Origin of the sequence: Lawsonibacter sp. LCP25S3_E2 (assembly GCF_052117285.1) — a bacterium.
In the GTDB taxonomy this organism is placed as follows: domain Bacteria; phylum Bacillota; class Clostridia; order Oscillospirales; family Oscillospiraceae; genus Lawsonibacter.
Genome location: NZ_JBQKJL010000017.1, coordinates 1 through 57,258, shown reverse-complemented (window position 1 = coordinate 57,258; position 57,258 = coordinate 1). Strand labels below are relative to the sequence as shown.

52 protein-coding genes and 1 pseudogene (1 of these 53 only partly in view) are annotated in these 57,258 nt (G+C 55.3%); 35 read left to right on the top strand and 18 right to left on the bottom strand.

Annotation, left to right across the window (positions count from 1 at the left end; genetic code table 11):
* From mgtE to ACTQ3R_RS13155, 6 genes are all read left to right on the top strand, one after another.
* Positions 1 to 905 carry the 3' portion of a magnesium transporter gene (mgtE, locus tag ACTQ3R_RS13180; protein WP_441779671.1) on the top strand. 466 nt of this gene lie to the left of the window's left edge, so the window shows 905 of its 1,371 coding nt (coding positions 467–1,371); the start codon falls outside the window, past its left edge; its stop codon occupies positions 903 to 905.
* 233 nt (positions 906 to 1,138) lie between these two features.
* On the top strand, positions 1,139 to 1,852 hold the full coding sequence (locus ACTQ3R_RS13175; protein WP_441779670.1) for a LytR/AlgR family response regulator transcription factor: 714 nt from the start codon (positions 1,139 to 1,141) through the stop codon (positions 1,850 to 1,852).
* Entirely contained in the window at positions 1,849 to 3,165 is a 1,317-nt protein-coding gene (locus ACTQ3R_RS13170) for an ATP-binding protein (protein ID WP_441779669.1), read from the top strand. Before ACTQ3R_RS13175 ends, ACTQ3R_RS13170 begins: the two co-directional genes overlap by 4 nt.
* A 236-nt stretch (positions 3,166 to 3,401) precedes the next feature.
* Positions 3,402 to 6,311 (top strand): glycoside hydrolase family 3 N-terminal domain-containing protein, encoded by a 2,910-nt coding sequence (locus ACTQ3R_RS13165; RefSeq protein ID WP_441779668.1) that lies wholly within the window; start codon positions 3,402 to 3,404, stop codon positions 6,309 to 6,311.
* An 82-nt stretch (positions 6,312 to 6,393) separates the two neighbouring features.
* Positions 6,394 to 8,814, top strand: a complete 2,421-nt coding sequence (locus ACTQ3R_RS13160) for a glycoside hydrolase family 3 C-terminal domain-containing protein (protein WP_441779667.1) — start codon at positions 6,394 to 6,396, stop codon at positions 8,812 to 8,814.
* Positions 8,811 to 9,365, top strand: coding sequence for a hypothetical protein (locus ACTQ3R_RS13155; protein ID WP_441779666.1), 555 nt, complete (start codon positions 8,811 to 8,813; stop codon positions 9,363 to 9,365). The genes ACTQ3R_RS13160 and ACTQ3R_RS13155 overlap by 4 nt, the downstream gene beginning before the upstream one ends.
* Positions 9,366 to 9,406: 41 nt before the next feature.
* Here ACTQ3R_RS13155 and ACTQ3R_RS13150 read toward each other — a convergent pair whose 3' ends face one another.
* From ACTQ3R_RS13150 to ACTQ3R_RS13135, 4 genes are all read right to left on the bottom strand, one after another.
* On the bottom strand, positions 9,407 to 10,102 hold the full coding sequence (locus ACTQ3R_RS13150; RefSeq protein WP_441779665.1) for a TlpA family protein disulfide reductase: 696 nt from the start codon (positions 10,100 to 10,102) through the stop codon (positions 9,407 to 9,409).
* A 9-nt stretch (positions 10,103 to 10,111) separates the two neighbouring features.
* A complete protein-coding gene (locus tag ACTQ3R_RS13145; protein WP_441779664.1) occupies positions 10,112 to 10,774 on the bottom strand; it encodes a cytochrome c biogenesis CcdA family protein in 663 nt (220 codons plus the stop codon).
* A 207-nt stretch (positions 10,775 to 10,981) separates the two neighbouring features.
* Positions 10,982 to 12,424 (bottom strand): DUF4340 domain-containing protein, encoded by a 1,443-nt coding sequence (locus ACTQ3R_RS13140; protein ID WP_441779663.1) that lies wholly within the window; start codon positions 12,422 to 12,424, stop codon positions 10,982 to 10,984.
* The gene (locus ACTQ3R_RS13135; protein ID WP_441779662.1) at positions 12,411 to 12,860 is read right to left on the bottom strand and encodes a hypothetical protein; all 450 of its coding nucleotides are present in this window, start codon (positions 12,858 to 12,860) and stop codon (positions 12,411 to 12,413) included. Before ACTQ3R_RS13135 ends, ACTQ3R_RS13140 begins: the two co-directional genes overlap by 14 nt.
* Positions 12,861 to 12,911: 51 nt before the next feature.
* Between ACTQ3R_RS13135 and ACTQ3R_RS13130 the strand changes: the two genes are divergently transcribed.
* Positions 12,912 to 13,616: an SDR family oxidoreductase gene (locus ACTQ3R_RS13130; RefSeq protein WP_441779661.1), complete on the top strand. Its 705-nt coding sequence runs from the start codon at positions 12,912 to 12,914 to the stop codon at positions 13,614 to 13,616.
* Positions 13,610 to 14,509 carry a dihydrodipicolinate synthase family protein gene (locus ACTQ3R_RS13125; RefSeq protein WP_441779660.1) on the top strand — a complete coding sequence of 300 codons (900 nt, stop codon included), beginning with the start codon at positions 13,610 to 13,612 and terminating at the stop codon, positions 14,507 to 14,509. The genes ACTQ3R_RS13130 and ACTQ3R_RS13125 overlap by 7 nt, the downstream gene beginning before the upstream one ends.
* 150 nt (positions 14,510 to 14,659) lie before the next feature.
* Here the strand turns inward: ACTQ3R_RS13125 and citG are convergent, their stop codons facing one another.
* From citG to citD, 5 genes are read right to left on the bottom strand one after another with little or no spacing between them, the layout of a single operon-like run.
* Positions 14,660 to 16,057: a triphosphoribosyl-dephospho-CoA synthase CitG gene (gene citG, locus ACTQ3R_RS13120; RefSeq protein WP_441779659.1), complete on the bottom strand. Its 1,398-nt coding sequence runs from the start codon at positions 16,055 to 16,057 to the stop codon at positions 14,660 to 14,662.
* A gap of 12 nt (positions 16,058 to 16,069) precedes the next feature.
* The gene (citC, locus tag ACTQ3R_RS13115) at positions 16,070 to 17,110 is read right to left on the bottom strand and encodes a [citrate (pro-3S)-lyase] ligase (RefSeq protein ID WP_441779658.1); all 1,041 of its coding nucleotides are present in this window, start codon (positions 17,108 to 17,110) and stop codon (positions 16,070 to 16,072) included.
* Between the two features lie 56 nt (positions 17,111 to 17,166).
* Positions 17,167 to 18,744, bottom strand: coding sequence for a citrate lyase subunit alpha (gene citF, locus ACTQ3R_RS13110; RefSeq protein WP_441779657.1), 1,578 nt, complete (start codon positions 18,742 to 18,744; stop codon positions 17,167 to 17,169).
* Positions 18,741 to 19,655, bottom strand: coding sequence for an aldolase/citrate lyase family protein (locus ACTQ3R_RS13105; protein WP_441779656.1), 915 nt, complete (start codon positions 19,653 to 19,655; stop codon positions 18,741 to 18,743). The genes citF and ACTQ3R_RS13105 overlap by 4 nt, the downstream gene beginning before the upstream one ends.
* Entirely contained in the window at positions 19,652 to 19,954 is a 303-nt protein-coding gene (gene citD, locus ACTQ3R_RS13100; protein WP_441779655.1) for a citrate lyase acyl carrier protein, read from the bottom strand. Before citD ends, ACTQ3R_RS13105 begins: the two co-directional genes overlap by 4 nt.
* Positions 19,955 to 20,138: 184 nt before the next feature.
* Between citD and ACTQ3R_RS13095 the strand changes: the two genes are divergently transcribed.
* The 3 genes from ACTQ3R_RS13095 to ACTQ3R_RS13085 all read left to right on the top strand — a co-directional run bounded on the left by ACTQ3R_RS13095 (position 20,139) and on the right by ACTQ3R_RS13085 (position 23,145).
* Positions 20,139 to 21,029 carry a LysR family transcriptional regulator gene (locus ACTQ3R_RS13095; protein ID WP_441779654.1) on the top strand — a complete coding sequence of 297 codons (891 nt, stop codon included), beginning with the start codon at positions 20,139 to 20,141 and terminating at the stop codon, positions 21,027 to 21,029.
* A gap of 131 nt (positions 21,030 to 21,160) precedes the next feature.
* A complete protein-coding gene (locus tag ACTQ3R_RS13090) occupies positions 21,161 to 22,477 on the top strand; it encodes a hypothetical protein (protein ID WP_441779653.1) in 1,317 nt (438 codons plus the stop codon).
* On the top strand, positions 22,450 to 23,145 hold the full coding sequence (locus ACTQ3R_RS13085; RefSeq protein WP_441779652.1) for a DUF6320 domain-containing protein: 696 nt from the start codon (positions 22,450 to 22,452) through the stop codon (positions 23,143 to 23,145). Before ACTQ3R_RS13090 ends, ACTQ3R_RS13085 begins: the two co-directional genes overlap by 28 nt.
* A gap of 47 nt (positions 23,146 to 23,192) precedes the next feature.
* On the opposite strand, the gene ACTQ3R_RS13080 is transcribed toward ACTQ3R_RS13085, so the two are convergent.
* From ACTQ3R_RS13080 to ACTQ3R_RS13065, 4 genes are all read right to left on the bottom strand, one after another.
* A complete protein-coding gene (locus ACTQ3R_RS13080) occupies positions 23,193 to 24,146 on the bottom strand; it encodes an alpha/beta hydrolase (RefSeq protein WP_441779651.1) in 954 nt (317 codons plus the stop codon).
* A gap of 207 nt (positions 24,147 to 24,353) precedes the next feature.
* A complete protein-coding gene (locus tag ACTQ3R_RS13075; protein ID WP_441779650.1) occupies positions 24,354 to 24,818 on the bottom strand; it encodes a TspO/MBR family protein in 465 nt (154 codons plus the stop codon).
* A gap of 10 nt (positions 24,819 to 24,828) precedes the next feature.
* A complete protein-coding gene (locus tag ACTQ3R_RS13070) occupies positions 24,829 to 25,461 on the bottom strand; it encodes an HdeD family acid-resistance protein (RefSeq protein ID WP_441779649.1) in 633 nt (210 codons plus the stop codon).
* A gap of 219 nt (positions 25,462 to 25,680) precedes the next feature.
* A complete protein-coding gene (locus ACTQ3R_RS13065; RefSeq protein ID WP_441792700.1) occupies positions 25,681 to 26,358 on the bottom strand; it encodes a Crp/Fnr family transcriptional regulator in 678 nt (225 codons plus the stop codon).
* 234 nt (positions 26,359 to 26,592) lie between these two features.
* On the opposite strand from ACTQ3R_RS13065, the gene ACTQ3R_RS13060 reads away from it, so the two are divergent.
* The 8 genes from ACTQ3R_RS13060 to bioA all read left to right on the top strand — a co-directional run bounded on the left by ACTQ3R_RS13060 (position 26,593) and on the right by bioA (position 36,557).
* On the top strand, positions 26,593 to 29,223 hold the full coding sequence (locus ACTQ3R_RS13060) for an S-layer homology domain-containing protein (protein ID WP_441779647.1): 2,631 nt from the start codon (positions 26,593 to 26,595) through the stop codon (positions 29,221 to 29,223).
* A gap of 113 nt (positions 29,224 to 29,336) precedes the next feature.
* A complete protein-coding gene (locus ACTQ3R_RS13055) occupies positions 29,337 to 31,112 on the top strand; it encodes an oleate hydratase (protein ID WP_441779646.1) in 1,776 nt (591 codons plus the stop codon).
* Between the two features lie 74 nt (positions 31,113 to 31,186).
* Positions 31,187 to 31,741 carry a DUF308 domain-containing protein gene (locus ACTQ3R_RS13050; protein ID WP_441779645.1) on the top strand — a complete coding sequence of 185 codons (555 nt, stop codon included), beginning with the start codon at positions 31,187 to 31,189 and terminating at the stop codon, positions 31,739 to 31,741.
* Between the two features lie 179 nt (positions 31,742 to 31,920).
* The gene (locus ACTQ3R_RS13045; RefSeq protein WP_441779644.1) at positions 31,921 to 32,658 is read left to right on the top strand and encodes a putative ABC transporter permease; all 738 of its coding nucleotides are present in this window, start codon (positions 31,921 to 31,923) and stop codon (positions 32,656 to 32,658) included.
* A gap of 463 nt (positions 32,659 to 33,121) precedes the next feature.
* On the top strand, positions 33,122 to 33,667 hold the full coding sequence (locus tag ACTQ3R_RS13040) for a biotin transporter BioY (RefSeq protein ID WP_441779643.1): 546 nt from the start codon (positions 33,122 to 33,124) through the stop codon (positions 33,665 to 33,667).
* 22 nt (positions 33,668 to 33,689) lie between these two features.
* A complete protein-coding gene (bioB, locus tag ACTQ3R_RS13035; protein WP_441779642.1) occupies positions 33,690 to 34,658 on the top strand; it encodes a biotin synthase BioB in 969 nt (322 codons plus the stop codon).
* Complete coding sequence (gene bioD, locus ACTQ3R_RS13030) at positions 34,651 to 35,355, top strand: dethiobiotin synthase (protein ID WP_441779676.1); 705 nt, start codon at positions 34,651 to 34,653, stop codon at positions 35,353 to 35,355. Before bioB ends, bioD begins: the two co-directional genes overlap by 8 nt.
* Entirely contained in the window at positions 35,352 to 36,557 is a 1,206-nt protein-coding gene (gene bioA, locus ACTQ3R_RS13025) for an adenosylmethionine--8-amino-7-oxononanoate transaminase (RefSeq protein WP_441779641.1), read from the top strand. Before bioD ends, bioA begins: the two co-directional genes overlap by 4 nt.
* A gap of 644 nt (positions 36,558 to 37,201) precedes the next feature.
* Here bioA and ACTQ3R_RS13020 read toward each other — a convergent pair.
* Complete coding sequence (locus ACTQ3R_RS13020; protein WP_441779640.1) at positions 37,202 to 38,158, bottom strand: carbohydrate kinase family protein; 957 nt, start codon at positions 38,156 to 38,158, stop codon at positions 37,202 to 37,204.
* Positions 38,159 to 38,169: 11 nt separating this feature from the next.
* Complete coding sequence (locus tag ACTQ3R_RS13015) at positions 38,170 to 38,859, bottom strand: D-lyxose/D-mannose family sugar isomerase (protein WP_441779639.1); 690 nt, start codon at positions 38,857 to 38,859, stop codon at positions 38,170 to 38,172.
* Between the two features lie 325 nt (positions 38,860 to 39,184).
* Between ACTQ3R_RS13015 and ACTQ3R_RS13010 the strand changes: the two genes are divergently transcribed.
* The 9 genes from ACTQ3R_RS13010 (at position 39,185) to ACTQ3R_RS12970 (ending at position 49,088) form a co-directional block, all read left to right on the top strand.
* Complete coding sequence (locus ACTQ3R_RS13010) at positions 39,185 to 40,258, top strand: GntR family transcriptional regulator (RefSeq protein ID WP_441779638.1); 1,074 nt, start codon at positions 39,185 to 39,187, stop codon at positions 40,256 to 40,258.
* 31 nt (positions 40,259 to 40,289) lie between these two features.
* The gene (locus tag ACTQ3R_RS13005) at positions 40,290 to 41,177 is read left to right on the top strand and encodes an N-acetylneuraminate lyase (protein WP_441779637.1); all 888 of its coding nucleotides are present in this window, start codon (positions 40,290 to 40,292) and stop codon (positions 41,175 to 41,177) included.
* A 77-nt stretch (positions 41,178 to 41,254) separates the two neighbouring features.
* A complete protein-coding gene (locus tag ACTQ3R_RS13000; protein WP_441779636.1) occupies positions 41,255 to 42,847 on the top strand; it encodes an ABC transporter substrate-binding protein in 1,593 nt (530 codons plus the stop codon).
* A 218-nt stretch (positions 42,848 to 43,065) separates the two neighbouring features.
* Complete coding sequence (locus ACTQ3R_RS12995; RefSeq protein WP_441779635.1) at positions 43,066 to 44,025, top strand: ABC transporter permease; 960 nt, start codon at positions 43,066 to 43,068, stop codon at positions 44,023 to 44,025.
* Positions 44,026 to 44,045: 20 nt separating this feature from the next.
* A complete protein-coding gene (locus tag ACTQ3R_RS12990) occupies positions 44,046 to 44,939 on the top strand; it encodes an ABC transporter permease (protein ID WP_441779634.1) in 894 nt (297 codons plus the stop codon).
* Positions 44,940 to 44,951: 12 nt separating this feature from the next.
* The gene (locus ACTQ3R_RS12985) at positions 44,952 to 45,980 is read left to right on the top strand and encodes an ABC transporter ATP-binding protein (RefSeq protein ID WP_441779633.1); all 1,029 of its coding nucleotides are present in this window, start codon (positions 44,952 to 44,954) and stop codon (positions 45,978 to 45,980) included.
* A 1-nt stretch (position 45,981) separates the two neighbouring features.
* Positions 45,982 to 46,998 (top strand): ABC transporter ATP-binding protein, encoded by a 1,017-nt coding sequence (locus ACTQ3R_RS12980; protein WP_441779632.1) that lies wholly within the window; start codon positions 45,982 to 45,984, stop codon positions 46,996 to 46,998.
* Positions 46,999 to 47,022: 24 nt separating this feature from the next.
* Positions 47,023 to 48,642: an FAD-dependent oxidoreductase gene (locus ACTQ3R_RS12975; protein WP_441779631.1), complete on the top strand. Its 1,620-nt coding sequence runs from the start codon at positions 47,023 to 47,025 to the stop codon at positions 48,640 to 48,642.
* Complete coding sequence (locus tag ACTQ3R_RS12970; RefSeq protein WP_441779630.1) at positions 48,639 to 49,088, top strand: YhcH/YjgK/YiaL family protein; 450 nt, start codon at positions 48,639 to 48,641, stop codon at positions 49,086 to 49,088. Before ACTQ3R_RS12975 ends, ACTQ3R_RS12970 begins: the two co-directional genes overlap by 4 nt.
* A gap of 559 nt (positions 49,089 to 49,647) precedes the next feature.
* Here the strand turns inward: ACTQ3R_RS12970 and ACTQ3R_RS12965 are convergent.
* The gene (locus ACTQ3R_RS12965) at positions 49,648 to 50,721 is read right to left on the bottom strand and encodes a DUF6076 domain-containing protein (RefSeq protein ID WP_441779629.1); all 1,074 of its coding nucleotides are present in this window, start codon (positions 50,719 to 50,721) and stop codon (positions 49,648 to 49,650) included.
* Positions 50,722 to 50,852: 131 nt separating this feature from the next.
* Between ACTQ3R_RS12965 and ACTQ3R_RS12960 the strand changes: the two genes are divergently transcribed.
* From ACTQ3R_RS12960 to mobP3, 4 genes are all read left to right on the top strand, one after another.
* A complete protein-coding gene (locus tag ACTQ3R_RS12960; RefSeq protein ID WP_118643585.1) occupies positions 50,853 to 51,068 on the top strand; it encodes a helix-turn-helix transcriptional regulator in 216 nt (71 codons plus the stop codon).
* Entirely contained in the window at positions 51,065 to 51,670 is a 606-nt protein-coding gene (locus ACTQ3R_RS12955) for a helix-turn-helix domain-containing protein (RefSeq protein WP_441779628.1), read from the top strand. The genes ACTQ3R_RS12960 and ACTQ3R_RS12955 overlap by 4 nt, the downstream gene beginning before the upstream one ends.
* Positions 51,671 to 51,996: 326 nt before the next feature.
* A complete protein-coding gene (locus ACTQ3R_RS12950; RefSeq protein WP_441779627.1) occupies positions 51,997 to 52,407 on the top strand; it encodes a hypothetical protein in 411 nt (136 codons plus the stop codon).
* The gene (mobP3, locus tag ACTQ3R_RS12945) at positions 52,404 to 54,185 is read left to right on the top strand and encodes a MobP3 family relaxase (protein ID WP_441779626.1); all 1,782 of its coding nucleotides are present in this window, start codon (positions 52,404 to 52,406) and stop codon (positions 54,183 to 54,185) included. Before ACTQ3R_RS12950 ends, mobP3 begins: the two co-directional genes overlap by 4 nt.
* A gap of 40 nt (positions 54,186 to 54,225) precedes the next feature.
* On the opposite strand, the gene ACTQ3R_RS12940 is transcribed toward mobP3, so the two are convergent.
* A complete protein-coding gene (locus tag ACTQ3R_RS12940; protein ID WP_428227296.1) occupies positions 54,226 to 54,843 on the bottom strand; it encodes a Fic/DOC family protein in 618 nt (205 codons plus the stop codon).
* A 1-nt stretch (position 54,844) separates the two neighbouring features.
* Complete coding sequence (locus ACTQ3R_RS12935) at positions 54,845 to 55,012, bottom strand: hypothetical protein (RefSeq protein WP_191400164.1); 168 nt, start codon at positions 55,010 to 55,012, stop codon at positions 54,845 to 54,847.
* 143 nt (positions 55,013 to 55,155) lie between these two features.
* Here ACTQ3R_RS12935 and ACTQ3R_RS12930 point away from each other — a divergent pair, with 143 nt between their 5' ends.
* The 3 genes and pseudogenes from ACTQ3R_RS12930 to ACTQ3R_RS12920 form a co-directional block, all read left to right on the top strand.
* Positions 55,156 to 55,530 carry a hypothetical protein gene (locus tag ACTQ3R_RS12930; RefSeq protein ID WP_441779625.1) on the top strand — a complete coding sequence of 125 codons (375 nt, stop codon included), beginning with the start codon at positions 55,156 to 55,158 and terminating at the stop codon, positions 55,528 to 55,530.
* A 4-nt stretch (positions 55,531 to 55,534) separates the two neighbouring features.
* Positions 55,535 to 56,740, top strand: a complete 1,206-nt coding sequence (locus ACTQ3R_RS12925) for a tyrosine-type recombinase/integrase (RefSeq protein WP_441792699.1) — start codon at positions 55,535 to 55,537, stop codon at positions 56,738 to 56,740.
* Positions 56,698 to 57,258: pseudogene (locus ACTQ3R_RS12920) on the top strand (tyrosine-type recombinase/integrase); the annotation flags it as partial. The gene ACTQ3R_RS12925 and the pseudogene ACTQ3R_RS12920, both read left to right, overlap by 43 nt.

Here is a 57,258-nt window from a genome sequence, read left to right as displayed (position 1 = left end):
GGATTCGAAAGGTAGGCTTGGACAAAGAGACGGTATATACCTGTTACGTCACCAAAAACAGGATCCTGCTGGGCGTGGTGACGGTGAAGCGGATGCTTCTTTCCGCCTATGAGACCCGGATCGGCGACATTATGGAGACCAACGTCCTGTCTGTGAACACCCACGAGGACAAGGAGGACGTGGCTCAGATGTTCTCCCGGTACGACCTGTCCGCGCTGCCTGTGGTGGATGGGGAAAACCGCCTGGTGGGTATCATTACCTTCGACGACGCCATGGACGTTATCGAGGAGGAGACCACCGAGGACTTCGAAAAGATGGCCGCTATTCTCCCCTCGGACAAGCCCTATCTGAAAACCGGGGTGTTTGAGACCTGGCGTTCCCGTATCCCCTGGCTGATGATGCTCATGCTTTCGGCTACCTTTACAGGGATCATCATCACAAGCTTTGAGTCGGCCCTGGCCGCATGCGTAGTGCTTACATCCTTCATTCCCATGCTCTCTGGTACCGGCGGAAATTCCGGTTCCCAGTCCTCGGTGGCGGTGATCCGCGCCCTGTCTCTGGACGAGGTGGAGTTTTCCGACGTGATGTCCGTGGTGTGGAAGGAAGTTCGTGTGGCCATTTTGTGCGGCGTGTGCCTGGGTGCGGCCAATTTTGTGAAGATGATGGTGGTGGACTGGTGGCTGATGAATAACCCCGAGGTGACTGTGCCGGTGGCTTTGGTGGTGTGCCTGACCCTGATGCTGACGGTCATCTGCGCCAAGGTAGTAGGCTGTACGCTGCCCATGGCCGCGGAAAAAATCGGCATTGACCCCGCTGTAATGGCCGCTCCCTTTATTACCACGGTGGTGGACGCCCTGTCGCTGCTGATTTATTTCAGCATTGCTACCTGTGTGCTGGGCATTTGACCCAGTCTGGAACGGCGGAAGGAGAAAGAATCTATGACCGCACCATTGCCCATCTGGCGCGGGGCCATGGACTGACCCGCCATGAATCAGAGAAAATTGTCCCGGCAGAGCTATGCTCTGCCGGGACTTTTTTATGGAAAAAGTAGGAGAAATGCCCTTTGTGTGTCTTGCAATCCCACATTTCCTCCGGTATACTGGTTATACTGTTATTCAAACGGGAGGGGGCAAAACACATGATCCGGATCGCGGTGGCTGACGATGACAGAGACTGTACCAGGCAGCTTTGCCAATATATTGATGATTTTGCCCGAGAGAACGGCCAGAACTGTGATGTGACGGTCTATCACGATGGGGACGAGCTGGTGGAGCGCTACAAGGCCCAGTTTGATATTATCCTGCTGGACGTGGAGATGCCCTTCCTGAACGGAATGACTGCGGCAGAGATGATCCGCCGGCAGGACCCAGAGGTCATCATTATTTTTATCACCAATATGGCCCAGTATGCCATCCGGGGCTATGCGGTGGATGCCCTGGACTATGTATTAAAGCCGGTGAATTATTTCGCCTTTTCTCAGCGGCTGAGCCGGGCCGTTCAGCGGATTAACCGCCGGGAGGCCGCCTACCTGACCATCCCCGTAAAGGGCGGGGCCATGAAACTGGCCGTGCGGGACATTTATTATGTGGAGAGCCGGGGCCATCAGCTTATCTACCATACCCGGACGGGGGATCACGCCGCGGCGGGAGGTACCATCCAGCAAGCGGAAGAGGATCTGAAAAACCACGGATTTTTCCGCAGCAATAAGGGTTATCTGGTGAACCTGGAGCATGTGGACGGCGTGCGGGACGGGTGTGTGCTGATCCATGGGGAGCAGCTTATCATCAGCCGCACCCGGAAAAGTGCCTTTTTAGAGGCTTTGACCAATTATGTCAGCGGGGTGGGACGATGAACGTGGTGCCCAGCATCCCACGGGTGCTCACCGCACTGGCAGAGTGGGGAGCGTGTCTGGTCTATATCCTAAAATATGAAAAGCGCCTGAAGGGCTGGAGGCTGTGGAGTGTTCTGGGGCTGTTTCTGGTGATACAGAGTCTCTTCCTCTATGTGACCGGTTCCTGGCCGGTGGCCCTGTGGATTCCCTGCATGGCGGTGGCAGTGGGGATGATGTTTGGCTGCATTGCCCTGTGCTGTAACCTGTCCCTGGCAAGCGTGGGCTACTGCACGGTGCGGGCCTTCCTTCTGGCGGAGTTTGCCGCCTCTCTGGAGTGGCAGCTCTATGCCTACGGAGCGCTGCGGCTGGGAAAGGATAGCTTGGTTTACTCGGCGGTTTTTGCCATCGCAGTCTATGGAGCGGTATTTTTCCTGATGTACCGCCTGGAGAGCCGTGGGTCTATGCAGTACCCCACCCTGGCGGTAAGGCCCCAGGAGCTCTGGCCCGCCCTGGTCATGGGGATCACCTGCTTTGCCATGAGCAATCTGAGCTTTGTCTATGCCAATACCCCGTTCAGCGGCAGCTACATCAGCGATGTTTACAACATCCGCACCCTAGTGGATTTGTCCGGCGTGGTGATGCTCTATGCCTATCACATCCAGCGCGGTGAGCTGCGGGTCCAGCATGAGCTGGATGCGGTGAAGAATATCCTGCAAAATCAATATGTTCAGTACCGGCAGAGCCGGGAGAGCATTGATCTCATCAACCGGAAATATCACGATTTGAAGCACCAGATCGCCGTGCTTCGGGCTGAGCCCGACGCCCAGAAACGCTCCGATTTTCTGGATGGAATGGAACAGGAGATCCGCAACTATGAGGCCCAGAACAAAACGGGCAATTCCGTGCTGGACACGGTGCTTACCGGCAAGAGCCTCTACTGTGCCAAGCACAAAATTGAGCTGACCTGTGTGGCGGACGGGGCGCAGCTGGGTTTTATGGATGTCATGGACATCTGCACCGTGTTCGGCAATATGCTGGACAATGCCATTGAGTGTGAGCTGCGGATCCAAGAGAAGGAGAAGCGGCTGATCCATGTAGCGGTATATTCCCACAAGGATTTTCTCATCATCCGCTGTGAAAATTACTGTCCCGAGGAGGTGTCCTTCCGGGATGGCCTGCCCGTGACCACCAAACAGGATGCCGATTACCACGGCTATGGGGTGAAGAGCATCCGCTACACCGCCCAGAAATACGGCGGATCGGTGACCATGGAGGTCCGGGACAAATGGTTTGTGATGAATATTCTGATCCCCATTCCCAAAAACGAAACCTAACAATGTGCCGGAGCCCCGGAAGGGGACTCCGGCACATTTTTTTGGGCTGTTAGCTAAATGGACAAATATTATTCATATTTTTTGTGAGATGAGCACAACGAGAAAAACCGTTTGCGCCAAAAAACAGTCAATTTGTGCGCCTTATGAAAAAAGAGGGTAAATTTCTGTTATGATCGTTCCATCAAGAGACGCGACGTGTGAACTCTGCGCTCAAAATGGATTAGGAGGAAGATGAAATGTTAAGTATCAACATGGACGACGTCATCAAGGTACTGGACTCGGTCAAGTATCACTTGATCGCCTTGGCCGTCGTGCTCGTGCTGGGCATTGCGATCATGGTCGCCGTGCGCAAGCTGCCCCGGAGCAAGAAGTTCCTGGCACGGGGTGAGACCGCCATGGCCATGATCCTGGCTGTGGCCGTCATCGTCAATCTCATTTGCACGGGACCGATGTTCACCATGATCTCCCTGGCTACCGGCGGCGGTACCATCAGTGAGGAGACCTCTGCCGAGGCTTCCGCTCTGGTGGAGGACATCGCCGAGGAGGGTATCGTGCTGCTGGAGAACGACAACAGCGCCCTGCCCCTCCAGGCCAATACCAACCTGAACGTCTTCGGCTGGGCCTCCACCAACCCCGTGTACGGCGGTACCGGTTCCGGCTCCCTGAACGACGCCTACCACACCACCACCCTGCTGGAGGGCCTGGCCAACGCTGGCTTTACCACCAATGAAGAACTGAGCCAGTTCTACATCGACTACAAGGCTGACCGCCCCTCTGTGGGCATGAAAGCCCAGGATTGGACCCTGCCTGAGCCCAATGTGAACCTCTACACCGATGAGATGATCCAGAACGCCAAGGACTTTTCCGACACCGCTATGGTGGTCATCGGCCGTGTAGGCGGCGAGGGCGCCGACCTGCCCACTGATATGGCTTCTGTGGTGAACGGCACCTGGAACAGCGAGCAGTCCGTGGGCGGCGACTCCGCTTACTTCAACGGCACCTATGACGACAGCCTCAACGAGGGCAACGACTGGGACGAGGGCGACCACTTCCTGGAGCTCAGCAACCGTGAGGAGGAGCTGCTGGACCTGGTGTGCTCCAACTTTGACAAGGTGATCGTGCTCTACAACGGCGCCAACCCCTTTGAGCTGGGCTTTGTGGAGGACTATGAGCAGATCCAGTCTGTGATCTGGTGCGCCGGTACCGGCCAGGGCGGCTTCAACGGCCTGGGCAACATCCTCAACGGCACTGTCAGCCCCTCCGGCAAGCTCATCGACACCTTTGTTTACGACCTGACCCAGACTCCCACCTGGAACAACTTCGGCGCCTTCTACTATGACAACATGGACGAGTACCTGGCTGGCGGCAGCTTCAATGAGAACGCCACTCCCGCCTTCGTCAACTATGTGGAGGGCATCTATGTGGGCTACAAGTTCTATGAGACCGCCGCTGTGGAGGGCCTCATCGACTATGACGCCACCGTGCAGTACCCCTTTGGCTACGGCCTGAGCTACACCTCCTTCACCCAGGAGATGAGCATGCTCACCGAGGACCTGGAAAACGGTACCCTCTCCTTTGACGTGACCGTCACCAATACCGGCTCTGTGGCCGGCAAGGATGTGGTGGAGGTCTACTACAATCCTCCCTACACCAATGGCGGCATTGAGAAGGCCAGCGCCAACCTGGTTGCCTTCGACAAGACCGGGACCCTGGAGCCCGGTGCCTCCGAGACTCTGAGCTTTACCATCAAGCTGGAGGACATGGCCTCCTACGACACCTACGGCGAGGGCGCCTATGTGCTGGAGGGCGGTGTGTACACCATCTCCATCAACTCTGATTCCCACACCGTTCTGGACTCCGAGCAGTACATCGTGCCTGAGACTATCTCCTACAAGGACGGCCGCAGCAGCGACAAGACCCCTGCCACCAACCAGTTCGGCTTTGCCGAGGGCAACGCCACCTACCTCAGCCGGGCCAATGGCTTTGCCAACTACGCCGAGGCTACTGCCGCTCCCACCAACCTGTCTCTGGACGAGGAGAGCAAGGCTGCCTTTATCAACAACAACAACTACGACCCCACCCAGTACAATAACCCCGACGACGTGATGCCCACCACCGGCGCCAAGAACGGCCTGAAGCTGGTGGACCTGCGGGGTGTGGCCTATGACGATCCCAAGTGGGATGAGCTGCTGGATCAGCTGACCATCTCCGAGATGGATTCCCTCATCGCCTACGGCGGCTATCAGACTGCCCCCATCGCCAGCATTGACAAGGTTCAGACCTACGACTGCGACGGTCCTGCCTCCATCAACAACAACTTCACCGGCCAGGGCTCTGTGGGCTTCCCCGCCGGCGTGATGATCGCCGCCACCTGGAGCCCCGATCTGGCCAAAGAGTTCGGCCGCAGCATCGGTAAGATGGCCGACGAGATGGATACCTCCGGCTGGTACGCTCCCGCTATGAACATCCACCGCTCCGCTTTTGCAGGACGTAACTTCGAGTACTACTCCGAGGACAGCCTCCTGTCCGGCAAGATCGCCGCCCAGGCCATCCAGGGCGCGGAGGAGTTCGGCGTGTACGCCTACATCAAGCACTACGCCCTCAACGACCAGGAGGGCAACCGCAACAGCATGCTGTGCACCTGGTCCAACGAGCAGGCCATCCGCGAGGTCTACCTCAAGCCCTTTGAGATCTCCGTCAAGGAGGGCGGTGCCGACGCCGTCATGTCCTCCTTTAACTACATCGGTACCCAGTGGACCGGCGCCAACAACGAGCTGTGCAACGTGGTCCTCCGGGACGAGTGGGGCTTTGTGGGTATGGTGCTCACCGACTACTTCGGCGTGTACGGCTACATGGATGCCGACCAGGCCATCCGGGGCGGCACCGACTTCTGTCTGGTGAACTATGATACCGAGACCAACCACGTCACCGACACCGAGAGCGCTACCTCTGTGCTGGCCATGCGCCAGGCTTCCAAGAACATCCTGTACACCGTGGTCAACTCCCGCGCCTACACCGAGGAGAACCTGAACCCCGGTATGCAGACCTGGCAGAAGATGCTCATCGGCGCTGATGTGGTCATCGGCCTGGCCGTTGTGGCCGGCGCCGTGGCCATTGTGAAAAAGGCAAAGAAGATCGAGGACTAAGCGGTCCTCAAGCCGGAATTAAACCGCGGGCGGGCCATTCCTATGGAGTGGCCCGCCCCTGACCAAACGAGGAGCTGGACCTATGAAGCACGAAGACATCTTAAACAAGCTGACCCTGAAGCAGAAGGTCGCTCTTCTGTCCGGCCGGGACATTTGGAGCACCTATGAATTTTCACAGGCGGGCGTGCCCTCCATGGTGCTCTCCGATGGCCCCCACGGGGTGCGCCGTCAAGCAGGCGCGGGGGACCACCTGGGACTGAACCCCAGCCTGCCCGCCACCTGTTTTCCCACCGCCGCGGGCCTTGCCAACAGTTGGGACCCCGATTTGGCCCAGGAGATGGGGGCAGCCATCGGGGAAGAGGCTGCTTGCCAGGGGGTTGGTACCCTTCTGGGACCTGGACTCAATATCAAGCGCAGCCCTCTGGGGGGCCGGAACTTTGAGTATTTTTCCGAGGACCCCTACCTGGCGGGAAAAATGGCCGCGGGCCTCATCCGTGGCATCCAGCAAAACGGTATCTCCGCCTGCCCCAAGCACTTTGCCGCCAACTCCCAGGAGCTGCTGCGCATGTCCAGCGACAGTGTGGTGGATGAGCGGACCCTGCGGGAAATCTACCTCACCGGCTTTGAGATCGCCGTGAAGGAGGGCCATCCCCGGTCCATCATGTCCTCCTATAACCGCCTGAACGGTACCTATGCCAATGACAGCCACTGGCTGCTCACCCAGGTTTTGCGGGAGGAGTGGGGCTTTGATGGCTTTGTGGTCACCGACTGGGGCGGCTCCAACGACCATGTGGAGGGCGTGAAGGCGGGCAGCAACCTGGAGATGCCCGGCACCATCGGCGACAGCGACAAGGAGATTTTTGCCGCCCTGAAGGATGGGCGCATCACCGAGGAAATCATTGATCAGCGGGTGGATGAGCTGCTGGATGTGGTCCTGTGGACCCACCCCGCCACCTCCAAAGAGAACGCCTCCTTTGACCAGCAGGCCCACCACGACCTGGCACGGTCTGTGGCGGCCCAGACGGCGGTGCTGCTGAAAAATGAGGACAACATTCTCCCGCTGGCCCAGGGAACCCATGTGGCCGTCATCGGTGATATGGCCCTGGAGCCCCGGTACCAGGGGGCTGGCTCCTCCATGGTCAACTGCACAAGACTGGATAAGCCCGTGGACGCGCTGCGGGAGAGCGGTCTGGAGCTCATGGGACAGGTCCAGGGCTACCGCCGGGACGGGAAGAGAGACCCGGAGCTGCTGAACGCCGCTGTGGGGCTGGCGCAGAATGCCCAGGTGGTGCTGTTCTATATGGGTCTGCCTGAAATTTCCGAGAGCGAAGGCATGGACCGGGAGCATATGCGCCTGCCGGCAAACCAGGAGGAGGTTCTCACCGCTGTGGCCTCCGTCAACCCCAATGTGGTGGTAGTGTTGGCGGGAGGAAGCCCGGTGGAGATCCCCTGGCTGGAGAAGTGCAAGGCGCTGCTCCACGGTTATCTGCCCGGACAGGCGGGGGCGGGGGCCATGGCCGATGTGCTCACCGGCAAGGTCAATCCCTCCGGCCATCTGGCAGAGAGCTATCCCATGGTCTATACCGATACCCCCAACCACAACTATTTCCCCGGCCGTCAGCGCACAGCGGAGTACCGGGAGGGCCCCTTTGTGGGCTACCGCTACTATCAGACGGTGGGCAAAAAGGTGCGTTTCCCCTTCGGCTTTGGCCTAAGCTACACCACCTTTGCCTATTCCGATTTGAAGGTGGGGGAAAAGGAGGTCTCCTTTACCCTGACCAACACCGGTGACCGGGCCGGCGCTGAAGTGGCCCAGGTCTATGTGACCATGAAGGACAGCGCCCTGTTCCGCCCGGCTCTGGAGCTGAAGGGCTTTGCCAAGGTCAAGCTGAACCCCGGAGAGATCAAGACCGTGACCATTCCCCTGGATGACAAGGCCTTCCGCTATTTCAATGTAAAGACCCAGCGCTGGGAGGTGGAGGGCGGCACTTACACCATTTCCGTAGGCCCCAACGCCGAAAAGCTGTCCCTGAAGGCGCAGCTGGAGGTGGCGGGCACCGGAGCAGAGATCCCCTATCAGAAGGAGAAACTGGCCAGCTACTATATGGGCCAGGTGGAGAATGTCCCCGATAGCCAGTTCCAGACCCTTTTGGGCCGTCCCATTCCCCGCCGTGATTGGGATACCAAGGCGGCACTGACTATGAACGATTCCCTGTCTCAGCTCTTCTATGCCAAAAACCCTGTGGCCCGCACCGCCGGGAAGATTTTGGCCCGGAAGAAGCAGAAAAGTGAGGAGAAGGGGAGCCCCGACCTGAATATCCTGTTTATTCAAAATATGCCCTTCCGGGCGTTGGCCAAGATGACCGGCGGAATGGTGACCATGGAAATGGCTGCATCCATCCTGGACATCTGCAACGGCCATTTCTTCCGGGGCGCGGGCAAGACCATCGGCGGTTTCTTTGCCAACCGGAAGGCCGTCAAGGAGAGGAGCAAGCAGCTGTGAATTTTTGGAATCGTTTTGCGGCCGACCACCCCGCCGCGGCCAAGTGGATCCGGGAGGGCGGATTGTTTGTCATTGTCAGCAACGTGATCACCGTCTTTAAGTACATTCTGCTGACCTTCCTGCCTGCCGCTTTTGCGGGGCTTCCTATGGTGGATTTCGGCTGGCCCGGTATTCCCGTGACCTTGTTCGGCGAGACCTTCCAGTGGAACATCCTGGGCTATGATGTGGACCACGGGGGCCTGCCCTACTTCTGCGCCTACATGGTGGCTATGGTAGTGGGCGAGTGCATTAACTTCCCCCTCCAGCGCAACCTGGTCTTCCGCAGCAAAGGAAACCTGGCCTATCAGATCATGTGGTATGTGATCGCCTTCTGCATCATCACCTGCATCGTCAATTCCATCAACTGCATCTGGATGGCGGTGGCCGGGCTGTTTGTCCCCGCCTTCATCTACAACATCGGTACCGTCGTCCTCAACGGAGGCATCTCCATGGTGATCTTCTTCTTTGTGAACAAGGTCATCTTCCCCGAGGGCGAGGCCAACAAACCGTAAAAGAAAAAGTCCGGAATCCACAGGATTCCGGACTTTTTTGCTTATTGGGGGAGAATCATGTCAAGACCCTTCTGGAGGTTTTCCGCGCTGAGGGCACTTTGGGCCCAGGCCACGCCGTAGCCCTCCGCGTCGATGAAATAGGTGGTGGGCAGGGCATAGGCTCCGTAGGTGAGGGCGGCGTCATAGTCCGTGTCGTAGAAAACCGGGAACTCATATCCCTGCTCCTCGATAAAGGCGGAGGCCGACTCCACGGTCTCACGGCTTCCATCGGTCATGTTGACCATGAGGAAGTTGACCTCTTCTCCGTAATCCAGATAAGCCTGGTTGAAGTCGGGCATCTCACTTTTGCAGGGAGAGCACCAGCTGGCCCAGAAGTTGAGGACGATGGGCTTGCCCACAAAGTCGGAGAGGTGGACCTCGTTGCCCTCCTTGTCATAAACCGTAAAGTCTGGAGCAAGGGTCAACTCCGGTTCTCCCTCCTCCTGGCTGCTCTGGGTGCCGGCGCTGGAGGATTCGCTTTGCGAACCCGTGCTGCCGGATGGGCTTTGGGAGCGGTCGGCATCGCTTTGACTGGTGGAGCTGGAGGAAGTGTCTGTGCCGCTCTGAGCAGAAGAACCGGCAATGGCCAGGTTGTCTCCGGCCTGGCCGGGGGACAGGCGCTGGTAGAGCGCATAGGCCCCGCCCAACAGCAGGACGAATACCAGGGCCAGAACAAAAAAGGTTTTATTTCCTTTCATAGTGCCTCCTTAACTGAGCAGGGCGATGAGCCGCCCCAGCGTTCCGGTAGCCATGAGGATGCCCACCAGGACCAGGGCGCCGCCGCTGATGCGGTTGATGATTTGGTAGTGGGACTTGATCCAGTTGAACGTGGATTTCAATTTGTCAATGAGTACTGCGCTAAGCAGGAAGGGGATCCCAAGCCCCAGCGAATAGCACAGCAGCATGAGCACGCCGCTGAGTACATGGCCCTGCTGGGAAGCCAGGGCCAGGGCGGAACCCAAAAAGGCGCCCACACAGGGCGTCCAGCCCAGAGAAAAGATGACCCCAAAGGTCATGGCGGAGAAAAAGCCCAGGCTGCGGGTGTTCATGGCCCGGCTGCTGCCATGGAAGAGGTTGAGCTTGATAAGCCCCAAAAAGTTCAGCCCGAAGAAGATGACCACAAGACCGGAAATCAGGTTGACGGCGGTCTGGTGGGCTTTTAGGAAGTGCCCTACCGTCCCGGCCAGGGCCCCCATGGCTACAAAGACCAGAGTGAAGCCCAGCACGAAGCCCAGGGCCGTCTTTAGCGTCTTGCTGGTGGAGCGCTCTCCGCCTCCGGCAAAGTAGGAGACGTAGATGGGCAGCATGGGCAACAGACAGGGGGAGATGAAGGTGATGATCCCCTCCAGAAATACAATGAGATATTGCATAGATTAGCCCCTCCTTCTCAAGCGGGAGAATTTGGACGGCGGTGAATGTTTGACAAAAAGGTTCATAGTCGCTTCCTTTCCTGGAACAGATATGGCTGTGATTGTTTTTAGTATACCCGAGCTGTCAAGCCCTTTCTGTGATGACATCACCTTCAGAAAAAAGATCCGGGCCCCTGAAGTACAGGGGACCCGGATCTTTGGAAAGGGTTAGTTCAATACAATGGCACGGATGGCTTCGATGAGATCCACCACGTCGCTGCGGGGGACCAGGGACACGCTCTGCCCATCTACCTGGGCCAGACAGAAGCTTCCGTCGTAGCGGTAGAGAGCCACTTCCATAGAGGGAAGCTCCTCCCGGTCCAGATAGACCGTGAAGCGGATCTCTTCCTGGCCGGTGGGCTGTTCCTGGGTAAAGGAGTCGGCGCTGAGGGCCTCCATGGCGGAGAGCACATCGTCAAACTCCACTTCCTCTTCGCCCAGCAGATAGGTGGCATCGTCCCCATCCCCCTGGACGGTAATGGTATAATCGGCTCCGTCCAGAGAGATGTCCAGGCTGGTCATTTTCTCAAGATCGACGGGGAGAACCTCCAGATGGCGCAGGTCGTCATAGGAGGCGGCCATGAGAGAGGTATATTCGTCCCCGGTGATCTGATAGAGAATCTTGGAGTCGCCCACCCGAACGTAGGCGGTAATTTCCTCTTCTTCGCTGTCCTCGTCGGTCTGGGCGTCATCGCTCTGGTCGGCCTCGGCTTTGGCCGCTTCCGCGGCCTGGCGCTCCTCGGGGTCCCGGCTGACGCTGAGCTGGAAGGTGGAGGCGGTTTCGTTGCCGTCCTCGTCCTCTTCCGTATAGTCCACCGAAATGACCAGCTCAGGATCATCCAGTCCCAGCTGGGCAAGCATCTCATCCTCTGCGGTGTAGGTCACATAGTTGGTGAGATCCAGATAGCGGATGAGATTGAGATAGTCCTCTACCCGGCTGGTATCCAGGGGGAGAACCTCCCCATCCTGCTGGGTGTAATAGCGGTCCTCCTCGCAGTAGGCGTTGGGACTGTCCTCCTCATAGGTGACGGTGTAGGTTTCGGTACCGGAGAAGCGGATCTCCTGTACATCGGTCAGGGAGGGCACGTCATCCTGGTCGATGAGGTCCCGCAGCTCCAGATCAAAATAATCCAGGGGGTCTGTCTGGACCAGATAGACGTTCCCATCTCCAATAGAGATATACCGCTGGGAATCCATAGTGCTGAAATCACCCAGAGTAATGGCGTAGGTCTGTTCATCGGACAAGGTCAGGTTGATGGTGCACACGGGGTCATCCAGGCCATACATGCCCAGGTCCTCCGCGTTCTCGATAATAAAGGAGACACCGAATTGTTCAAAGAGGGACAGAAGACTGCCGATTTTCTCCTGGTCCACGGGGAAGGCTGCGTCCTCGTCATAGGTCCAGGTCTCCTCCTCCCGGTGGAAAGCCAGCGTCTGGCCATCGTATTCCCAGGAGAGCGTCTGCACACTGTCCGGAGACAGTTCCAAAATGATCTCATCGCTGTTGCGGATATCTTCCTTATAGGTTTCATACTGGCTCACAGCAAAAGTAATGACGCAGGCCACTGCTAAAATTCCCATGAGCACATAGAGACGCTTAAACCGTTTCATGCTGCATCCTCCTTCTCCTCAGCACCACATAGATGCCGATCCCCAGGTACAACAAGGGGAATACGCCGATCATGGTCACCTTCAAAAGGGAGGAGGTGGACTCACTGATGGTGAGGTAATTGTAGTTCAGGGATTTGCTTCGAATGGCCATAGCCTCGCTCTCTCCCACCAGGGAGGACAGGGCGTTGGTGGTCAGATTCACATTGGCGCCGGAGGAGTAGGCGTTGTACATATCATCCAGGAAGGCCGAGGAGGAGAACCAGATGATCTCCCCGCCGCTGGTGCACTCCACAGATACACCCACGGCAAAGGGACCGTCAATATCGCCGTCCTCTTTCTCATAGGTGGACATATCATAGCCGGAGAGCTTGCTGAAGGAGCTTTCCGAAGTGGTGAGCAGCTCGGTCACCGTGGCGCCGGAGGCGGTGCCATCCACAGTCATACCCTGAGCCAGGGGGAGGATGGGGTAGCGGTCTGGGGCCGCACCATGAATGACGAGCGTATTGCCAAGACGCTGGGGGAGGAGGCCCTCCATGATCCCAAGCTGAGATTTTACTCTGTGGATATCAACCAGAAGGCTACGTTGGAGGCTGCTCTGGATGATATGGAGGCGGCCTGGAATGACGCCCCCGACGTACTGGTGAACAATGCCGGTATTGACACCCAGCCCTCTGCGCCTCCCGAGGTGTCCGGCCCCTTTGAGACCTTCCCCGAGGAAGTGTTCCGCGAGGTGGTGGACGTAAACCTGGTTGGCACCTTCCTGGCTTGCCAGGCGGTTGGCGCCCGGATGGTCAAGGCCGGCAAGGGCGGCTCCATCATCAATGTGGGTTCCATCTACGGTATGCTCTCCCCCATTCAGGACATCTACGCCTACAAGAAGGAATTGACCGGCGTGCCCTTTATCAAGCCCGTGGCCTATTCCGCCGCAAAGTCCGGCGTTTATAACCTGACCCGTTACCTGGCTACCTATTGGGGCAAGTCCGGCATCCGGGTAAACACCCTGACCCCCGCCGGTGTGCGGCGGGATACCCAGGACGCCACCTTCCAGGCCAACTTCTGTGCCAGAATGCCCATGGGCAGAATGTCTCAGGAGAATGAGTACAACGGTGCTCTGATTTTCCTGGCCTCCCAGGCTTCTTCCTTTATGACCGGTTCGAATCTGGTGATTGATGGGGGCTGGACCGCATGGTAAATGTAAAACCGGAGCAGTTCCGGCGCATTTGGTCGGCACTCATTACTCCTACGCGGGAGGACGAGAGTGTCAACTATGAGGCGCTGGAGGAGATCGTAGAGCGCCAGATCCAAGACGGCGCTGAGGGATTTTATTGCTGCGGTTCCTCCGGTGAAGGACTGCTGCTCACCCTGGAGGAGCGGAAAAAGGTGCTGGAGCACACCCTGAAGGCGGCCGATGGCCGTGTTCCGGTAATCTCCCATGTGGGTACCATCCGTACTGCCGATGTGATTGACTTGGCCCAGCACGCGATGTCCGCCGGGGCCCTGGCCGTGTCCATGATCCCGCCTTATTACTATAAGTTTTCCATGGATGAGATCATGGGCTACTATGAGGATGTCATCCGGGCGATCCCCAATGTGCCTGCCATTGTATACAACATCCCCCAGTTTACCGGGGTAGAGTTCTCCAAGGACAATGCCGGGCGGCTGCTGGCAAACGAGAACATTGTGGGCATTAAGCACACCTCTACCAACCTGTACAGCCTGGAGCGGATGGGCCAGGCCTTCCCAGGCAAGGCTCTGATCAATGGCTTTGATGAGCAGCTGCTGGGAGCCCTGTCCATGGGGTCCTGTGCCACCATCGGCACCACGGTCAACCTGTTTGCCCCCTTGTTCCACAAGGTGCGTGAGGCTTTTGACCAGGGGGATATGGCCCTTGCCTATCGGTGGCAGCACGCCATCAACCTGCGGGTAGAGGCCACGGTAAAGGTTGGAATCTTCAATGCCATGAAGTACGGCTGGACCGTGCGGGGCGTGGACTGTGGATTCTGCCGCGCTCCCTTCCGTCCCCTGGATGAAACGGCGAAAAAGGCTGTGGAAGAGCTGCTGAAAATGCCGCTGGAGGCAGTTTAACACCTTGTGCACCAAATCCCATGGAATGGGATAAAAGACCCTAAAAAGCAATTTGCACCCCACGGATTCGTTTGTATTGATACAGACAAATCCGTGGGGTGCTTCATTATACCAATGGAGACACGAAAGGGATATCCATATTTTAAATGGTTATAAATGATCCAAAGCGGCACCCGGCCCAAAAGGCGGGGGGCTGCATTTGCCCATAAAATGCAAAAAATAGGTGATGGCCAACAGGTCAGCGCAGCCGCCGGGGGAGAGATTGCGTTTGATCAGTGCCTGGTCCAAGTCTTCCGCCTCCCAGCGGGATACGGTTCTGCCCTGTGTCAAAGCTTTGGCCTTCTCCATCGCCCATTGCTGGCCCTCCCGACCGCCGCGGGCAATCAAATTGGTGTCCACTACCTGGGCCATGAGGGCCAGCAATACCTGTACCCCCGCCTGTTCCAAAGAGGCGCCCTGTGCGAGGTGTGCCCGGAGAATGGGCAGGCCGATCTGGGCTACGGCGGGCAGGCCGCGGGCCAGTTCCCCCCGAATGCCTTCCAGACCCTGCTCCAAATAGAGACGCTGGCCGGCTGTGAGAGGTTTACCGGAGTGGATGGCGGTAAAATCGGCCGCTACCGCCTGGGTGCTCATCGCTCCGCACACAGCCAGGATAGTCTCCGGGTTCTGAGAGAAGCCCTCTGCCGTCCACAGCCGTCCGGCGGCGGCACACACGGTTCCAAGGGTGAACACCGCCCCCTTGTGAGTATTGACTCCATGGGTGGCCCGAAACATGGCGCGTTCTCCGGCCACGCCGGCCTGCCGCAGACGGCGAAAGGTCTCCTGCGGCGGAAGCGATCTCGTCTCCTGACCCAGCCGCACTGCCTCTTCAAAGTAGGGCAGCAGGGCGGCAGTGCTGTCCAAAAAGGTAAACATGTCCATATCCCGGTGGCTGCCGTTGTTGGCGCGGTCCACCAGGCCGGGCTTTGGAGTGGTGCACACCTCATAAAGCAGTGCTTTGGCCGCCAGGCTGCCCAGAGCCATCTGGTCTTTTTTTGAAAAATATTCCTCTATAATGGCCTGGGTGGCTGACTGGAGCTCTTTTACCGTGTGGAGGCGGCGGGAAGCGCACCCCTTGCCCGCCTTGCCGCACACCAGACACTTCCGGGGCGGCTGCCCCAACTGGGTACGGTCCCACTTGCCGTTCACCGGGTCCAGGACATCCAGATCAAGAAGTCGGCCCAGAGCGTCCCGGTCCTCCAGCTCCACACACAGTTCCTTCACGGTCCGCCCGTCTCCCTGTACGACCCACAGCGCCTCGCAGCCGGTGGGCTCGTCCACTTCTTCACGATGCATGATGTCAAGCCGACCGGCCAGCAAAGCACACGCCAGCCGCTCCAGCCCCTCCCGGAAGGTCCGGCGGAGGACGGGGGAATTTTTCACCGGTCCGGCGATGTTCAGGCAAAAGGAGATAACGGGAAGCTGATATTCCTCCAACAGCTGCTGCTGGCGCATGGCACGGGCCTCCCGTGCGCGGAGCATCTCCATGAGGGATATGGCGTGATCCATAGGGACCCTCCTTTAGTAGTGGATGACCTCCGCACTGCTGCGGATGGCATCAATGACGGGCTGGGCTTGAGAGGAGTGAAAAAAGTCCCAGGTAGTCTGAGGCAGCTGGTCCCGCAGGGTCTCCAGGCGTCCATCGTGGATGGCTTGACGGACTGCGCTGGAACTGATGGGCTGCCCGCCTGCCTGGAGGCGGGGGAGCTCCACATACTGTATCCCAGCTTTGGGAAGTTCCTGGGCCATGATTTGGTTATAAAGTCCGGTGACCAGGCTTCGGGGTTCCTCCCCCACATAACGGACTTGGATCCCCAGAGCCTGGGCTATGGGACCAAAGAGGGCCAGGTCCAGCTTGGCATGGCCGGTAATGACTGCCTGTTCATCCTTTAAAAAGTAGCTGGGGAAGGTAGCGGAGCTGATCATGTAGGGCCCGCTGGGATGGCAGATCACGTTGGACAGGTGGGCCACCCCCTCCTGGACCAGCTTCCAGCGTACTGGAAAGGGCACCAGGCTTTGCTCTTCACTGAGAACAAAAAGGTGTACCGTGTCGCATTCATCCGCTGCCCGCTCCACAAGACTCAAATGGCCCAGAGTGAAGGGGTTGGCATTCATAACGATGGCCCCCGACTTACCGGGGCGGCGGTCCCGTTCCAGCTTTTGGCAGAAGGAGGAGAAACCGCCCCGGCGGTTTTCCAGAAAGGAGAGGGTATCCTCCACCCGCGCGATCTCATAAAAGCCCAGGTCCTGAAAGAATTTGGCGCTGCGGCACTTGGTATAGACAAATTGGTGGAAGATGCCCCGCTCCGTCTGCCGCTCCATCAGGTGGGAGACCACCTGGTTCAAAAGACCCTCTCCCCGGTGGCGGTGGTCCACCGCAAAACAGCGCAGGGTGCACCCAAAGGTGCTCCCGGTGGCCACCAGCTGGTAGTCCTCGTCAAACAGGCCGCAGGTGTAGTCCAGATTGCCGTCCAGGGTGATCCCTTCCCCCTCCAGCAGGGCGCGGAGTTTTGTGTGGCCGCGCTTGTCGTCAGGGCGGATCTCACTGAGGGTATAGGCCATGAGGACTCCTCCTTTTTAAAAATACGGGGACGGAACACAGCCCCTGTGTGGGTCATTTATTTGGTTTCTTCCGCTTTGTTGGGGTCATAGGGCTTAATTTTGCGTACCACATCCAGAATGGTGCCATCCCGTGCCTCCAGCACAGCCACTACCTGGTCCTCCCATTCCAGATCGTCGGGGCGGCCCACCAGAGAGTAGGCCTTGTCCTTCAGTTCTTCGATCGTCACGTGGGGGATGCCCGCCCGGTCCAGACACTGGATGAGGTCGGGACGCAGGGGGTTGACGGCGATGCCGTAATCGGTGACCAGCACGTCCACACAGTCGCCTGGTGTGGTGACGGTGACCACGTGCTCACAGACGGTAGCCATACGGCCCCGGACCAGGGGGGTGACGATGATGCAGCACTTACTGCCCGCGGCGGTGTCGGGATGTCCGCCGGGCGCTCCCCGGAGTACACCGTCCGAGCCGGTAAGTACGTTGACGTTAAAGCCGGTGTCGATCTCCAGCGCGGCCAGCACCACAAAGTCCAGACTGTTGACAAAGGCGCCCTTGTTGGCGGGATTGGCGTACTGGGAGGCGCTCATTTCAAAGTGGTTGGGGGTCTGATTGATGGAGTTCACCGCGTCCAGGTCGAAATCCTGTACGTCAATGACCTTTCCCACCTTGCCCTTTTTCAGCAGCTCCACCATGGGACCGCAGATGCCGCCGATGGCCCAGCCCATCTTGATGTTTTGCTCATCCATGTACTGTTCCAGGAACAGGTTGGCCGCCAGAGAGGGACCGCCTACCCCGGTCTGGAAGGAGAAACCTTCCTTAAAATAGGGGGTGGAGGCAATGACCTTAGCCACATTTTCCGCCATCATGAGATCACGGGGGTTCTGGGAGATGCGGGCGGCGGCAGAGGCGATCTTCTTGGGATTTCCGATGGAGTCCACCACCACTACAGCATCCACATCAATGGCTTCCACGCTGGCAGGCATGTTGGGGAAGGGCACCAGACAGTCGGTGACCACTACCACGTGGTCGGCATATTTGGCATCGGACATGGCGTAGCCCATGGAACCGCAGTTGCTCTTGCCGCCGATGCCCCGGCAGTTGCCCATGGGGTCGCTGGTGGGGGCGGCGATGAAAGCAATGTCGATGTGAACATCCCCGGCCTCAATGGCACGGGGACGGCCGCCGTGGCTGCGGATGATGGCGGGGGTTTTCAGCTTACCGGCGGAGACTACCTCGCCCATGCGGCCACGGATACCGGAGGTCTGGATGCCGATGACCTTGCCCTGTTCGATGTAATCGGCAATGGGGTCGTGGGCGGAGCCCAGGCTGGTGGCGGCGATGGTCAGGTCCTTAAGACCCAGTTCCTCGATGGCGGCGGCCATCACCTGGTTGACCACATAGTCGCCGTCCCGCAGGTGGTGATGGAAAGAGAAGGTCATGCCGTCCTTGGCACCGCACTGCTTGAGGGCCTGCACCAGGGAGCCTACCACCTTGGTGTCTACCGGCTTCTCCCAGCGGCGGGTGCGGGGTGAGGCCTTCTGGATATACTTGCCGTCCATATAGTTCTTGCCCTGATACACCTCACGTCCATGGGTGAGCAGAGCGTCGGGAATATCCCGTCCTACTTTGTTAATCATACTAGATCCCCCTCATACCGTCCACAGGCCCGTGCCAGGCGCAGGGTGCGCTCGGCGCCGGGGATAAAGGCGATGTCGATCATCTTGCCATCCACGGTAAATACGCCCACACCGGCAGCGGACTGCTCCCGATAGGCCCGGAGGATCTTCTCGGCCTGGATGATCTCCTTCTCGGTGGGGGCAAAGACCTGGTGGACAAAGCGGATCTGCTTGGGATTGATGAGGCTTTTGCCGTCAAAGCCCATGGCCTTGTTCTGCAGGACTTCGGCCTCAAAGCCCGCCTGGTCGTCCAGGTTGGTAAACACGGTGTCAAAGCACTGGATTCCCGCTGCACGGGCGGCCAGCAGCATCTGTCCCCGTGCGAAGAGCATATCCACGCCGTCGGGCTGAGGGGTGGTCTGCATGCACTTTCGAAAGTCGCCCCCGGAAATGGCCACGCCGAACATGCGCTCGGACGCAGAGCAGATCTCATAGGCGCTGAGGATGCCCTTGGGGCTCTCCAGGGCGGCCATGAGCAGGGTGCGCCCCTTCTCCACGCCAAACTCCTCCTCGGCGGCTTCTACTGCGGCTTCCACCGTCTTTACGTCCTGGGCGCTTTCGCACTTGGCAATGCGGATGCCGTCGGCTCCGCCGGCTACGCACACCCGGATGTCCTCCTGCCAGTGGGGCGTGTCCAATCCGTTGATGCGCACGATGACCTCTGTGTCCCCATAGTCAATGGTTTTCAGGGCGTGGTACAGGGAGAAGCGGGCGGCATCCTTCTGGTTCTCTGCCACCGCGTCCTCCAGATCCAGCATAATGGAGTCGCAGCCGTAAATATAGGCATCCTTAATGAGCCCCGGCTTCTGGGCGTTCATAAACATCATAGTTCGGCGCAGGCGGAAGCGCTCCGGTCTGGGACGAGGGATCATCGCACTGCACCTCCCCAGGGAATGTTGGCCTGAGATTGGCCGCAGCTGCGGAACACCGCGCACTCCACCCGCGCTTTCAGCGTGCAGTCCAGAGCACCTTTGTCCACCACGGTGACCTGGGCATTCGTTACTTCCAGGCGCTTTAATGTCTCCAGTACAGTGGCCTTGATCTGACGGCCGTACTGGTTCATCACGCTGCTGGAGAGGGTCAGCTGTATGCCGTCACTTCCGGGCTCCACGGTGACCTGCGCATCGCTGGATTCCAGAGTGCCAGCCATGGCCGGTTTCAAAATTTCCACATCCGTTCCTCCTTTTGTGGTCCGGTCAACCGGTTTGTTGATGGGGATTACGTTATTTATAACGTAACATGCCTAACATCATAATTCAAATACAATTATTTCTATATAAATTATAATGTAAATACTATGTTTAAATTGATTCCGGTTTCGGTATGTGTTAAAGTAAAGCAAAGGAGGCGATGGAATGAACCTCAAACAGGCTTTGTACATCAAGACCATTGCAGAGGAGGGGGGGATCACCGCCGCGGCAAAGAGATTGTATATCAGCCAGCCCTCGCTCAGTCAGATGCTGCATCAGATCGAAGAGGAAATTGGGCTGCCTCTGTTTGACAGAAGCACCTTTCCCGTACGCCCCACCTATGCGGGGGAGTGCTTTTTAAAGGCTGCCTGCCACATGCTGAGCATACAAGATCACTTGGAACAGGAGCTTCAGGAGATACGGCAGGAGGACCGGGGCAGAATTCGACTGGGCATTAGCATTCAGCGGTCGGTGCATCTTTTGCCCAAAATATTGCCGCAGTTTATCCAGCGCTATCCCCATGTGTCTTTGCTGCTGCAGGAGGCGGGCAGTGCGGATTTGGAGCAGCGGGTGTTAGAGGGGCAGGTGGACCTGGCACTTGCTTCCACAGAAGCGACATGCCCTGGATTGCATTACCGTCTGCTCCAACAGGAAACGGTAGGGATCTTAGCGGGCGCAGACAGTCCGCTGGCTATGTCTTTGGCTGCGGGCACCCCTATTTCGCTGGAAGAGGCACTGAGTACTCCGTTTGTATCGCTGAAACAGGGGCACAATGTGCGAGTGATTCAGGAAAAGCTGTTTCAGGCCCTGGGGCAGAAGCCGCAAATTTTGCTGGAAACAGACAGCCTGGAGGCGGCCCGGCAGCTTACGCTAAGCTGTGGATGCTGCATGCTCTGCACAAACAGCTATGTGGACCGGGGAGAACTGTTTTATCCGCTGAAGCATTATAAAAATGGCAGACATTTTTACGCCTGCTATGGGAAAGCGCGCGTGCTTCCGGGCTACATGGAATTCTTTTTGGAGCTGATTGAGCAGAAGCTGAATGCCGGGGAGTGACTGGCTGGATGACGCATGGAGCGAATGTTAAGAAATTCGTTCCTTTTGAACGTGAGCATGAGTTGAAAAAGAACGGTCCTGTGCTATAATAGCATTAAATTTTAGAATTTTATGGGCAGGAGGGGAACGGTGTGGAACCCTGTGCTTCTCAGCCATCCTGGTACCATCTGGACAATGCGGCGATGATGTATTCCGCCATCCAGCGGGGGAATTATTCCGCGCTCTATCGGTTTTCCGCCGTAATGACGGACCCTGTGGACCCACAATGTCTGCAGCGGGCCATAGATAAAACGTTGCCGCGCTTTCCGGGATTCCAGGTCAAAATACGCCGTGGATTTTTCTGGTATTACTTTGAACGGGATGACGGGCCAGGTCCTGTTTTGCAGCGGGATATCCGTAACCCATGCCAACCGGTGCGCTTCCAGAATCACGACAAGCTGATCCGCTTTTTCTACTACGAAAAACGGATCTCCATGGAGGTGTTTCATGCGCTGGCAGACGGCGGCGGGGCGCTGGTCCTGTTCAAAACGCTGCTGGCGGTGTATCTGCGGGAAATGGGCCACGCGGTTCCCAACACCCATGGGATCCTGGATGTCACACAGCCGCCCCAGCCGGAAGAGTGGGAGGACGCCTATGCCCGCTACGCGCACTCCCGCGTCCACCTGAGTATGAGCGAGCCAAAAGCCTATGCCTGTACCGGAACGCCGGAGCCCTTCTACACATTGAATGTGACCATGGGCTTTGTCTCTGTGAGGGAACTGCATGCTGCGGCGAAAGGACACGGGGCCTCGATTACGGAGTATTTAGCGGCTATCTTGCTCCAATCCATTCTGATCAGGCAGCGGCGGGAGGGACACAGGCGGGAACTGCCGGTTTCTTTGGCGGTCCCCATCAATCTTAGGCCCTATTTCCCCTCCACGACCCTTCGGAATTTTATTTTGACCGTCCGTCCCAGCATCAATCCAGAGCTGGGAGATTATACACTGGATGAGATCATTGCCCAGGTTCACCACCACATGCGCCTGCACATCACCCGGCAAGAGATGCAGGCGGTCATTACCAAAAACGTCTCCCTTCAGCACATCCTGCCTCTCCAGCTGGTGCCTTCACCGGTGAAGAATTTTGCCATGGATCTGGGCTACCGCATTGCTGGAAGCCGCCCCTATTCCACCACCTTTACCAATCCGGGCATTTTTCAGGTGCCGGAGGAAATGGAGCCCTTGATTCACCATATGGAGGTGGTGTTGGGACAGTCTTATACCCCGCGGGTCAACTGTGCCGCCATCAGCTTTGGTGACATTATGGAGATCACATTTGCGGGGACGGTCCGGGAAAGCGACGTGGAACGGGAATTTTTCCGGACACTGGTTCGGGAAGGACTGCATGTGAAAGTTACCTCCAACCGAAAGGAGTGTGTGCTGTGTCATACTGCGTCAACTGTGGAGTAGAGCTGGACCAGGACGCCGCTGCGTGTCCCCTGTGCCAGACCCCTGTCATCAACCCCGTCTGTCCGCCTGACCCTCAGGCGATCCCCAACTTTCCCCTGGAGCGCCAGGAGGTAGAACCGGTGGATCACCGGGAATTGGCGATCCTGCTCAGTGCTATGACAGTATGTACTGGGGTTTGCTGTGGACTGCTGAATTTCGTTTTGTGGCGGGGGGCGCCCTGGTCGCTGTTTGTGGTGGGAGCCTGCGCTGTGCTGTGGGTATGGCTGGTTCCGCCTCTTCTGCTGCGGCGTGCCCCCTCGGCAGTTCTGCTGCTGCTGGATTTGCTGGCTGTGGGCGGTCTGCTGGTGCTGATCGGGACGGTTTTACAGGGAAGTGTTTGGCTTTCTGGGATCGCCCTGCCGGTCTGGGCCGGGTTTTCCCTGATTTTGCTGACCATCTGGATGGCTGCCAAAAACCGTTCATTTCTCAGCCGGGCTATGCTGATTTTGGGCGGTCTTGCGCTCTTTCTGATCTGGCTGGAATTTATCATCGACCGTTTCCTGGGGACGTACCGCCCTATGTGGTCTCTGATTGCCGCAGCAGTGGCCGTCACCCTTATGCTGCCGCTGGCAGTGGTTCGTACCCGCCCCAATCTTCGCCGTCAAGTGCGCCGCCGGTTCCATTTCTGAACATAACAAAACGCAGGGCCTGTCTTCTGGCAGACCCTGCATTTTCTTTATTCCAACCGTCTTAAAAAATCCGCCATGGTGGTCATGGCCTCTCCCGCGCTTTTCAAGGGGAACATCTGGAATACATGCCACATGTCCGGCCAGCTTTGGAGCACACAGGGGACTCCTGCGGCGATCAGCGCATGTAGGAGCTGCTCGGAGTCAGAATAAAGGATCTCACGCTCACCTACCTGGATCAGGGTAGGGGGCAGGCCGGACAGGTCGGCAAACAGGGGAGACAGCTTGGGGTGGGTGTAGTCTGCATGCGGGGCGTATGCGCTGCGTACCGATTGAATGTAGCGGTTTGTCAGCATAGGGTCCAGTTCTTCCCGCTGGGTGTAGGAATCTCCACTGGCCGACATATCCGTCCAGGGAGAAAAGAGGACCAGCCGTCCGGGTTGGAACCGCCCCTGCTCTTTCAAAGCGAGCGTCAGCTCCAGCGCCAGGTTTCCTCCTGCGGAGTCCCCCGCCAAGATCACATCTTTTGCCCCCCAGCCCTGGTGCATGAGATATTCCCAGGCATCCAGAGCGTCTTCCAGGGCAGCGGGATAGGGAAATTCAGGGGCCAACCGGTATTGAAAGGCCAAAACCTCGCAGCCGGTCGCACTGGCCATCTTTGCGGCCAGAACCCTGGCGTAGCCCAGGTTTCCGCTGGTATATCCACCGCCGTGGCAGTAGAGGATGACCTTGCTCCGGTCATGGCCCCGCTCCGGGCGGACCCAGGCCATGGGCATATCGCCCAGGGAGAAGGGCTCCCAGCTAAAACCGATGGGAGGAGACATCAGGCGGCCCAGGACCTCCTGGCCCTTGCGCTGGCGGGCCAGGTCTTCTGTGTCCATGGAATCCGGGGAGGCTGCGCTGTGGATTGCCTTGAGGGCAGTCATCATGGCTTCGGTGAGCTTTTGGTTGAGGCGGTCGGCTTTTTCCTGCCGTTGGTTGGAAGTATTTGTGTTAAGGTTCATAAAAAAACCTGCCTTTCTTGTGCTGTGGTATGAATTTATTTTACCATGCCCAGGAGAAACATGCAGTTGTTTTCACAACGTGAGCTGTGGGTTGTCCGGATTTTGCAGAAGGAAAGGGCCGCCCTGTGAGCAAAGCCCAGAGCGGCCCCGGCGGTCATGTCCTGCATGGAACAGGGCCCTGGCATTTTGCGTTGGGAATTATTTGCCTCACGGGTTGAGCTGCCAAACCACCAGGTTCAGATAACCCGCAAAGCTGACCCAAAGAAAATAGGGAAGCTGCATCCACGCGGCCAGAGGGCGGACGGCGTGAAAAGACAGGATCATCAGCAGAAGGACCAGCCACAAAAGACTTAGACAGACCAGCGCCTCAAAATACGCGCCGGAAGTGAAAAACAGCAGACTCCAGGAAAAATTCAGCGCCAACTGTACTATCCAAAAGAATACGGACGTACCGACGCCCTTTCCCCCTCGCTTTACCACAAGGGCGATACCAAGCCCCATCAAGACATACAGAACGGTCCAAACCACGGGGAAGACATACCCAGGCGGGGTCAGCGACGATTTTTCCAAAAACGGGTATACCGACGTAAGGCCGGGCTCTGCAAGATAGCCGGAAAGCGCACCTACGCCCAGAGCCAGCAGGGGAAACAAGATAAATCCAAGCTTTTTCATAAAAAACCTCCTACACAGAAGAAGACGTATGGGGACTGCGCCGCATTGACCAGAGCGTACAGAATAAGGCGATTGCGGCCGCCAGCAGATAGATCCCCCATACGGTGGCCAGGGCAAACCAGCTGAGGATCGGGTTCACAAACAGGAGCAGACTTAAAAGAACGTTCAGAACGCCGCTTAACAGTGCCCAGCCGCGCCCCGGCGTCTTGCCTTTTTCGGACAAAAAGCCGGTGATCTGGTTTAATCCAACGGACATGGTCAGAATGCCCAGCAAGAAGGAGACGGTGGTGATCATTTGAGGAATCCCGATCGGGCTGATCAATGCCCCTGCCAGGTTGAGACCGGACACAAGGACCAGAAGGACCCCGTTTGCCAACATCCAGCCGTTGCGCTGTTCTTTGGCTGTGCGGAAAAAGATCATGATCTGAGAGATTCCGGAAAGAAATATGCCTGCGGTAATGAAAAATGCAAACCCGATCCCCGCTGCCACGGGGAAGAACAACGCCGCCAATCCCAAGGCTGTCAATCCCGAGGCGGTTATAATCACCCCCTTTTGTATGCCTCTGCCGGTGGTTTCCGGCTCATCTATGACCTGATATTCCGCATCCAATATGGTATAGGACTGGTTATGCTCCTGTTTCATGTTATGTTTCTCCCTATCGTATCAATGTGTAGTCCCTCCCGCACGGTGAAAGCGCGGCGACGATTCCATGCAGTGAAATCTCTCTTTCCCTGAGGGCTGTTGTCAGCATAACAAAAAAAGGCCGCTTTGGCGGTTGTCCAACCAACGAAAAAGAAACATGTGCTCCGAAGGCGGTTCAATTGCCTTCGGAGCACATGTTTTTTGTGAGGACAGATGAACTTATCGGTTGGGATCCGGTTCCTCCTCGGTAATGGGCATCTCAATCAGAAGTTCAAATTTGCTCTTATCAAATTTTAAGAGACCCTCGTCCCGCATTTTGCACAGCTCATTGGACATGGCGCTGCGGTCCACAAACAGAAAATCCGCCAGATCCTGCCGGTTTAAAGGAATGGAGAAGGTGCGGCTGCCCGCTTTATGAAATTGATCGGACAGGTAGTCCTGCAGGCGCTCCCGTGTGGAGCGGCGGATGCTGTCCTCCAGCTTCCGGGTCAGGCGGTGAGCCTGCTGGGTGACCCCAAGGGTCAGGTTTTGTAAAAAACGGATCTGGACCGGGGCCGTCAGGACATTCTTTCCCAGCAGCTGGCTGACATTTAAAAATAAGATTTCGGTTTCTGCCGTGGTTTCGGCCGAAATATGCAGACGGTATCCTCCGATGGCATTGAGAAGGCCGATTGATTCCCCTGCGCCCAACTCCTCCATGAGATTGCTGTTTCCGTTTGCGTCGATGTGAAATAGATGAAGGTTTCCGGACAGGATCACGCCCACCTGGGACATCAAGTCCCCGTCCTGCATCACCAAGGTGCGCTTGGGGTAGGTCCTGCGGTGGGAGGTTATGGTTTCCAGCGCTTCTAAGATTTCGCCGTCTTCCATATTGCGAAAGAGTAATCCGCGCTTCAAAACAGAAAGCATGTTCTCCTGGTCCATCATGTCTGGTCCGCCCCTTTCCCAAGGTTGTTTCCATGGGATAACCATAGCGAAAATTACCGGATTTGTCAATTGCGCTTGCCGGACGGTGTGCCGGTATGCACCTGTGTTGGATGGACAACCGCTTTTTGCCCGGCTATACAGCATACTGATATCAGCCAATAAAAATGGCTTGGATGATCTGTTTATCCAAAGGAGGAAATGATTATGAATTTATGGAAAAAAGGACTTGCGCTGGGTCTGATCCTTTGTATCACAGCGGGAATGACCATGACCAGCGGAGCAGAATCCGCCAGTATCCCCATTGACAGCAGCACATTCCCCGATCCGGCGTTTTTACTTTGGGTCCAGCAGAGCGACACAGACGCAGATGGGTTCTTATCCCAGGCTGAGCGGGATGCGGTCACGAAAATGGACCTTCGGAAGATGGGAATCCGGGACTTGAGCGGGCTGGAATGGTTTCGTGGGTTGGAAAAATTAAATTGCAGCGAAAATGACCTGGTCTCCTTAGAGCTGCGCGATTTTCCGGCGTTGACATCGTTGACCTGCAATGAAAATCCCAGGCTGTCCAATTTAGTGCTGGATGGTGTGCCGGCGCTGGAACATCTCTACTGCTTTCAATCCAATCTCTCCCAGCTGGATCTGCATGGCGTTCCCAACCTGGCTTACCTTGCCTGGGGTGCAAGCCCCTTGGAAGAACTGGATCTGAGCGGCAACCCCAATTTGAACACACTTCATGTCCTGGGTGGAAATCTGACCCGTGCGGATCTGTCGCACAATGAAAAGCTGGATACGGTATTGTGGAATCACACCTGGATTGAAACGCTGGACCTGTCCTATCATCCCAATCTGACCTACCTAAACTGTACAGACAATCAGCTTACCTCTCTGGATCTCAGCGGCAATGAAAAATTGGAAGCTGTGTATGCTGGAAACAACCAGCTGCTGGCCGTCCGGATGCCTGAGGGCAGCGCACCCTTTTGTGATTTGACCGGGCAGCGCTCTGCAGCGTTTCAGCTGTCTGAGGGGGAAAATGGCTTCTGGCTCAGCGATCTTGTCCCCTGGATGAACGCCGAAAACGTCCAGATAATAAGCGGCGGGACCTTGGATGGAACCCGTGTCCAGTTGGATTCCCCCAATCAAACGCTCACATACCGCTATACCGATGAAAGCGCCGTGCTGGAAGCCTCCCTATCCGTTACGGGAAAAAATGGCTGGCAGATTCCATTGCGTATAGACAATTGGACCTATGGAGAGCCCGCTGCCAGCCCGCAGGCACAGGCGGCGTTTGGGACTGTGGAATTTTTCTATGGACCTTCCCCACAGGGACCATTTCAAAAGGAACCTCCCACCGTCGCGGGCACATGGTATGTCCAGGCTAAGGTAGAGGGAACACCCCAGTATTCGGGACTGGAACAGGTGGTTTCCTTTCAGATCGATCCGGCCGTCCCGGAATATCCCGTTCCAGAGCATAAGTGGGCGACCTATGGGGATTATCTGGCCAGCGTATCCTTAGAGCCGCGGTTTTTCTGGGAAAACGAAAGCCTTCGGGTGGGAAATGCTGGGGAGCAAATGCACCTTGTATGCTATGTGCCGGAAGATGTGACGGATTATCAGGTGGTAGAGCACATCCGCGTGTTCGTGACGGTTATGCCCTATGATGGTACGCTTCTTTCTATCCCTCCGATCACCAGCCGTTCCGAGGCGGAAAACCTGGTGCTCAAACATGAAGACTGGATTTTGAAACAGGGTACGGATTATGTGACGGCATTTGAAAAAGAAGGGGAAAATGTTCGGTTTACCATTTATTTTCAGGGGAACTATCAAGGAACGGTCATTCGAACCTTTTTGGAAAACAGCCAGACCGGGACTGGAAATGAGACCGGCGGAGGCGGAAGCAACAGCGGAGGCGGAAGCAGCACCGGAGGCGGAGATATACGCCCTACCTTTTCGATTTCAGCACAGGCTACATCCGGGGGAATGATTACCCCCAAAGGAACCCTGTGGGTGAGCCGGGGTGAGACACCTCGTTTTACCATGCGGGCCGATGAAGGATTTCGATTGAAGACCGTCCTGGTAGACGGAGAGCCTGTGGACCGAGAAGAGAGCTACCGGTTTGCTCCTGTGTCCAAAAATCATACGATCTGGGCGGAATTTGTTTCTCGGAATGTTCTGCCGTCTCCAAATGAGACCGGGGTATCAAAATATTTAGATACCCAGGCACACAACTTCTATCTGAGCGGCTATCCCGGAAACCGGTTTGGTCCGGACGATTCCCTGACCCGTGCACAGGCGGCACAGATTTTCTATTCCCTTCTGAACGACCGGAATGTGCCTGGGGGGGCCGGCTTTTCTGATGTGCCCAGTGATGCCTGGTATGCCAAAGCCGTCAATGCGCTGGCGTCTTTGGGGAAAGTTTCCGGCGTGGGGGAAAACCGGTTTCTTCCGGATCAGCCCATTACCAGAGCGGAATTTGTGACGATGGCCATGGGATTTGCAGACCTTACTTACCATCCGGCCGGGTCCTTCCCCGATGTAAAACCTGAGGCCTGGTATTACCAGACCGTGATGAGTGCTGCGGAGTATGGCTGGATCTCCGGTTACCCGGACGGAAGCTTTGGCCCCGACCGTTTGGTGACACGCGGGCAGGCCGCTGTGGTGATAAACCGTATGCTGGACCGCCGGGCGGATCAGGACTTTATTTCCCGTCACACACAGCTGCACCCCTTTCTGGATGTACCGGCTTCGCATTGGGCCTATTACGACATCTGCGAAGCGGCCAATTCCCACCACTATATACGAAGCAATTGGGTGGAGATTTGGGAAAATCTGCGTTAATGATCCGCTTCGTTGTGTGGACAACCTACTTTTTGCTCCCTATGTATTATCATAAGTTCATAGGGAAACCCTAACCAGTCAAACAACTGGATTACTTATCAGGAGGTACGATTATGTACTATACCAATGGAAATTATGAAGCCTTTGCCCGCCCCCGCAAGCCCAAAGACGTGGACGCCAAGTCCGCGTGGCTGGTTGGCTCCGGTCTGGCCAGCCTGTCCGCCGCCGCATTTTTGATCCGGGATGGCCAAATGCCCGGTGACCATATTCACATTCTGGAGGAGGCCTCCCTTCCCGGCGGTGCCTGCGACGGATTGCAGGTCCCGGATCTGGGCTTTGTCATCCGGGGCGGCCGGGAAATGGAAAACCACTACGAGTGTCTCTGGGACCTGTACCGTTCCATCCCCTCCCTGGAGGTGGAAGACGCCAGTGTGCTGGACGAGTTCTACTGGCTGAACAAGGATGACCCCAATTTCTCCAAAAACCGTGCCACACTGCGCCGGGGGGAGAGTGCTGACACCGGAAACCGGTTTGATCTCAGTGACGAGGCCGCCTTGGAGCTCATGCGCCTGTTCTTCACCCCGGATGAGGCACTTTATGATCAGACCATTGACGATGTGCTGGACGAGGAATTTTATCAGTCCAATTTCTGGCTTTATTGGCAGACCATGTTCGCCTTTGAAAAATGGCACTCCGCGTTGGAAATGAAGCTCTATCTGCAGCGGTTCCTCCACCATATCGGTGGACTGCCCGACCTGTCAGCACTGAAATTTACCAGGTATAACCAGTATGAGTCTCTGATCCTGCCGCTGGTATCCTACCTCAAGGAACGGGGCGTGCAGTTCCATTATGGCGTCAAGGTGACCAACGTGCTCTTCCACTTCCTGCCGGACAAAAAGGTGGCCCACCAGCTGATCCTGCTGCGGGACGGAAGGGAAGAGGTCATGGTGCTGACAGAGAATGATCTGGTGTTTGTCACCAACGGCTCCTGTACGGAGAGTTCGGCACTAGGCGACAACGATCATCCGCCCAAACTGACGGTGACCGACGGGGAAGGCTCCAGCTGGAGGCTGTGGAAAAATCTCGCGGTACAAAACCCGCTCTTTGGCCGCCCGGAAAAGTTCTGCTCGGACATCCAGGCCACCAAATGGGAATCGGCTACCGTAACCCTTTTGGATGATAGAATTGCCCCCTATATTCAGGACATCTGCCAGCGGGATCCCTATTCCGGCAAGGTGGTGACCGGGGGAATTGTCACCATAAAGGACTCAGCCTGGCTGATGAGCTGGACCTTTAACCGCCAGCCCCATTTCAAGGCTCAGCCCAAGGAGCAGCTTGTGGGGTGGATCTATGGGCTCTATCCCAACGAACCCGGAGACTTTGTGGGAAAACCCATGGAGGAATGCACGGGAGCCGAGATCTGCATGGAATGGCTGTACCACCTGGGTGTGCCTGAAAATCTCATTGAGGAACTGGCCCGAGACAGTGCCAGCACAGTCCCCTGCATGATGCCCTATGTCACCGCCTTCTTCATGCCCCGTGCTGCGGGAGACCGCCCGGATGTGGTTCCCGAGGGCTGCGTCAACTTTGCTTTCCTGGGCCAGTTTGCTCAGACGGAGCGGGACACGATTTTTACCACGGAATACTCTGTGCGCACCGCCATGGAAGCGGTCTATACCCTGCTGGATGTGGAGCGGGGGGTCCCGGAAGTATTTAATTCTGTCTACGACATCCGCTGCCTGCTCAACGCGGCCCACTACCTGCTGGATGGACGAAAGCTGACGGAGATGAAGCTCCCGCTGCACTTGAAAATAGCCATGCGAGCTGGTTTGGATAAACTGGAAGGGACTACCCTGCTGGAACTGCTGCACGACTACGCCCTGATCTAACCTAAGCTATGGCCTGGTGTGCGGCTTGGCTTTCCAATATTCACATTTTGTTCTGACTTTAGGAGGTAACTACTATGACACTGCAATTCTTCTGGTCCCGGACGGCTTCTGTCTGGATCGCGCTGCTCTATATGCTGCTGGGGATCCCACTGCTTCTCTTCCCAGGAATCAGCGGTTCCGTCTTTGTGTGGGCACTGGCCGCAGGCGCTGCGGTTTATGCAATCAGCCACCTGTGGCGGTATATCCAGGACCGTAAAACCGAGCAAGCTTCTGGAGGAGACCTCTTTCTGACCATCCTCCCCATGTCCTTTGCCATCTTCGCCATCCTGTGGCCTCAGGCAATTCTCTCGTTTCTGCCCCTGGTCCTGGGAGCTCTGCTTCTGGTAGACGGAGTAGGGAAGATCCCCCTGGTCATCGCCGCAGTCCGGGCCAAGTCCGCCATTCTTGTCCCTCTGCTTCTCTCCTCTCTCATTCCCACGATTCTGGGCGTCCTGCTGGTGGTCAATCCCTTTCACGCCGCCCGACTGGTTATTATGATCTTTGGAGCCGCGCTTGTGGCGGATGGTGTCAGTGACCTGATCACGGCCTTGATGTCCCAAAAATCCCCTCCTGATTCACAGCCTCTGTAAGGCCGCAGCATCTGCTGCTTACCAAAAAACCAGGACGCCCGAAGCGTCCTGGTTTTCATTTTGGCCCGATGGCTGCCCGTTGCCTGGACAACCGCATATTTCCGGCTGGAATGGTACGATGAGGATAGACAGCCCAGCGTCTGGACCATCTCCCACAAGAATAGAAAGCAGGTAACGCCATGACCACTTTTATCATTTTCACAGCCCTTGCCGCCATGATCCTTCTCTCCGCGGCCTCGGCCTGCGGTCCGTTTCAAGTCCCTCGCCTTAGCTGGTATAGGTGGTTTTTCCTGTTTCTGGGCAGCTCATTTATCGGGTGCCTGTTTGAAATGGGAGTCGTCTGGCTTGGCACCGGCGTCCTGATGAGCCGCAGCAGTCTGCTCTATGGTGCTGTCAGCGTTGTCTGGGGACTTGGAGCATTGCTGATGACGGTGATCCTTTTTCCCTTGCGGCGGTACGGGGGATGGACGGTATTTTTGGGAGGAGCCATTTTAGGCGGAGGGTTTGAATATTTGGCCAGCCTGCTGCTTGAGCGGGTCTATCATCGCCTGTTCTGGGACTATTCAAACCTTCCGCTGAATCTGGACGGCCGCACCAACCTGCTGTATGCAGTCTTCTGGGGATTGGCCGGAGTGGTATGGATCTATCGCCTGGTTCCATATCTGCTGCGGCAGATGGATAGAATTTCCGTCCAAAGGGGGCAAGCCGCCGCGGCAGGACTGGCTGTGCTGCTTACGTTTGATATGGTTCTTTCCGCCGCCGCATTTTTACGAATGGAGGAACGCAGCCAAGGGCAAATGCCCGGCAATCGTCTGGAATTCATGTTGGACACTTGGTATGACGATGACACCATGCAGAAACGTTATCAGAATATGACGCAGCCGCGCTCTGCTCCAGAAACAGTGGAGGACGGGTGACCTGACGGCGTGTTCTGCATAGAAAAATTTGTTTCCGTTTTGTGGATGCTGCAGCAGCCATAAAACGGAAAATGGGGAGAGATGAAAAAAACCATGACATCCAGATGCTGCTTTTGCTGATTTTTTAGATAATTTCTTTCATCGCTGAATAACTATGGGCACTGGCCTCATGGGCAGGAATTTGCTTTTTCAGACGAAAAGCACTGGAAAGGTGCGGCATTCCATGTGGAAGGATGCAGTGCTATGTGCAGGCGGAAAAGCAAGCCCTGGGGTGCAGATCTACCACGCGAATGGAAAGCATTTGCACCCCGATTTGTAAACCTTTATTATTTTAAGGTTTACAATTGGGACGAGATATAGTATACTAATCCCGTTTTAAGGGGGGATGACCGCTGAAAGAAGTTAGAGTGTGGAAGAAGCAAGACGATTTGACCGGTGTCATAAAACGTTGTAAGGAGATCATATGAACAGAAGTAAGACGAAAAATCTAATTATGTGCGCCCTGTTCAGTGCTTTGATCGCTGTAGGCGCGTTTATCAAGATCCCTGTTCCTGTAGTGCCGTTTACGCTGCAGCTCCTATTTACCATGATGGCAGGACTGCTGCTTGGGGGAAAGCTAGGGGCGGCTTCGGTGGGAGTTTACATTTTCATGGGGTTACTGGGACTGCCCGTCTTTGCGGAGGGCGGAGGACTGGCGTATGTTTTAAAGCCGAGCTTCGGATATATCATCGGATTTGCGGTGGCCTCTTACGTCACCGGCGTCATTGCCAATCAAGTTTCGAATCCAGACTATACCCGTCTGTTAGCAGCTAACTTTATTGGGCTGGGAATCGTCTACCTGTTTGGAATGGTCTATTACTACTTTATGAGTAATTTCTACCTTGGAAGTCCCATTGGCTTATGGCCGCTGTTTCTCTACTGTTTTATTTTGGTGGTTCCCGGAGATATTGTCTTGTGCATTTTGGGAGCAATTCTTGGCAAAAGATTGATCCCAATCGTAAACAAATAGAAAGTGCAGTGAGGGTATGAGTATGAATCTGAATGAACTGACCGATAAGGTCTCAAAGGGAGAAGAAATTTCAAGGGAAGAGGCGTTGTTTTTATCGGAACAGCCACTTTTGGAATTGTGTGATTGCGCAGATAGGATCCGTCGGCACTTTTGTTCCAATCAATTTGATATTTGCACAATTATTAACGCAAAGAGCGGAAAATGCTCTGAAAATTGCAAGTTCTGTGCACAATCTTCCCATAACCATACTTGTGCGCCGGAGTATCCGCTGCGTTCCAAACGGGAGATTTTGGAACAGGCAAAACGGAACCACGAACAGGGTGTTCTTCGATACTCCATCGTTACGTCCGGAAAGCGTCTCTCCGAACAGGAAGTGGATGAAATGTGTGAAACGGTCCGGGCAATCAAAGCGGAAGTGGGGATTTCGGTCTGCGCATCCTTTGGTTTGCTGAACGAGCGGCAGTTTCAAAAGCTGAAGCAGGCCGGTGTGACAAGAGTACATAATAACCTTGAAACCTCCCGCAGAAACTTCCCCAATGTCTGTACCACCCATACCTTTGAAGAAAAAGTGCAGGCGATCCGGGAGGCACAGGCTGCGGGCCTTTCGGTGTGCAGCGGCGGGATCATGGGACTTGGAGAGACGATGGAAGACCGGATCGATATGGCGCTTACACTCCGGGAACTTGGGATTCAAAGTGTCCCGGTCAATATGCTCAACCCCATCCCCGGCACTCCCTTCGGAAATCGTGAGAAACTGTCGGCCGACAACATGCGCAGAATTGTTGCCGTCTATCGCTTTATACTGCCTGCGGCCTCGATCCGCCTGGCGGGTGGAAGAGGTCTGCTCCCAGATAAAGGGAAAAGCTGTTTTACTTCGGGGGCGAATGCGGCAATTTCAGGAGATATGCTGACAACTGCTGGGATCACAACCAAAACCGATATGGAATTACTCGGTGAACTTGGATACGAGGCGAAGCTGTGCAATGAGTAAAACGATATTTATTACCGGGACAGGGACAGATGTGGGAAAGACCTATGTGACGGGGCTGATGGTAAAAAAGCTTCGGGAAGCGGGCAAGCGCGCGGCCTATTACAAGGCCGCGATGAGCGGCAACCAACGGCGGCCTGACGGCAGTTTGATTCCCGGCGATGCCTTGCAGGTGAAAACCATGTCGGGGATTGCACAGCCTCTGGAGGAGATGTGTCCATATGTCTATGAAACCGCGGTTTCTCCTCACCTGGCGTCAAAACTGGAGGGGAATCCTGTTGATATGACACGGGTCCTTAGTGATTTTGATCAAGTATGCAGTAAGTACGAGTATGTTACGGCGGAGGGGTCCGGCGGGATTCTTTGTCCCCTCCGGTTTGATGGGCAAACAATACAGCTTGAAGATTTTATAGCAGCCCGCGATTTATCCTGCCTGATCGTTGCGGATGCAGGACTTGGAACCATCAATGCTGTTGTGCTGACGGCAGAATATATGAAAACTCGGGGGATTCCGGTTAAGGGCATTCTGTTTAACCATTACGAACCGGGCAACAAGCTGCATGAGGATAATCTGTTGATGTGTGAAACGATGACCGGACAAAAGGTTGTAGCCTGCGTCAAAGACGGAGATCTGGATTTGGATATCTCATTTGAACGGTTGGAAGGGCTGTATGAAGAAAACGGAGGTACAATAAGATGATTTGGTATCCGTATGAGCAGATGAAAACCATGAAGCAGCCCTATAAGATCGTCGACGCAGATGGGGTCTATCTTTACACAGAGGATCAAAAACTGATCGATTCCGTATCATCCTGGTGGAGTGTGATTCACGGTTATAAACATCCTGAACTCAATGAGGCCATTGAAACCCAGCTTAAAAAATTTGCGCATGTTATGTTGGGGGGACTGACACACGAACCGGTGCAGAAACTTTCCGATAAACTGCAAAGCTGGCTGCCGGGAGATCTGGATTATTGCTTCTTCTCCGACTCCGGCAGCGTTGCGGTAGAGGTGGCTCTGAAAATCGCCTTGCAATATTATATGAATCGGGAAGAAACACAGCGCACCATGGTATTGGCGTTGGAACATGCTTATCACGGCGACACATTTAAAACAATGGAGATCGGCGATGACGAGGACTACCATTTTGTTTTGAACGCGTACGGGAAAAGCAAACATGTTGTCCACATTCCCACTGAGATACCAGCGCTTGAGCAGGCGTTTGCAGAATATCACGACCGCTTGAACTGCTTTATTGTCGAGCCCTTGCTGCAGGGGGCGGGTGGTATGAGAATGTATGATATCTCGTTTCTGAAGCGTGCAAGGGAGCTTTGCGATCAATACGGTGTGCTTCTGATTTTTGATGAGGTCGCAACTGGATTTGGGCGTACCGGAAACCGCTTTGTGGCGGATTTGGTTTTACCGGACATCCTTGTTCTGGGCAAAGCATTAACAGGCGGATATATTGGCCACGCTGTTACCGTTGCAAACCGGAAAGTATATGAGGGCTTTTATGACGATAATCCTGCGCACGCGCTTATGCACGGCCCTACCTTTATGGGCAATGCCTTGGCTTGCAGCGTAGCGCTAAAAGGCATAGAGCTGTTTGAAAAACAGGACTATATGTCTAAAATCCATAGAATTGAAGAAATTACCCGCCGTGAAATGGCAGGATTTTCTGACCCGCGCATAAAAGAAATCCGCATTATGGGTGCCTGTGTGTGCATGGAAGTATATGACTCCAATACGATTCAGGGGTACCAGCAATATGCTTATGAGCGAGGTGTGTTCAGCCGTCCGTTCCTGAACTATCTCTATGCGATGGTTCCTTATGTCATTGAGGAAGATGAACTGGTCAAGGTGTTGACGACGATGAAAGAGTGGTTCTCCACCAAAGGCTGATCCCAAATAGCTTTCTTGCCAGCGTGATCCGAAGGGTTTAGCACCGACCAAAAAGCAGATTGAGAACAAACAGCCGCCCTTCGGAAGAAGTACTTTCGGAGGGTGGCTGTTTGCCTGTCTGCAGCTGAACTGTGGTCAACGCTAATCGGACGAAACAATATGGAAAAAGCAGAAAAGCAAGAAAAAACCGCTGTTTTCTTTCGAAAACAGCGGTTTATCTGGTGGACGATACAGGACTTGAACCTGTGACCTCCCGCACGTCAACGCCGTTTTTTAATTTTTTATAATATTTTTCGCTTATTTATGGTTATTTTTACTCCGAAAAGATTGGTTTCAAACACTTTTAAGAGGTGGACATTCCGGCTGTTCCACTCCTGTCTGTGGCTGATTATGTGGTCAGTGTCCCTATTATTGAAGCTGGGAGAATAAAGAGACTTCCTCACTGAAGACAGATACAATATCTCAACCCTTTGGCGTGGACAGTTGATCTGTAAATTGTTGTTTGTCCATTTTAGATTGAGATATTTTTAGTACAGTGTAAACAAAGATTAGCACAACTGTAAACGGGTATATAAATAAATTTAGAATGATCTGGACTTACTTATAAGCGTTTGTTCGGTGCGCAGGGACGCAGCGGAACTGCGTTACTGATTTAAAAAATGCTTTACCTCGGCTAAAGTTGGGATGCTAGAGATACCTCCGTGCCGGGTTGTGGAAATTCCGGCGGCTGTACAGGCAAAGCGGACTACCTCACGAAGCTCTCTTTCCTCCAGCATACCAGGCTCTTTCCCGGTTTGAAGTAGCTTCCACACAGCGCTGCCGCCAAAAATATCCCCGGCTCCAGTGGTGTCGAGGACATGAATCCCTCTCAGACTTGGCTCCTGCCCCTGGGCCTTTTCGTTACGGAAGATACAGCCATCCGCACCGCAGGTCACAAAGACGAGGGAAATATCCAGCTCCCGCTGTAGGTACTCGGCTCCCTCCGAAGGAGAGAGGCCGAAGAGGAACTGGACCTCCTCGTCGCTAATCTTGACCACATCCGCCTGACGCAAGCCCCAGAGCATCTGCTCCTTTGCGTCCTCCGGACTGTGCCAGAGGGGCTGGCGCAGGTTGGGGTCAAAGGTGATGAGGGCCCTCCGGTTCCGTGCATATTCTACTGCCTTGCGGGTGGCGCTGCGAGCAGGCTCATCGGTGAGGGACAGGGTGCCGAAGTGGAATACCCGGGTCTGATCCAGGAGGGACAGATTCACCTCCTCCGCCGTGAGGCGGGTATCAGCCCCCGGTTTGCGGGCAAACGAGAACTCCCGGTTGCCCTGGCTGTCCAGTGTGACAAAGGCCAGGGAGGTGAACACATTCTCATCTGCCACCAGTCCGGCGGTGGAAATGCCGGCATCGGTCAGAGTACGGGTCAGCATCCGACCGAATGCGTCCTGTCCCACCTTCCCAATGAGGGCCGTTTTAGCTCCGAAAGAGGCCAGCGCAGCCAGAAAATTGGCTGGTGCGCCGCCGGGATGCCCAGCCATGGTGGGGTAGCTACTTTTATCTACTGAGAGGCAGGTGAAATCAATGAGCAGTTCGCCCAATGCAACCACATCAAACATAGCACGCCTCCTTAGTCCTGGGCAGCCGGATACTCGTTACAGAGTAGCCGGTAGGGAGGCTCGTCCTCTTCAATCTGGGGAAAGCGCCCCATGGGCGGATTAAAGCGGTTATCTGTGTTGTCGTCATTGCACTGGCTTACCTCACCCAGCAGAACAGGACCGGTTCCGGGTTCCACCGAGAAGTCGTGGTAGAGGAACTGCTGCACGTGGATGCTTTCTCCCGGAGTCAGCCGGATCTGGGTGCCGGCAGGGACGGTGTATGTGCGCCCATCAGTGTGAACTGTCACATCGGACTGGTAGTCGATCTCCTCATCGGGCAGGGAATTGTACACCCGGATAAGCACATTCCCGCCCCCGCGGTTGATGATATCTTCCGTCTTATACCAGTGGAAGTGGTTGGGGGCATATTGCCCCTCCTTCAGGTAAAGTAGCTTCTCAGCATACACCTTGGGGTATTTGTCTGCCATGGCGCGGTTGCCGTTGCGGATGGTGATAAGAGAAAATCCCAGTTCGTTGAACTTGCCCATTCCGTAGTCGGTAATGTCCCAGCCCAGCATGCAATCCCTGACCTCGTCGTACTCGTGTCCGATGCTCTTCCAATGCTCTGGAGTAAAATGGCAGAAGGGGGGCAGATAGCAACAGAACTTGTTACACATAGCCTCCAGTTCCTTCAAAGCCTGATTGATCTCTGATCGTTTCATAACCTGCTCATCCTTTCCAAGTGGGCAAAAATCTGACCCGCTTTTAAAATTGAAAAAATAGGTTAAAATTCATCTGAAATCTCATTTATTCGTAGCTTACATGTATTTTAAAGAAATGTGTTTGAAAAAGAAAGAGGCAAATTCACCAAATTTGATGCTGAATCTTTGATATTTTGATTGAGCTGACCGTTTTTTGGGGAAAGCTGACTGAAATTGAGAAAAACTATTGAAATAATTTTGGGACTAGTGTATTATTTGCATAAAATAAGGCGTAGAAAATGCTTGATTTATATGCGTTATATCGCATATTAGAGGAAAGTTTTAGATGAGATACCAGGAAATTAAAGAGCAGCTGATCGAAACTATCAGTCAGCTTGAGCCGGGCACGCGGCTTCCGTCTCGGCCGATGCTCTGCACGCAGATGGATACCAACCGCACTACGCTGGATCGGGCCATTAAGGAGTTGGAGAGTGAGGGTGTCCTGTGTTCCCGCAACGGCAGTGGCACATACGTCATTGGATTGATCAGCGGCAAGGTTCAGACTACCGAAAACTGGGGGATTATCGTACCCAATGTCATGGATCATGTCTATCCCTCACTGGCCCGCGGCATCGAAAATATTGCCTGCCGGTATGGCATCAACGTCATCCTCTGCAATTCGGATAACGATGCGGAAAAGCAGAACCGCTACATTAAGCGCCTGTTGCTATCCAGCGTGTCCGGATTCATCATTGTCCCAGTGATCGCGAGCAGTGCTGAGTTGACTTCCCACCTCTATGGGACTCTGCTGGACTCTCAGATCCCCTTTGTGTTTTGCCACCGGGGTGTAGAGGGCGTGCGAGTACCGGTGGTTAAATCCAACGATTTCTACGGCGGTTATTTGGCCACCCGACATTTACTAAGCCGAGGCTACCGAAACATCGCCTATATTGCCCGCGTTGAATACAGCACCAGTGTAGAGCGCTATCAAGGTTATGTGAGCGCTCTTCAGGAGTGTGGGCTTCCGGTACAGCGCGAGCGCATTTTCCTTCCTCAGGAAGATAACCCAAACGGGATTTACCAATTTACATCCCGTCTGCTGGCACAGGATGCTGCGCTGGATGCAGTATTCTGCTTCAATGATTATGTAGCGCAAGAGGTCTGCCGCGCTGTCCGGGATGCGGACAAACGCATCTCTGGTGAGATTGGCGTGATCGGATACGACAACCTGCCTTTGGATAGCTCCACTTCCCCCAAGATCACCTCTCTGGCCTTCAAGAGCTTGGAGATCGGCGAACAGGCCGCTGAGCTTCTCTATGAGATGATCCACCACAAGGAAAGTCAGAACTACCTGAGGTACTATTTGTTTCAGCCCACCATCGTCGTCCGGGAGAGTTGTCTCGGACCTGAGGGAAAATAAGTAAGCCAATTTAGGAAGGGAAGAATGAATCGTGAATGAACAGTACCATGGCATCTATGCCGCACTGGTGACCCCCTATACCAGCGACGGCAAGGTCAATTACGATGAACTGCAAAAGCTGGTGTGCCACCTGATCGACCAGGGACTGGACGGCTTTTACGTCAATGGCAGCACGGCCGAGGCCTTTCTCCTCTCCTCCGAGGAGCGAGAGAGGATCCTGGAGGCCGTCACCGAAGCCAACGCTGGCCGCGGAAAGGTAATCTGCCATGTGGGCGCTATTTCCACCGACGAAGCGATCCGCTACGCCCGTCACGCTGAGAAGGCGGGAGCCGATGCAGTCTCGGCCATCAGCCCGTTCTACTACAAATTCAGCAATCAGGAGGTCATTCGCTACTATAACGACATCATGGGCTCCACCGCTCTGCCAATGTTTGTGTACAACTTCCCCAACTTTTCCGGTTTCTCCCTGACACCGGAGGTGTTGGAGGAACTGGCCAAGAACCCAAATCTGGTCGGTGTCAAGTTCACCAGCTCGGATCTCTTCCTTTTGGAGCAGATCAAGTCCAGCCATCCTGAGATGGCGGTGTGGAACGGATTTGACGAGATGCTGGCCTCCGGCTTGATGGCTGGAGCCGACGGCGGGATCGGCAGCACCTATAACTGTATGCCCTGGCTGGCTCGGAAAGTGTTTGATGCCTTTGTGGCTGGTAATCTGGCTGAGGCTCAGGACAAGCAGCGCCAAATGAACCAGGTGATCAAGGTGATCTGTGCCCACGGGGTCTTTGCCTCGGTGAAGGAAATCCTGGAGATGGAGGGCTTCCACCTCAACGGTGTCCGTCGGCCCTTCACCCCCATGGACGAGGCTGGGTGCAAGGAGCTGCGTCAGGTCTACGAGCAGTACATCCTGCCCAACCGCTGAGAAAGCCCCATGACCCTGTACATCTGGCGTCTCTGGGAAGACGCTGATGAAATAATCAAATCTAAGGAGGAAATGAAATGAAACGAATTCTTGCATTTGCTCTGACGCTGAGCATGGTGCTAGCCCTGGCTGCCTGCGGCGGCAAGCCCGCTAGCAGCGGCAGCGGCAGTGGGACCACGTCTGAGACCACTGGCCAGACCCAGACTGGCGGCGAGTCTCTGCGTATCGTACTGTCCACCAACGACGGTTCCACCACTGATGACAGAGTGCCCACCCCCTGGATGAACCACAACCTGGCCACAAACCTGATGTTCCGCACCCTCCTGCTGGCTGATGCCTCCCTCACCGAGACCAGCCCTGACCTGGCGGAGAGCGTGGAGGTCAGCGAGGACGGCCTGACCTACACCATCACCCTAAAGGACGGCCTGAAGTGGTCCGACGGCGAGCCTCTGACCGTGGATGACGTGATGTGGTCCATCGAGACCGTCATGACCGCCGTGCGCCGCAACAGCATCTACTCTGCCGCTTTCGGTATGATCGACACCATGACCGCTGACGGCAATGTGATCACTATGACCCTCACCAGCCCCTACTCCGAAATGAGAAACATCCTGGCCCAGTTTGCCATCCTGCCTAAGCACTGCCTGCAGGACCAGGACGGCGAGAACATCGACACCTGCGCCTACTGGAGCAACCCTGTGACCTCCGGCTACTACATGGTGGGCGAGTTCAATGTGGGTAACTACTTCACCCTGGTCCCCAACCCCAACTATGAGGGCACCGCTCCCAAGATCCAGAGCGTTACGGTCTCCTTCGTCAACGACTTCCTCACCGCTGCCCAGTCCAATTCCGCTGACTTCCTGTACGGCAACGCCACCGACTTGGTGGAGGGCATGGCTGCTCTGGACAACTACACCTCCATCCCCGTAGATGTGCTCTTCTACAAGTATTTCATCTTTAATATGAAGGGTATTGATGGCAAGCAGAACGAGGCCATGCAGCCTCTGGCCGTCCGTCAGGCTCTGGCCGAAGCGATCGACCGCGCCGCCTTGGCCACCCTGTACCCCAATGCCGCAGTCATCAACAGTGGTGTACCCGATAACCACGAGGCCTACAATGGCTTTGCGTATACTTTCGATGCTGAGAAGGCTAAGGCTGACTTGGCTGCCTCGGGCTACGATATGAGCCGCACCCTGAAGATCTGCTACTACAACAACGACCAGACCTCTGTGGACCTCATCAACACCGTGGTCTACTACCTGCAGCAGGCTGGCCTGACCGTGGAGGCCACTTTGTCCAACGACGGTACTACCGACCTGTTCACCACCCGCGATTATGACATTGGCTTCAAAGGCTTGAGCTCCTTCTCCATGGGTGAGTGGTACGCTGAGTATGCCAGCAACAGCGCCACCTTCGCCAACATCTTCGGCGGCGATACTACCTTCGACGCTGCGATTGCCGACTTCAACGCTGCTATCACCACCGAGGAGCGCAACGCCGCTCTGACTGAGCTGCAGGAGCTGGAGCAGGCCAACCTGTATAAGTTCCCCCTGTTTACCATTGGCAACTATGTGTATGTGAACAACCGTGTGGTGCTGCCTGAGGGCGTGGAGTTCTGCAATCCTCTCTTCGTCAATGACATCGACTACGAGAACTGGACTCTCAACTGATCCTCCCGTCGGTATGCCGGGCAGCATTACAGATTAGCGAAACAATAAGGCGCGGGGCCTTCCGGCGAGTATCTCCCCGGAAGGTCCCGCCGCCCTATCCGGCGGGCGATAAGAGGCATATGAACGGCATGCCCCACGCCCTTTTTCCGTAGCCGGACCTTAAAAAATCGGCCCCTTCCGAACAATTTGGTTTGTGAGAGAAAAATGGGAGTGAGAGCATGCTCAAATTTATTCTGAAAAAAATTGCCCTAATGATCCCTATGCTCCTTGTCATCAGTCTGATCGTATTCCTCGGCCTGCGCGCCACCGGTGTGGACCCCATCACCTACATGGTGTCTATGGAGGTCCAGGCCCAATCGCCGGAACTGGTGGCAGAACTGCGGGAGAGCCTGGGACTCAACGATCCGCTGTTGGTACAGTATGTGCGTTGGCTGGGTGAACTGTTGCGGGGTGACCTGGGATACTCCTTTGAGGGGCAGAAAATTGCGGACATCATCGCCGTCCGATTGCCCTATACGCTGGAGCTGTCCGGATACGCCCTGCTGTTCAGCTCCATCATCGGTATTGCCATTGGTATTTTAAGCGCCATCCGGCAAAACGGCATAGTGGACTATGTCGGCCGGGTCTTTGCCGTGCTGGGCCAGGCTGTGCCTCAGTTCCTGGTTGGTATCCTGCTCATCCAGCTTTTCTCCATTAAGCTGGGCTGGTTCCCCGTGGCCAACCGGGTAGATCCCAACGCCACCAACGCCTTTGTGGATGCCTTCCTTCACCTTTTCCTGCCAGTGACAACGCTGACCATCGGCATGGTGGCTGTGCTGATGCGTTATGCCCGCAATACCATGTTAGATGTGCTCAACAGCGACTACATCAAGACCGCCCGCTCTAAGGGTATCCCGGAGTGGAAGGTGTATATGAAACATGGCTTCCGCAACGCCATGAAGCCGGTGCTCATCATCCTCATGTTCCGTATCCCCGGCCTGATTGGCGGCTCGGTGGTCATCGAGACGGTATTTTCCTATCCCGGCATCGGCCTGACTATGACCAACTCCATCGTTTCCAATGATTACCCAACCGTTATGGTCATCACACTCATCATCGCCGCAGTCATGTTGGTCTGCTCTTTCATGGTAGATGTGTTCAACGCCCTGCTAGATCCCCGTGTCCGCCTGGGTGAATAAGGAAAGAGAGGAGAAACACTATGAGTGAATTGACTAACGTCAGCATCAAAGAGCAAAATAAAAGTGCCGCCTCCTCTTTGCTGAAAAAGAATATCCGCAAATTCCTGCGCAATAAACTGGCGGTTCTGGGCCTTGTGATTGTTGTGACCATGGTGGTGGCCTGTGTGGCCTGTGCCATTGCGGGGGTCGATTACGCCACCCCCGACTTGGCTAATATGAAGAGCAGTCCCGGCAATGGCCATCTCTTTGGCACTGACACCATCGGCCGCGACCTCTTCGCCCGCGTCATGTTCGGTGGGTGCTACTCCATTTTCATTGGCGTGTTCTGCTCAGTGGTCTCTGGAATCATTGGTGCAGTGCTGGGCGCCATCGCCGGTTACTTCGGCGGCAAGGCTGATATGGTTCTGGTGCGAATCTCCGAGCTTTTTCAGACCTTTCCCCAGCTAGTGCTGGTGATGATGCTGGTGGCCATCCTTGGTACTCGAGGCATGGTGAACATCCTGCTGATCTTTGTCTTTACCGGTTGGATGACGACTTTCCGTATGGTTCGTAATGAGTTTTTAAGCCTCAAGGGCGAAACCTATGTTAAAGTCTGTGAGGCGTTTGGCATGAGCCGGAGCAACATCATGTTCAAACAGATCTTGCCCAACATCATGACGCCTATCATTGTCTCCACCACCACCAACGTAGCGGTCTATATCCTGCAGGAGGCCGCGCTGAGCTTTATCGGCTTGGGTATCCAGGACAGCACTCCCACATGGGGAAACATCCTCAACGCAGCTAAAAGCGTTGCGGTGGTCACCAACCAGTGGTGGATTTGGGTTTTCCCGGGCCTCGCCATTACCTTGTTCGTTCTGGCAATCAACTTCCTGGGCGATGGCCTACGAGATGTGCTGGATGCCAAGCAGCAGTAAGGAGGGGCGGTTATGGACAACAGAGAGATCATTCTGGATGTAGAAAATCTAAATACTAGCTTTATTTCTGACCGAAAAGAGGTCAAGATCGTCAAAAATGTCTCCTTCCAGCTCAAACGGGGCAGTACCTTGGCTGTGGTGGGCGAGTCCGGCTGCGGCAAGAGCGTGACGATGAACTCCATTATGCGCTTTCTGGGTAGCAATGCCCGGGTCAAAGCCGACAAGATCCAGTATAACGCCCTGAGAAACGGGGAGGTCAGCGAATACCGCCTGGAGAGCATCAAAAAGCCTCACGGGCCCGAGATGCGCGCCCTGCGCGGTCCCGAGATGTCTATGGTGTTCCAGGACCCGATGTCCAGCCTGAACCCCGTCTATAAGGTGGGCGACCAGGTGGCTGAGGGCCTTTTGCAGCACAACAAAGGCATGACCAAGAAACAGGCTCGTGAAAAGGTGTTGGAGATGTTCCGCAAGCTGGGTATCCCTGACCCTGAGGAGCGCATTGACTGCTATCCCCACCAATTCTCCGGTGGCATGAAGCAGCGCGTGGTTATCGCCATCGCCATGATCTGCAACCCGGAGCTCATCATCTGTGACGAGCCCACCACCGCTCTGGATGTGACCATCCAGGCCCAGATCATGGAGCTTTTGAAGGAAATGCAGGTCAAGGACGGCAAGAGCATCATCCTCATCACCCACAACATGGGACTGGTGGCCGAGATGGCCGACGAGGTGTGCGTGATGTACATGGGCCGCGTGGTGGAGTTCGGCAGCCTGGAAGACGTATTCGACCGCACCAGCCACCCCTATACCCAGGCACTGCTCCGCTCGGTGCCGGTGCTGGGCCTTGCTGATGGTCAGAAACTGGAGACCATTCCCGGTTCTACTCCAAACCCGGCCGACCTAAAGGGAGGGTGTGAGTTTGCTGACCGCTGTCCCTTCTGTACCGACGCCTGCCGGGCTAAAGACATCCCCATGTTTGAGCTATCTCCCGGCCACCGCGTGCGCTGCCTGAAATACCAGGAATTCCCGGAGGTGCTGTAAGATGAGTGAGAAAAAAGAAATAATCTTCAAGGTTGAGAATCTCCGCACCTGGTTCCCCATCACCAAAGGCGCCTTCAAGAAGGTGGTCGGCCATGTGAAGGCCGTGGACGGCGTGAGCCTGGACGTCTACCGCGGTGAGACCCTGGGCATCGTGGGCGAGTCCGGCTGCGGCAAGTCCACCCTGGGAAAGACCCTCATGATGTTGGAAAAGGCCACTGACGGCCAGGTTCTGTTCAATTACGACGGTGAGTTCCGGGACATCACCAAATTCAACGCCAAGGAGATGTTCGACTTCCGAAAGAAGGTCCAGATGGTGTTCCAGGACCCCTATTCTGCCCTCAACCCCCAGAAAAAGATATACACCTCCTTTGAAGAGCCTTTGAAGGTCCACGGCGTCAACTCCGAGGTGGAGCGGGAGGCGATCATGCAGCGGGTGCTGAAGATGGTCAACATCCAGCCCGACTACCTGGCACGGTATCCCCACGAGTTTTCCGGAGGCCAGCGGCAGCGGCTGTGCATTGCCCGCGCCCTGGAGGTCATGCCCGAGGTTCTTATTTGCGATGAGCCCGTGTCCGCCCTGGACGTGTCGATCCAGGCCCAGGTGCTCAATCTGATGAAGGACATCCAGAAGGAGCTGAATCTGACCTATCTCTTCATTGCCCACGACTTGAGCGTGGTGCAGTACATGTCGGGTCGTATCGTGGTCATGTACTTAGGAAAGATCGTGGAGGTGGCTGACTCTAGAGCCCTCTACGACGAGCCGCTGCACCCCTACACCAAGGCGCTGCTATCCGCCATCCCGGTGCCTGACATCCACACCAAAAAGAAACGTCAGGTACTGGAGGGCGAGGTGCCAAGCCCCATCCACAAACCCAGTGGCTGCGCCTTCCATAACCGCTGTCCCCACTGTATGGAGATCTGCAAGCAGGTGGACCCCGCCATGACGTGCCACGGCGCACCTGGTCATATGGTGGCCTGCCATCTGTATAACCAAGATAACCAAGAACCACAGGTCTGACCTGATTTGGAGAAAGGAACAGCCATGCTACTATCCTTGGAGAGTACCTGGGACGTGCTGGTGGCCGGAAGCGGGATCGCCGGCCTTTCGGCCGCCCTAGAGGCGGCGGAGGCCGGTTGTTCCGTTGTGTTGCTGACCAGCACCCATCTCTTTTCCGGCTCCAGCTTTTACCCCGGCACCTGGGGGCTGGGCCTCATCGGGCCGGAAAACAAATCCGATCAGGAGGATCTGTGCCGCTCCATCCAGGGGGTGGGATGCGGTATGGCAGACCCGGCTCTGGTGGAGGCCTTTGTGGAGAACATTACCCCTGCCATTGAGAAGTTGCGGCAGATGGGGGTGAAGCTGCGCCGGGCGGTACAGAAGGAGCAGAGGGAGTTTATCCCCTGTTTTGACCACAAGGCCCGGGACTGGAACGGCCTGGAGTTTGACAGCGTCCGTCCCGTGTTCGCCAAACGGCTGGAGGCCTTGGACATCACCACTCTGGAGGGCTGCGAGATAGTGGAGCTGGTCCGCAACGGGGACCGGGTCTGCGGCGTAGTGGCCATCCAGGACGGTACGCTTCACTACCTGGGCTGCCGCTCACTGGTGCTGGCCACCGGCGGATACGGAAGCATCTTCCGTTACCACCTATGCACCGGTGATGTGACTGGGCTGGGGCAGGCCCTGGCGCTGGAGGCGGGGGCAACTCTAATTAACATGGAGTTTATGCAGATGATGCCGGGCTATCTCTCTCCTGCGCCTAAGACCATTTTCAACGAAAAGGCCTTTCGCTTTTCTCATTTCTGCCGGGGAAACGGTAGGCCGTTGCTCCCCACCGGTGAGGAGACCCAACTTTTGCTAGAGGAACGCTCTAGCCATGGGCCGTTTACCAGTCGCCTTTCAGACTGTGCGGTGGATCTGGCCATCTTCCGGGCATTTCTAGACGATCCCGCCGGCGTGGAGGTTACCTATTCCAGGGAAATGCAGGACGACCCGCCCGAGTTCATCCGCACTTACTTCGACTGGTTGGAGCGCGAAAAGGGACTCACCGCCGCCGATCCGATCCGGGTGGGGATCTTCGCCCACGCAGCCAACGGCGGTGTGGCTATCGACACCAATGCCTTTACCGGTGTTCCGGGCCTCTTTGCCTGCGGGGAGGTCACCGGCGGAATGCACGGAGCAGACCGCATAGGAGGGCTTTCCACCGCCAACGGACTGGTCTTTGGCGGCAGGGCAGGGCAGGCGACGGCCGCCTCATGCGTGCAAGTCCCGCTTGCGCCGGATCACTGTCACTTTGCCCCCTGGAGCTGGCGGGAGTGTTCCCACCTGCGCCGCCGGATGCAGGATGTGATGTTCCGCAGCGCCATGGTGCTGCGCAGTGGACAGGGGCTCAGTGCCGCCCTGGAGGAGCTGGATGCTTTGGAATCCGGAGCTGTGCGGGAGCCGAGCGGGCCAACTGCCGCTGTGGCCGATTCCCGCCACCTGGCTGGACAGCTCACTACCGCCCGTGCCATTCTCCGCGCTGCCCTACTACGACAGGAGAGCCGTGGTTCCCATTGCCGGGAGGACTTTCCTAACCCCGATCCGTCCCTGGCGCGACCCATTCGGGTCAGCCTACGCAGCGGTGTCCCTGACGCCCAATTTGAGAAAGAAGGTTTTATATGATCTATACCACCATGGACCGCCTGTACCGTTACCGTGGCCTGTGCCCCTCTTTGGACACCGCTATCGACTATCTGGCCTCCGCTGACCTATCTGCCCTCAAGCACGGGCGCAACGAGGTAGATGGGGATAATGTGTTTATCAACCGTTTTGACTACACCACCCTTCCCGAGACGGAGGCAACCTGGGAAGGCCATGCCCAGTATGCCGACCTCCATGTAGTCCTCTCTGGGGAGGAGCGTATTGGTATAACGGATGCCGCTCACCTCACGCCCACCACGCAAGATGAGACCGTTGATTTCATTGGCTACGACGGACCGGTAGACACCTGGTGCCCCATGGCCCCCGGCGCTGTCCTCATCGTGTTTCCTGAGGATGTTCACATGGTCAAGGTGCAGAAGGATGGCCCAGTGCAGGTGGAAAAAGCCGTATTTAAACTAAAGGTCTGACCCGTTCGATGACATATGTGTGCTTTTGTCGGTAGGGAATGCAAAGTGGGGTGCCTTTCGTTCGAACATCAATAAGGACAAAGATGACCACATCAGCTCTTCCAGAGTCATTTAATTAATAATGCTGTATTTGCAGGATTACTGGTTTTGTAGGCGTATCGAAGCAGGCGGTCTATAGGCGATACAAAGGCAAGTTGCATACTGTGTGCGCTTCGTATGCTCATACGGTACAGGGGGTCTTGTATCTATCAGAGCAGGCTGAAACGCTAATAATACAAGACTTATGCAAAATGACTGCGCCGCTGTACTGGATCAGACCGGGATTGTAGAAATCCTTACACTACCAAAAGTGACATGGTATCGTTTCAAAAGGAAAGCAAGTGAAATAAATATTGACCGCCATCTCAATGTGTTGAGATGGCGGTATCCCTGCTTAAAGAGAGAGGTCTTTCTATAGGTAGCGAGGGCAAAACAATTTTGATACAGTGTATAACAAAGAAATACATTTCGTTCACAATCAATGTGGCCGGCAGGATAGTTCCTGCCGGTCTATATTTTGTTACAGACTTTCTAGCTGTCTTTTTAATTCTGCGTCATTCAACTCCCCACATTCAGAGCGCCTTAGCAAGTCCTGTGCTCTGGCTATAGCGGAGTTCCACTCATCCACACTAATCTTCTTACGGTTCTTCCTCTGCTTCAAACGGTTATAGGTACGGGCGTATTCCAACTGGGCTGGAGTGCGATTAGCTTTGCCCTGGGCCTCCTTCCGGTGAGCACCTACTTTCCTGCAGGTGCGTTCTGTCTCACCTGGAGCAATATTGTTGCAGTAGCAGGTGTTGTAGCCTGCGGTCAGGAGAAAATATTTTCCGCAGTTGTGGCAGCGGCGCGGCACATTCCCCACAGCCAGCCCTCGGTAGAACTCCACTTCTAAAAAGCTGATCAAACCAGGGAACTCCGTCTGTTCAACCAAAATAATTTTGTCCTCACCCGTGGGAGACATCATGGGTACAAAAGCCACTTTGAGTGGAAAGCAGTGATCGAAAGGCTCCTCGTCATGGTTTGCGACCTTGGCTGTCATCATGTCGCTATAAAACTGAAAAACGCCTACTGCGTAGGCCTCGGAATTTCTCCGCTCCAAGGGTTCAAAGTAACTGTCCAGCATCAGAGAAATCTGTTTTCGAAACACACGCAAGATTTCCGTTATACCTACTATGCCACGCAAACGCATTTCTACTTCTGCTCTAGCTTCACTGGGCAGATAACGAATCCCACCCCAAAATGTTTCCAGCAGGTCAGCGTTTTGGAAAAGTGGCTGTGACCAGTCAATATTCAGATCCCGATAGACCGGAAGTGCGGACACTAGAAGCCAAACTTCCTGTAGTTTTTTCTGTGCTCGCTCCACGGATTCCTGTGTGTCTTCCTGCCACACAGATTGTATAGCGTGATAAACATCCAGCAGACTTTGATCGAGCCGAAGCAATTCCGACTCCTCCAAGTTCAAAATGTCTACCATACACTGCCCAATTGGATATTCACGTTCACCAATAAAAATGCGGTCGCTGTAGAAGAGTGCCGTAAAAGCATCTACTGCATCCGTAAAAATATCCTCTGTATCAAGTGGCTCGTTTTTCATGTGGCCTCCTGTTTGTAGCCGATAGACTTTTGGGATTTACCCAACCTGCCCTGAAACCATTGAACTCTTGTTTGAGCTTTGTTACCATCGTATCGGATAGAATCAAATAAGTCAATCGGAGGTAATGATACATGAAAAAATCGGTCTATAAAAGCTATGATGATCTGCCGCTGTTTCTCAATTCGGAAATGGTGACGCAGGTGCTGGGCGTATCACCGTCCAGTGCGTATGAGTTAATGCATGAACCAGGATTCCCAGTGCTGCGCATCGGGAGCCGCATGGTGGTGCCCAAGGAACAGTTCATCCAATGGGTGACTGAACACACGGAGGGAGGGAACTGCAAATGAATACACTTTTCCGTCTGCGTGATTCCAAACAATGCCGCTTCCAAATGCCAAATGATGTTTGGAACTGGGAACTGAAGCCACAGGGCTTTGCTATCCTTGCCTATCTCTGCTATCTCCATACGCACCGCAAAAATTTTGCGGTACCAGGTGCGGATGAGATCGCAGCCCAACTGCACATGAGTGTGGACATGGCTATGGAACAGCTCGATCAACTGAACCATCGCGGACTGATCAAGGAAAACGGGGTTCCCATGTTCAAGAATGCCGGCAAGAACTTTTTCTCTCTGCCCAATGAACTGTTCTTTCTGAATACCGGTCACGGTGCGATCACAGTCTACGCCTATCTGCTCTACTGCGAAGACCGCCGCACGCATCAATGCCATCCAAGTTACCGTACCATCTCGGAAGCTGTGCATCTTACGGTGGCTACTGTGATGAAACATATCACAAAGTTGGTAGACAGAAAGTTCATCACGGTGAAGAACACGACCTACGTCGACAGACAGGGGATGAAACGAAATGGCAACAACCTGTACACCATCCTGCCGATCCAAGCGGCCATGGACCATTGTTACCAGCAGCAGATGCTTCGATTGGAATAACGGACGCTTATTCAGCAACAGGGCAAGAATCCCCTTCGTAGCCCGCTGTAAGGCGCTGTGTGCCACATTTCAAGGCTGGGCAGAGTCCCTCTGCCCGCCGCCGGGTCTGGAGAAGAGCGCAGGGCATTTTGCGGAAGAGCAGGAGAAACTGCCGGGGTCATGTGCCCCACGGCAGGGCCACAACTGCCCGCAGTGCGGGCAGTTTCAGGGGAGGACGAGGGCGTTCCAAAATCAAAAATTTTCCCATTAGGGGGTTCTCTAGGAGTAAAACCCAAAGATTACAGGCTATTTCACGGCGTTCCTACGAAAAAAGGAGGTTTCAAAGCATGGTTATCGGGAAAGAGAAATTTGCCCTCTGGATCACACCGGAGGCCAAAAAAGAAGTGGAAGCTCACTACAAACAGGACAACTGCAAAAGCCAGAGCGAGTACATTGAGAAGGCGGTCCGGTTCTACTCCGGCTACCTGGATACGAAACACGCGGAAGCCTACCTGCCCCGTGTCCTCTCCGACGTGCTGGAGGGAAAGTTAGGAGCCTTCGGAAAACGCGTGGGCCACCTACTGTTCAAACAGGCGGTAGACCAGGATATCATGGCGAACCTGGTTGCCTACCTGAGCAATGTAGATCTGGACAAGCTGCAAAAACTCCGGGTCCGCTGTGTAAAAAATGTGAAAGAGACCAATGGGGAAATTAATTTCGAGGACGCGTTCCGGTTCCAGAAGGAGATTACCGAATGAACGGTCTTATTCAAAAGTCCGGTTATATCAAGCCGGGCAGCGGCGGTGGATGTTATGCCGAGTACATTGCCACACGGGATGGCGTAGAAATGATTGAACCTGCGGCGAGTGGCTACCTGGAATACATGGCTGAGCGGCCCCGCTCTCACGGCTTGTTTTCCGTAGACGGCCCCGCCGACCTGGAGAAAACCATGGAAGAGATCAATGCACACGCTGGTCCGGTATGGACCTTTGTCTATTCTCTGAAGCGAGAAGATGCTGCACGGTTGGGTTACGAAAACGGTGATAGCTGGCGCAGATTGCTGCTGGCTCATCAGACAGAGCTGGCAACGGCGATGAAAATTCCGCCCAGCAGCTTTCGGTGGTGCGCTGCCTTCCACGATGAGAAGCACCACCCACACATTCACATGATGGCATGGTCCAATGATCCAAAGCAGGGTTACCTGACCGAGCGCGGCATTGAGCAGATGCGCTCTCAACTGTCCAATGACATTTTTCAGGACGAGCTGCTATCCCTGTATCAGCAAAAGGATATCTCGTATCAAGAGGTACGAGACACAGCTGCGGAAGCCATGGGGCAGCTCATCCGAGAAATGAAGTCCAGTCTATGTGACAGTCCGGTCATTGCGGAGCAGGTGGAAACGCTGGCTGAAATGTTGTCAGAAACGAAAGGCAAGAAGGTGTATGGTTACCTGAAAAAGCCAGTAAAGGCCCGGGTGGATGCCATCGTGGATGAACTGGCCAAGCTCCCGGAAGTGGCGGAGTGCTATGACCACTGGAACCGGCTGCGGGATGAACTGGAACGGTACTACAAGGACACACCCAGAGAACACAAACCACTGTCTCAGCAGCAAGAGTTCAAAGCTATCAAGAACATGGTCATCCGGGAGGCGGACAATCTCCAGCTGGGTGTATTCACCTTCGAGGATGCGCAGATGAAGGATGAAGTGGACGAAGACAAGGATGCTGTGCTCCATGCCTGGTCATCCCGGTGGGAGATGGCGGAGACCTATCAGAACGCAAAAGAAATCCTTTCGGTCTATGAAAACACAGAGGAAGAAAAAGCGGAACAGGTGCAAGTGCTGGAGCAGCTCTGGAGTTCAGGTTTCACCGTTGCTGCGCATCAGCTGGGCAAGTGCTGGCGGGATGGCCTTGGCGTTCTTCCAGATGACAAAAAAGCGGAGCTGTGGTTTCAATGTGGCGCGGAAGCTGGTCATGACTTCTCCCAGTACGCGCTGGGCAAGCTGCTGCAAAGTCAGAAGAGAATCAACGAAGCCGTGTCCTGGTATGAGAAAGCGGTAGAGCTGGGCGATCCGTATGCCGCTTATCAGCTTGGCAAACTCTATCTCCAGGGAGAGCAGGTGCAAAAGGATGTGGCTAAGGCGCTGGAGTATCTGACCCAATCTGCCGAACAGGGCAACCAGTACGCGCAGTACACCTTGGGTAAGCTGTACCTGACAGGGGAAGAAGTGGCGCAGGATCAGGAGCAGGCATACAACTGGCTCTGGGAGTCTGCATCCCAGGGAAACGAGTATGCACAGTTCCTTCTGGATCACTTTGACGACAGCCACAGGCCCAATGTGCTCCTTGCCGTCACAAGCTTGCTCCACCACATGGGCCGGATCTTCCAGGACAACTCCGTGCCGCCTGCAGTCCCGACGGGTCAGCAGATGGATCGAAAACTCAGGGGGAAGATCCAAGAGAAGAAGATTGCGATGGGCCACAAGCCGGATGACCATGAGGAGGAGCAGACTATGGGGGGCATGACCATGGGATAAAAATACCGGGCAGTCCGAAACTGCCCGGTAAATGTGCAAATTATGAAAGGTCAATTTCCATACTCATATGCGGGATCTGAATTGCATCTTCAAAGAAATCAATTAGCTGATCCATAACCCCTTGTGCCGCATAAATCGTAGCAATCATAAATGTGTCCGGGTCCACATCTGCTAAGGCAAACTCATAGCCAAGATGCTGAATCCACTGCGCAAAGAAAAGCCGCTGAGTACGGCCATTCCCCTCACGGAAAGGGTGCAGCATGTTGATGGTGTGGTAAAAGTCCGCTACTTCTTCCGCTAACTGTCGATGGGACAATCCGTCTGGATGAAAGGTGCTCAATCGCTTAAAACAGGCGCCCGCACAGGATTCAATCTCATCTGGGGAAACAAATGCCGTACCCTTTTTTGAAATACTGATAGAGCGCACTTGACCAGCCCAATCATAAAGATCGCAAAATAGGAAATGGTGAATACGCTTGTAATGATCAAAGTCAAACTCACCCTGGATCGGCTGTTGATCCAACAGGCTTGCCTTGCCCAAAACGACAGCAGCTTCTGTTTCGGCCAATACAGACTCATCCTGTATCCCCAGTTTGTTGATGAGACAGGTTGTTCCGGGATAGCAGCCGTCGGTTATCGCGTCGATACTGTAAGCCATACTACCCCTTCTTCCTGTCGGGTATAACGCGGGCCAGATATTGCTCCAGCGTAATCTCGCCGGAAAGCAACTTGCGGCAAAGATCTTTACAGGTATTTGATACCGAAAATCCTTCCATTTGCAAAGATAGCTCGGCGGATCGAATGGACCGGTCAATGGAGTTGGACATTTGGAAAACCTCCATTACAGAAGTTGGTTGATGTATGCATTGTAACATAAGAGTCCGGCTGATGCAAACCGAATACAATGGGCAATTTTAGTACAGTGTATAACAAAGAAAGCTCCCGTGCAAATGATAACAGTTTGATAATTGTGGTCAAAAGCCCTGGCTATTCTCTCGGTTCTTCGGTATTGTGTGTTGCTGAAAAGGAGGCGGTACACATAAACGACTACATGAAAGCCCTGCACCAGCGGTTCTACCGGGAACCGGACTTCAGTGAAATGGAAGAGGACATCGAGAAAACCCGTCAGGAGGTACGGGACTGCCTGGACAAGCTGCAGCGACGCAGGCTCATGCATCTGGTGGACACGCAAAACCTGCTGCGGGAGGAGACCTCCCTGGCCAGCTTCACCGCTGGATTCAAACTGGCCTGGGAATTGAGCAAAGAACTGGAGGCGGACGGCCTGTACTCCTTCGATGAGGAGGAGACAGAGCGTGTCTGCCGTCAAGTAGGAAAGGAGGAGTGAGCATATGGGAAAGCGAAGACCATCTGGAGACGGTATGGTGCGCAAGCGGGAAGATGGCCGCTGGGAGGGCCGCATCGTGGTGGGCCACAAGGAAAACGGCGCTTCCATCTTCCGGTACATCTACGCAGACTCCCAAAAGGAGCTGACTGCCAAACTCCGGCAGAACATCAACGCCTATCAAGGTGTGAACCTGACCGAGGAAAGCAGCATGACCCTGTCCCAGTGGCTGGACAAGTGGTTGGAGGAATATATCAAAGGGACCGTTCGGGAGAGTACGCTGGAGGGATACCGAAAAGATATTATGAACCATGTCATCCCGTACTTGGGGGAAAAGCCGCTGAGGAAGGTCACTGCGGCGGATTTGTGTTCCCTCTATCAAAAGCTTTTGGAGCGAGGACGAATGAAAGACGGAAATCATGAGGCTGGACTGAGCCCGACCACCGTCCGTAGCATTCATAACATCATCCACCACGCGTTGAGAACTGCAGCTGAAAATGGGCTGCTTCCCGCTAATCCGGCTGAAGCCGTTACGCCGCCCAAGGTTGTGAGTCAAGCAAAGAAAATTCTCAACCACGATCAGCTGGATACCTTCAAAGCGGCGGTCAAACAAGACTGGATCTGGCGGGACTTCTTCCTCACGGAACTGACCACCGGCCTGCGGAGAGGGGAACTGTGCGGCCTCAAGTGGTCAGATTTCGATGAAGAGGCCGGGACCTTAAATGTATGCCGTACTATCCACGCCCGGAAAGGCGGCGGGGTGGAGGAAGGGACGACCAAGACCTATGCGGGCACCCGAACCATCCTGCTTCCGTCCAGCACAGCCCAGCTTCTGCGGGAGCGAAAAAAGTCCGCCCTGACGGAATGGATCTTCCCTGATCTGCTCTGCCCGGAGAAGCCGGTCAGTCCGGGCAGTGCCTACCGGCGACTGAAAGGCTTATTGGAGGAGGCCGGACTGCCTGATCTTCGGTTCCACGATCTGCGCCATACCTTCGCCACCCATGCCCTGGCCAGCGGGGTGGATGCCAAGACCCTGTCCGGCATCCTGGGCCATACGAAGGCCAGCTTCACCCTGGACACTTATACCCATGTGACCGGAGATATGCACCGTAACGCCGCTGAGATCGTAGGGGACTTTATGACAGAGCTGTTGGGAGAGGAGATGGAACCGTGGCAAAGCAGCGAAAGCGGGGAGACGGCAGTCTCCACCTGAGAAAGGATGGCCGCTGGGAGGGGCGGTATGTGGTAGGCCATGACGAGAAGGGCCGTCCAAAGACGAAAAATGTGCTGGCCAGGACCAAGGGGGAGTGCGCAGCCAAGCTGAAGGCCCTGAAAGAGAGCCTCAAGGGTACAGAGCCGAAGCGGCCCAAGGGGGACATGACCTTCGGGGCCTGGCTGGATCACTGGTACCAGACCTACTGCAAACCGGCCATCAAGCCAAAGACCCAGGCGGACTACGAAAACCGCATCTATCAGCACATTATCCCGGAGCTGGGACACATCCTCCTTTCCCAACTGTCCCAAAGCGATCTCCAGCAGTTTTATCACCGTCTGAAACAGGGCGGGCGGCTTCGGCGGGTGGAGCAGTACGGTCCGGGGCTGTCTGACCGCATGGTGAAAAGCTGCCATGTGACCTGCCGCATGGCCCTGGACAAGGCGGTGGCAGAGGGGCTGATTCTGAAAAACCCCGCCGCAAACTGCAAAGCGCCGGCCACCCATCCCAGGGAAATG

Coding starts and splice junctions, on each gene's coding strand:
- bioA (WP_441779641.1), top strand. CDS start 35,352: ATGATTTGGTATCCGTATGAGCAGATGAAAACCATGAAGCAGCCCTAT.
- ACTQ3R_RS12985 (WP_441779633.1), top strand. CDS start 44,952: ATGGACAACAGAGAGATCATTCTGGATGTAGAAAATCTAAATACTAGC.
- ACTQ3R_RS13130 (WP_441779661.1), top strand. CDS start 12,912: ATGAATGACGAGCGTATTGCCAAGACGCTGGGGGAGGAGGCCCTCCAT.
- ACTQ3R_RS13015 (WP_441779639.1), bottom strand. CDS start 38,859: ATGAAACGATCAGAGATCAATCAGGCTTTGAAGGAACTGGAGGCTATG.
- ACTQ3R_RS12955 (WP_441779628.1), top strand. CDS start 51,065: ATGAATACACTTTTCCGTCTGCGTGATTCCAAACAATGCCGCTTCCAA.
- ACTQ3R_RS12950 (WP_441779627.1), top strand. CDS start 51,997: ATGGTTATCGGGAAAGAGAAATTTGCCCTCTGGATCACACCGGAGGCC.
- ACTQ3R_RS13020 (WP_441779640.1), bottom strand. CDS start 38,158: ATGTTTGATGTGGTTGCATTGGGCGAACTGCTCATTGATTTCACCTGC.
- citF (WP_441779657.1), bottom strand. CDS start 18,744: ATGATTAACAAAGTAGGACGGGATATTCCCGACGCTCTGCTCACCCAT.
- ACTQ3R_RS13070 (WP_441779649.1), bottom strand. CDS start 25,461: ATGAAACAGGAGCATAACCAGTCCTATACCATATTGGATGCGGAATAT.
- ACTQ3R_RS12935 (WP_191400164.1), bottom strand. CDS start 55,012: ATGTCCAACTCCATTGACCGGTCCATTCGATCCGCCGAGCTATCTTTG.
- mobP3 (WP_441779626.1), top strand. CDS start 52,404: ATGAACGGTCTTATTCAAAAGTCCGGTTATATCAAGCCGGGCAGCGGC.
- ACTQ3R_RS12980 (WP_441779632.1), top strand. CDS start 45,982: ATGAGTGAGAAAAAAGAAATAATCTTCAAGGTTGAGAATCTCCGCACC.
- ACTQ3R_RS13095 (WP_441779654.1), top strand. CDS start 20,139: ATGAACCTCAAACAGGCTTTGTACATCAAGACCATTGCAGAGGAGGGG.
- ACTQ3R_RS13165 (WP_441779668.1), top strand. CDS start 3,402: ATGTTAAGTATCAACATGGACGACGTCATCAAGGTACTGGACTCGGTC.
- ACTQ3R_RS13175 (WP_441779670.1), top strand. CDS start 1,139: ATGATCCGGATCGCGGTGGCTGACGATGACAGAGACTGTACCAGGCAG.
- ACTQ3R_RS13050 (WP_441779645.1), top strand. CDS start 31,187: ATGACACTGCAATTCTTCTGGTCCCGGACGGCTTCTGTCTGGATCGCG.
- ACTQ3R_RS13075 (WP_441779650.1), bottom strand. CDS start 24,818: ATGAAAAAGCTTGGATTTATCTTGTTTCCCCTGCTGGCTCTGGGCGTA.
- ACTQ3R_RS13045 (WP_441779644.1), top strand. CDS start 31,921: ATGACCACTTTTATCATTTTCACAGCCCTTGCCGCCATGATCCTTCTC.
- ACTQ3R_RS13145 (WP_441779664.1), bottom strand. CDS start 10,774: ATGCAATATCTCATTGTATTTCTGGAGGGGATCATCACCTTCATCTCC.
- ACTQ3R_RS13160 (WP_441779667.1), top strand. CDS start 6,394: ATGAAGCACGAAGACATCTTAAACAAGCTGACCCTGAAGCAGAAGGTC.
- citC (WP_441779658.1), bottom strand. CDS start 17,110: ATGGCCTATACCCTCAGTGAGATCCGCCCTGACGACAAGCGCGGCCAC.
- ACTQ3R_RS13125 (WP_441779660.1), top strand. CDS start 13,610: ATGGTAAATGTAAAACCGGAGCAGTTCCGGCGCATTTGGTCGGCACTC.
- ACTQ3R_RS12990 (WP_441779634.1), top strand. CDS start 44,046: ATGAGTGAATTGACTAACGTCAGCATCAAAGAGCAAAATAAAAGTGCC.
- ACTQ3R_RS12965 (WP_441779629.1), bottom strand. CDS start 50,721: ATGAAAAACGAGCCACTTGATACAGAGGATATTTTTACGGATGCAGTA.
- ACTQ3R_RS13080 (WP_441779651.1), bottom strand. CDS start 24,146: ATGAACCTTAACACAAATACTTCCAACCAACGGCAGGAAAAAGCCGAC.
- ACTQ3R_RS12940 (WP_428227296.1), bottom strand. CDS start 54,843: ATGGCTTACAGTATCGACGCGATAACCGACGGCTGCTATCCCGGAACA.
- ACTQ3R_RS13140 (WP_441779663.1), bottom strand. CDS start 12,424: ATGAAACGGTTTAAGCGTCTCTATGTGCTCATGGGAATTTTAGCAGTG.
- ACTQ3R_RS13150 (WP_441779665.1), bottom strand. CDS start 10,102: ATGAAAGGAAATAAAACCTTTTTTGTTCTGGCCCTGGTATTCGTCCTG.
- ACTQ3R_RS13105 (WP_441779656.1), bottom strand. CDS start 19,655: ATGATCCCTCGTCCCAGACCGGAGCGCTTCCGCCTGCGCCGAACTATG.
- citG (WP_441779659.1), bottom strand. CDS start 16,057: ATGGATCACGCCATATCCCTCATGGAGATGCTCCGCGCACGGGAGGCC.
- ACTQ3R_RS13060 (WP_441779647.1), top strand. CDS start 26,593: ATGAATTTATGGAAAAAAGGACTTGCGCTGGGTCTGATCCTTTGTATC.
- ACTQ3R_RS12960 (WP_118643585.1), top strand. CDS start 50,853: ATGAAAAAATCGGTCTATAAAAGCTATGATGATCTGCCGCTGTTTCTC.
- ACTQ3R_RS13055 (WP_441779646.1), top strand. CDS start 29,337: ATGTACTATACCAATGGAAATTATGAAGCCTTTGCCCGCCCCCGCAAG.
- ACTQ3R_RS13010 (WP_441779638.1), top strand. CDS start 39,185: ATGAGATACCAGGAAATTAAAGAGCAGCTGATCGAAACTATCAGTCAG.
- ACTQ3R_RS12975 (WP_441779631.1), top strand. CDS start 47,023: ATGCTACTATCCTTGGAGAGTACCTGGGACGTGCTGGTGGCCGGAAGC.
- ACTQ3R_RS13040 (WP_441779643.1), top strand. CDS start 33,122: ATGAACAGAAGTAAGACGAAAAATCTAATTATGTGCGCCCTGTTCAGT.
- ACTQ3R_RS13170 (WP_441779669.1), top strand. CDS start 1,849: ATGAACGTGGTGCCCAGCATCCCACGGGTGCTCACCGCACTGGCAGAG.
- ACTQ3R_RS12925 (WP_441792699.1), top strand. CDS start 55,535: ATGGGAAAGCGAAGACCATCTGGAGACGGTATGGTGCGCAAGCGGGAA.
- bioB (WP_441779642.1), top strand. CDS start 33,690: ATGAATCTGAATGAACTGACCGATAAGGTCTCAAAGGGAGAAGAAATT.
- ACTQ3R_RS12970 (WP_441779630.1), top strand. CDS start 48,639: ATGATCTATACCACCATGGACCGCCTGTACCGTTACCGTGGCCTGTGC.
- ACTQ3R_RS13000 (WP_441779636.1), top strand. CDS start 41,255: ATGAAACGAATTCTTGCATTTGCTCTGACGCTGAGCATGGTGCTAGCC.
- bioD (WP_441779676.1), top strand. CDS start 34,651: ATGAGTAAAACGATATTTATTACCGGGACAGGGACAGATGTGGGAAAG.
- ACTQ3R_RS12995 (WP_441779635.1), top strand. CDS start 43,066: ATGCTCAAATTTATTCTGAAAAAAATTGCCCTAATGATCCCTATGCTC.